The 57,671-nt window shown below is 37.7% G+C and carries 46 protein-coding genes and 1 pseudogene (1 of these 47 only partly in view); 28 read left to right on the top strand and 19 right to left on the bottom strand.

From position 1 onward, the window contains the following. From CBE70_RS16290 to CBE70_RS16265, 6 genes are all read left to right on the top strand, one after another. Positions 1 to 699, top strand: the 3' portion of a protein-coding gene (locus CBE70_RS16290; RefSeq protein WP_100160151.1) for a UDP-2,3-diacylglucosamine diphosphatase. The gene continues 24 nt to the left of window position 1, outside the view; the window shows 699 of its 723 coding nt (coding positions 25–723); the start codon falls outside the window, past its left edge; the stop codon is at positions 697 to 699. Positions 700 to 833: 134 nt separating this feature from the next. Then, positions 834 to 1,355 carry a 5-(carboxyamino)imidazole ribonucleotide mutase gene (purE, locus tag CBE70_RS16285; protein WP_100160150.1) on the top strand — a complete coding sequence of 174 codons (522 nt, stop codon included), beginning with the start codon at positions 834 to 836 and terminating at the stop codon, positions 1,353 to 1,355. After that, the gene (gene purK / locus CBE70_RS16280; protein ID WP_100160149.1) at positions 1,352 to 2,419 is read left to right on the top strand and encodes a 5-(carboxyamino)imidazole ribonucleotide synthase; all 1,068 of its coding nucleotides are present in this window, start codon (positions 1,352 to 1,354) and stop codon (positions 2,417 to 2,419) included. The genes purE and purK overlap by 4 nt, the downstream gene beginning before the upstream one ends. Before the next feature lie 123 nt (positions 2,420 to 2,542). Beyond that, the gene (locus CBE70_RS16275; protein ID WP_100160148.1) at positions 2,543 to 3,820 is read left to right on the top strand and encodes an MFS transporter; all 1,278 of its coding nucleotides are present in this window, start codon (positions 2,543 to 2,545) and stop codon (positions 3,818 to 3,820) included. Positions 3,821 to 3,862: 42 nt separating this feature from the next. Further along, a complete protein-coding gene (locus tag CBE70_RS16270; RefSeq protein ID WP_100160147.1) occupies positions 3,863 to 4,888 on the top strand; it encodes a mechanosensitive ion channel family protein in 1,026 nt (341 codons plus the stop codon). A gap of 176 nt (positions 4,889 to 5,064) precedes the next feature. After that, the gene (locus tag CBE70_RS16265; protein ID WP_100160146.1) at positions 5,065 to 7,227 is read left to right on the top strand and encodes an ornithine decarboxylase; all 2,163 of its coding nucleotides are present in this window, start codon (positions 5,065 to 5,067) and stop codon (positions 7,225 to 7,227) included. 87 nt (positions 7,228 to 7,314) lie between these two features. On the opposite strand, the gene ybbP is transcribed toward CBE70_RS16265, so the two are convergent. Both ybbP and ybbA read right to left on the bottom strand, forming a co-directional pair. After that, positions 7,315 to 9,756 (bottom strand): putative ABC transporter permease subunit YbbP, encoded by a 2,442-nt coding sequence (gene ybbP, locus CBE70_RS16260; RefSeq protein ID WP_100160145.1) that lies wholly within the window; start codon positions 9,754 to 9,756, stop codon positions 7,315 to 7,317. Then, positions 9,753 to 10,439 carry a putative ABC transporter ATP-binding protein YbbA gene (ybbA, locus tag CBE70_RS16255; RefSeq protein WP_100160144.1) on the bottom strand — a complete coding sequence of 229 codons (687 nt, stop codon included), beginning with the start codon at positions 10,437 to 10,439 and terminating at the stop codon, positions 9,753 to 9,755. The genes ybbP and ybbA overlap by 4 nt, the downstream gene beginning before the upstream one ends. On the opposite strand from ybbA, the gene tesA reads away from it, so the two are divergent. The 5 genes from tesA (at position 10,410) to CBE70_RS16230 (ending at position 14,269) form a co-directional block, all read left to right on the top strand. Next, positions 10,410 to 11,039, top strand: a complete 630-nt coding sequence (gene tesA, locus CBE70_RS16250; RefSeq protein ID WP_100160143.1) for a multifunctional acyl-CoA thioesterase I/protease I/lysophospholipase L1 — start codon at positions 10,410 to 10,412, stop codon at positions 11,037 to 11,039. The genes ybbA and tesA overlap by 30 nt on opposite strands. 50 nt (positions 11,040 to 11,089) lie before the next feature. Beyond that, positions 11,090 to 11,875, top strand: coding sequence for an SDR family oxidoreductase (locus CBE70_RS16245; RefSeq protein WP_100160142.1), 786 nt, complete (start codon positions 11,090 to 11,092; stop codon positions 11,873 to 11,875). An 84-nt stretch (positions 11,876 to 11,959) separates the two neighbouring features. Next, a complete protein-coding gene (locus tag CBE70_RS16240; RefSeq protein WP_100160141.1) occupies positions 11,960 to 12,817 on the top strand; it encodes a co-chaperone YbbN in 858 nt (285 codons plus the stop codon). 37 nt (positions 12,818 to 12,854) lie between these two features. Further along, complete coding sequence (locus tag CBE70_RS16235; protein ID WP_100160140.1) at positions 12,855 to 13,778, top strand: SPFH domain-containing protein; 924 nt, start codon at positions 12,855 to 12,857, stop codon at positions 13,776 to 13,778. Positions 13,779 to 13,780: 2 nt separating this feature from the next. After that, positions 13,781 to 14,269, top strand: coding sequence for an NfeD family protein (locus CBE70_RS16230; RefSeq protein ID WP_100160139.1), 489 nt, complete (start codon positions 13,781 to 13,783; stop codon positions 14,267 to 14,269). Here the strand turns inward: CBE70_RS16230 and cueR are convergent. After that, on the bottom strand, positions 14,232 to 14,636 hold the full coding sequence (gene cueR, locus CBE70_RS16225) for a Cu(I)-responsive transcriptional regulator (RefSeq protein ID WP_100160138.1): 405 nt from the start codon (positions 14,634 to 14,636) through the stop codon (positions 14,232 to 14,234). The genes CBE70_RS16230 and cueR overlap by 38 nt on opposite strands. A 132-nt stretch (positions 14,637 to 14,768) precedes the next feature. On the opposite strand from cueR, the gene copA reads away from it, so the two are divergent. From copA to ybaK, 6 genes are all read left to right on the top strand, one after another. Then, positions 14,769 to 17,711 carry a copper-exporting P-type ATPase CopA gene (gene copA / locus CBE70_RS16220; RefSeq protein WP_100160137.1) on the top strand — a complete coding sequence of 981 codons (2,943 nt, stop codon included), beginning with the start codon at positions 14,769 to 14,771 and terminating at the stop codon, positions 17,709 to 17,711. 169 nt (positions 17,712 to 17,880) lie between these two features. Next, positions 17,881 to 19,194 carry a TULIP family P47-like protein gene (locus CBE70_RS16215; RefSeq protein ID WP_100160136.1) on the top strand — a complete coding sequence of 438 codons (1,314 nt, stop codon included), beginning with the start codon at positions 17,881 to 17,883 and terminating at the stop codon, positions 19,192 to 19,194. 10 nt (positions 19,195 to 19,204) lie between these two features. After that, the gene (locus CBE70_RS16210; protein WP_157926017.1) at positions 19,205 to 20,863 is read left to right on the top strand and encodes a TULIP family P47-like protein; all 1,659 of its coding nucleotides are present in this window, start codon (positions 19,205 to 19,207) and stop codon (positions 20,861 to 20,863) included. A 384-nt stretch (positions 20,864 to 21,247) separates the two neighbouring features. Then, complete coding sequence (locus tag CBE70_RS18580) at positions 21,248 to 22,624, top strand: YadA-like family protein (protein ID WP_232797417.1); 1,377 nt, start codon at positions 21,248 to 21,250, stop codon at positions 22,622 to 22,624. 120 nt (positions 22,625 to 22,744) lie between these two features. Beyond that, entirely contained in the window at positions 22,745 to 23,554 is an 810-nt protein-coding gene (locus CBE70_RS16200; RefSeq protein WP_100160134.1) for a TraB/GumN family protein, read from the top strand. 34 nt (positions 23,555 to 23,588) lie between these two features. Beyond that, positions 23,589 to 24,068 (top strand): Cys-tRNA(Pro)/Cys-tRNA(Cys) deacylase YbaK, encoded by a 480-nt coding sequence (ybaK, locus tag CBE70_RS16195; protein ID WP_100160133.1) that lies wholly within the window; start codon positions 23,589 to 23,591, stop codon positions 24,066 to 24,068. A 121-nt stretch (positions 24,069 to 24,189) separates the two neighbouring features. Here ybaK and ushA read toward each other — a convergent pair whose 3' ends face one another. Next, a complete protein-coding gene (gene ushA / locus CBE70_RS16190; RefSeq protein ID WP_100160132.1) occupies positions 24,190 to 25,854 on the bottom strand; it encodes a bifunctional UDP-sugar hydrolase/5'-nucleotidase UshA in 1,665 nt (554 codons plus the stop codon). 381 nt (positions 25,855 to 26,235) lie between these two features. On the opposite strand from ushA, the pseudogene CBE70_RS18575 reads away from it, so the two are divergent. Then, positions 26,236 to 26,529, top strand: a pseudogene (locus CBE70_RS18575) (MFS transporter); the annotation flags it as partial. 238 nt (positions 26,530 to 26,767) lie between these two features. Further along, positions 26,768 to 28,525, top strand: a complete 1,758-nt coding sequence (gene ybaL, locus CBE70_RS16180; RefSeq protein ID WP_100160130.1) for a YbaL family putative K(+) efflux transporter — start codon at positions 26,768 to 26,770, stop codon at positions 28,523 to 28,525. Between the two features lie 121 nt (positions 28,526 to 28,646). On the opposite strand, the gene CBE70_RS16175 is transcribed toward ybaL, so the two are convergent. The 5 genes from CBE70_RS16175 to htpG all read right to left on the bottom strand — a co-directional run bounded on the left by CBE70_RS16175 (position 28,647) and on the right by htpG (position 35,203). Further along, positions 28,647 to 29,957, bottom strand: coding sequence for an inosine/guanosine kinase (locus CBE70_RS16175; RefSeq protein WP_088494776.1), 1,311 nt, complete (start codon positions 29,955 to 29,957; stop codon positions 28,647 to 28,649). Between the two features lie 103 nt (positions 29,958 to 30,060). Then, positions 30,061 to 31,179 (bottom strand): LPS O-antigen length regulator Wzz(fepE), encoded by a 1,119-nt coding sequence (wzz(fepE), locus tag CBE70_RS16170; RefSeq protein WP_100160129.1) that lies wholly within the window; start codon positions 31,177 to 31,179, stop codon positions 30,061 to 30,063. Positions 31,180 to 31,342: 163 nt separating this feature from the next. Beyond that, entirely contained in the window at positions 31,343 to 32,323 is a 981-nt protein-coding gene (gene hemH, locus CBE70_RS16165; protein WP_100160128.1) for a ferrochelatase, read from the bottom strand. Positions 32,324 to 32,492: 169 nt separating this feature from the next. Next, entirely contained in the window at positions 32,493 to 33,137 is a 645-nt protein-coding gene (gene adk, locus CBE70_RS16160; RefSeq protein WP_100160127.1) for an adenylate kinase, read from the bottom strand. Between the two features lie 182 nt (positions 33,138 to 33,319). Further along, positions 33,320 to 35,203 carry a molecular chaperone HtpG gene (gene htpG, locus CBE70_RS16155; RefSeq protein WP_100160126.1) on the bottom strand — a complete coding sequence of 628 codons (1,884 nt, stop codon included), beginning with the start codon at positions 35,201 to 35,203 and terminating at the stop codon, positions 33,320 to 33,322. Positions 35,204 to 35,414: 211 nt separating this feature from the next. Between htpG and CBE70_RS16150 the strand changes: the two genes are divergently transcribed. Both CBE70_RS16150 and modA read left to right on the top strand, forming a co-directional pair. After that, complete coding sequence (locus CBE70_RS16150) at positions 35,415 to 36,467, top strand: ABC transporter substrate-binding protein (protein ID WP_100160125.1); 1,053 nt, start codon at positions 35,415 to 35,417, stop codon at positions 36,465 to 36,467. Between the two features lie 11 nt (positions 36,468 to 36,478). After that, positions 36,479 to 37,198 (top strand): molybdate ABC transporter substrate-binding protein, encoded by a 720-nt coding sequence (gene modA / locus CBE70_RS16145; protein ID WP_100160124.1) that lies wholly within the window; start codon positions 36,479 to 36,481, stop codon positions 37,196 to 37,198. A 38-nt stretch (positions 37,199 to 37,236) separates the two neighbouring features. Here the strand turns inward: modA and purT are convergent, their stop codons facing one another. The 3 genes from purT to CBE70_RS16130 form a co-directional block, all read right to left on the bottom strand. Beyond that, positions 37,237 to 38,424 (bottom strand): formate-dependent phosphoribosylglycinamide formyltransferase, encoded by a 1,188-nt coding sequence (gene purT / locus CBE70_RS16140; protein ID WP_100160123.1) that lies wholly within the window; start codon positions 38,422 to 38,424, stop codon positions 37,237 to 37,239. 126 nt (positions 38,425 to 38,550) lie between these two features. Then, positions 38,551 to 39,462 carry an EamA family transporter RarD gene (gene rarD / locus CBE70_RS16135; RefSeq protein ID WP_100160122.1) on the bottom strand — a complete coding sequence of 304 codons (912 nt, stop codon included), beginning with the start codon at positions 39,460 to 39,462 and terminating at the stop codon, positions 38,551 to 38,553. Positions 39,463 to 39,695: 233 nt separating this feature from the next. Continuing rightward, a complete protein-coding gene (locus tag CBE70_RS16130) occupies positions 39,696 to 40,643 on the bottom strand; it encodes an aminoimidazole riboside kinase (protein WP_100160121.1) in 948 nt (315 codons plus the stop codon). 273 nt (positions 40,644 to 40,916) lie between these two features. Here CBE70_RS16130 and CBE70_RS16125 point away from each other — a divergent pair, with 273 nt between their 5' ends. Further along, positions 40,917 to 42,383: a glycoside hydrolase family 32 protein gene (locus tag CBE70_RS16125; RefSeq protein ID WP_100160120.1), complete on the top strand. Its 1,467-nt coding sequence runs from the start codon at positions 40,917 to 40,919 to the stop codon at positions 42,381 to 42,383. 29 nt (positions 42,384 to 42,412) lie between these two features. Here CBE70_RS16125 and CBE70_RS16120 read toward each other — a convergent pair whose 3' ends face one another. Beyond that, positions 42,413 to 43,408 (bottom strand): LacI family DNA-binding transcriptional regulator, encoded by a 996-nt coding sequence (locus CBE70_RS16120; RefSeq protein WP_100160119.1) that lies wholly within the window; start codon positions 43,406 to 43,408, stop codon positions 42,413 to 42,415. Between the two features lie 468 nt (positions 43,409 to 43,876). On the opposite strand from CBE70_RS16120, the gene CBE70_RS16115 reads away from it, so the two are divergent. The 6 genes from CBE70_RS16115 (at position 43,877) to allS (ending at position 50,206) form a co-directional block, all read left to right on the top strand. Beyond that, positions 43,877 to 44,512, top strand: coding sequence for a response regulator transcription factor (locus CBE70_RS16115; RefSeq protein WP_098942072.1), 636 nt, complete (start codon positions 43,877 to 43,879; stop codon positions 44,510 to 44,512). Between the two features lie 945 nt (positions 44,513 to 45,457). Then, the gene (locus tag CBE70_RS16110; protein ID WP_100160118.1) at positions 45,458 to 46,120 is read left to right on the top strand and encodes a CDP-alcohol phosphatidyltransferase family protein; all 663 of its coding nucleotides are present in this window, start codon (positions 45,458 to 45,460) and stop codon (positions 46,118 to 46,120) included. A 3-nt stretch (positions 46,121 to 46,123) separates the two neighbouring features. Then, positions 46,124 to 46,846 carry a lysophospholipid acyltransferase family protein gene (locus CBE70_RS16105; protein ID WP_100160117.1) on the top strand — a complete coding sequence of 241 codons (723 nt, stop codon included), beginning with the start codon at positions 46,124 to 46,126 and terminating at the stop codon, positions 46,844 to 46,846. Continuing rightward, positions 46,833 to 47,768 (top strand): phosphatidate cytidylyltransferase, encoded by a 936-nt coding sequence (locus CBE70_RS16100; protein ID WP_100160116.1) that lies wholly within the window; start codon positions 46,833 to 46,835, stop codon positions 47,766 to 47,768. Before CBE70_RS16105 ends, CBE70_RS16100 begins: the two co-directional genes overlap by 14 nt. Before the next feature lie 317 nt (positions 47,769 to 48,085). Beyond that, on the top strand, positions 48,086 to 48,907 hold the full coding sequence (locus CBE70_RS16095; RefSeq protein ID WP_100160115.1) for a CPBP family intramembrane glutamic endopeptidase: 822 nt from the start codon (positions 48,086 to 48,088) through the stop codon (positions 48,905 to 48,907). 384 nt (positions 48,908 to 49,291) lie between these two features. After that, positions 49,292 to 50,206: an HTH-type transcriptional activator AllS gene (gene allS / locus CBE70_RS16090; protein ID WP_023582643.1), complete on the top strand. Its 915-nt coding sequence runs from the start codon at positions 49,292 to 49,294 to the stop codon at positions 50,204 to 50,206. 58 nt (positions 50,207 to 50,264) lie between these two features. Here the strand turns inward: allS and CBE70_RS16085 are convergent, their stop codons facing one another. The 6 genes from CBE70_RS16085 to CBE70_RS16060 all read right to left on the bottom strand — a co-directional run bounded on the left by CBE70_RS16085 (position 50,265) and on the right by CBE70_RS16060 (position 57,611). Further along, positions 50,265 to 51,509, bottom strand: coding sequence for an MFS transporter (locus CBE70_RS16085; protein ID WP_100160114.1), 1,245 nt, complete (start codon positions 51,507 to 51,509; stop codon positions 50,265 to 50,267). Positions 51,510 to 51,533: 24 nt separating this feature from the next. After that, a complete protein-coding gene (locus tag CBE70_RS16080) occupies positions 51,534 to 52,439 on the bottom strand; it encodes a carbamate kinase (RefSeq protein ID WP_100160113.1) in 906 nt (301 codons plus the stop codon). A 46-nt stretch (positions 52,440 to 52,485) separates the two neighbouring features. Continuing rightward, positions 52,486 to 53,313 (bottom strand): DUF2877 domain-containing protein, encoded by an 828-nt coding sequence (locus tag CBE70_RS16075; protein WP_100160112.1) that lies wholly within the window; start codon positions 53,311 to 53,313, stop codon positions 52,486 to 52,488. Positions 53,314 to 53,355: 42 nt separating this feature from the next. Continuing rightward, the gene (locus CBE70_RS16070; protein ID WP_100160111.1) at positions 53,356 to 54,621 is read right to left on the bottom strand and encodes a YlbE family protein; all 1,266 of its coding nucleotides are present in this window, start codon (positions 54,619 to 54,621) and stop codon (positions 53,356 to 53,358) included. 12 nt (positions 54,622 to 54,633) lie between these two features. Continuing rightward, positions 54,634 to 56,301, bottom strand: a complete 1,668-nt coding sequence (locus tag CBE70_RS16065) for an acyl-CoA synthetase FdrA (protein ID WP_100160110.1) — start codon at positions 56,299 to 56,301, stop codon at positions 54,634 to 54,636. A gap of 632 nt (positions 56,302 to 56,933) precedes the next feature. Beyond that, entirely contained in the window at positions 56,934 to 57,611 is a 678-nt protein-coding gene (locus tag CBE70_RS16060) for a hydrolase (protein WP_100160109.1), read from the bottom strand. Positions 57,612 to 57,671: the final 60 nt, after the last annotated feature.

Raw genomic sequence — 57,671 nt, 5'->3', positions numbered from 1 at the left:
CTGCATCTAAGTGAACATGAACCGGCAATCACTGCCGGTTTTCTTCGCTTTTTAAAAGAACAAGCCATTCATGCAAAAGCACTTTATATCTTAGGTGACTTTTTTGATTTTTGGATAGGTGACGATGATCCCAATCCTTTACATCAGCAAATTGCTCAAGCTCTGATGACGCTAAAAAAGGCAGGGGTGCCTTGCTATTTTATTCATGGAAATCGTGATTTTTTAATTGGCTCTCGTTTTGCAAAAGAGAGTGGTATCACCTTACTTCCACAAGAAAAAGTGCTCGAAATTGAACAGCATCGTATCTTAATTTTACATGGTGATACGCTTTGTACGGATGATGAAGCTTATCAACGCTATCGTAAAAAAGTACATAATAAATTTATTCAGCGCTTATTCTCACTACTACCTCTATTTATTCGACTGCGTATCGCTGACAAAATGCGCTCACGTAGCCAGCACGAAAATCAGTACAAATCAGATGCCATTATGGATGTTAACCCGCAAGCGGTGATAGACACGTTTAAACATTTCAATACAGAATGGATGATCCACGGTCATACGCATCGCCCGGCAATTCATACAGTCAACATTGATGATAAAATACATTATCGTGGTGTATTAGGTGCTTGGCATACTGAAGGTTCTATGTTTAAAGTGACTGCTGAAAAAATAGAACTTATTCACTTTCCCTTCTAAGTTGTTTTGCTTATTTTCTTTATAAAAAGGCTGTTTTTTCTTTACGCAAACGTTTTCCTATGCGTGTTAGCGTGATACTATCATGCTCAGTTTATTAGGCTATATCCGTTTATGCTTACAGGAGCAGTTAAGTAATGTCTTCTCAAGTTGGTCTAAATACCTCTTCCGCTCGTATCGCCATTGTAATGGGCTCTAAAAGTGACTGGGCAACAATGTCTCATGCCGCTGATGTACTAGACGCACTACAACTTCCTTATCATGTCGAGATTGTCTCTGCACACCGTACCCCTGATAAGCTATTTAGCTTTGCAGAACAGGCTAAAAGTAATGGCTTTGATATCATTATTGCAGGAGCAGGCGGTGCAGCTCATTTGCCGGGTATGCTGGCAGCAAAAACACTCGTTCCTGTATTAGGCGTTCCTGTTCAAAGCGCAGCATTAAGTGGTGTTGATAGCCTTTACTCTATTGTACAAATGCCGAAAGGCATTCCTGTGGGAACATTAGCAATTGGTAAAGCAGGCGCTGCCAATGCTGCTTTATTAGCCGCTCAAATTTTAGCGTTACACTCTCCTACTATTTTTGAAGCACTAACAGCATGGCGCACAGCACAAACTGACGATGTATTAAATAACCCTGATCCAAGGGAGGCACTATGAAGCCAGTTTGTGTTCTTGGAAATGGTCAATTAGGGCGAATGCTAAGACAAGCTGGTGAGCCTTTGGGAATTGCGGTTTATCCAGTGGGATTAGATGCAGAGCCAGAAGCCGTTCCCTATCAAAAAAGTATAATCACAGCTGAAATTGAGCGATGGCCTGAAACTGCACTCACCAAAGAGTTAGAACGTCATACTAACTTTGTAAATCGTGATATTTTTCCATTGCTTGCTGATAGATTGCCTCAAAAACAACTTCTCGATGAACTGGACTTAGCAACGGCACCTTGGCAACCATTAACGTCACCAACACAATGGCCTGATATCTTCGCTCAACTGGGTGATTTTATTATTGTAAAGCGCCGAGTTGGTGGTTATGACGGTCGCGGTCAATGGCGCATTCATCCCGGTGAAGAACAGCAATTACCTGCTGAAATTTATGGTGAATGTATTGTTGAGCAAGGTATTCCCTTTTCTGGCGAAGTGTCATTAGTGGGTGCAAGAGATTGTAGCGGAAACTGTGTTTTCTACCCTTTAACTCACAATCTTCACCAAGATGGCATTTTGCGCATGAGTGTTGCATTGCCACCCCCTGCATCAGAACTACAACAATCAGCAGAAAAAATGCTGACTGCCATTCTTAATAAACTCAATTATGTCGGTGTAATGGCGATGGAGTGCTTTATCGTTGGTAATAAATTACTTATTAACGAATTAGCCCCTCGAGTTCATAACAGTGGTCATTGGACACAAAATGGTGCCTCAATTAGCCAGTTTGAATTACACCTTCGTGCAATTTTAGATTTACCCATGCCAAAACCAGAGGTTTGCCAACCTGCAGTAATGGTTAATTTGATTGGTACTGATATCAATCCTCAATGGCTTTCATTGCCATTAGTTCATTTACATTGGTATGAAAAAGAAGTTCGCCCTGTTCGCAAAGTGGGCCACCTCAATCTTGTGCATCGCGATAATCATCCCCTGAAAGAGACACTCAAATCATTAAGCTCAATGCTTGATGATGCCTATCAGTACCCTATCAAATGGGCTTTAGAAAAATTAAGCTAGCAGTCCGACTCATAAAGTTAGAGAATAATAGCCTTTAAACGAACAGACCTCAGATAAAGAGGTCTGTTATTCGCTATTTTCTCCTGATTATTCAGGTTACTGCACCCATTTGATGGAGTCAGGATGCAAGCCACGCAACAGATTTTTGGGCCCGCTTATCAGTGGAGTATGCTGATATTATTGGGTTTTGTGTATTTTTTAGCTACCGCAACCACATTTACCTCTTTAGGTGTTGTTCTTCCTAGTATGATAAACGAGCTAGAGTGGAACTGGACTCAAGCAGGCCTCGGCTTTACGTTATTAGGATTAACCTGCGGTCTTGCGAGTTTTTTACCTACATTACTGATCCGTAAATTAAGTGTTCGTCTTACACTACTTATTGGGTTGATCATTTTTGTCAGTGGTTTCTATTTTCTTTATGAAACATACACCATTGCACGTTATTTTCTTGGTACTGCACTGTTAGGTATTGGTTTTACACTACTGGCTACCGTACCTGGCACTTATGTTATTTCCCGCTTATTTGAAAAACAGTCCTTTGCCTTTGGTGTCTATTTTACCATTGGTGGATTGGGTGGTGTTGCTGGGCCTTGGATCTACTTTTTAGCAACCCATTTATGGCATACATGGCGAATGCACTGGCTTATTTCAGCGATCACACTCACCGTTGTAACTCTTCTCACCATTCTATTTTTACGCGAAGGTAGTAAAGAACAAGAGCACGCAAAAAAAATTAGCCAACTTCAAACCACAAAACGTATCTATCAAACTAAAGAGATTTGGACAGCTCGTCATGCTTTAAGAACATGGCAATTTTATGTTATTGCTGCGACTTACACGGCTTTTTTATGGTGTGGGATCACGGTCAATAGTTTTGCTGTTGCACATATTATTGAAAATGGTTTTGGTGAAACTATTGCCGCAACACTATTAAGTAGTATGGCATTTATCAATGCTTTCTCACGCTTAGCAGGTGGAGCTATTGGTGAATGGTTAGAACCTAAAAAATTACTTATCGCAAGCTTAAGCATTATCATTATTGGGTTACTTGCACTAAGTATGGCTAATTCTTGGATTTACCTGATCTTATTTACGGTTTGTGTTGGTATTGGTTATGGCATGACGTTCTTAGCATCAAGTATATTGCTTGCTAACTATTTTGGTCGCTCCCCTTATCTTGAGCTATTTTCAGTGATGAATTTAATTTCAACACTGGCTTGTTTAGCGCCTTTCTTTGCTGGGGCAATCAAAGATATTTCAGGTAGTTTTACACCTGCATTCTTGATTTTAACCATACCTGTTTTGCTGATTTTAGCGGTCACTCTGTTTATGAAACCACCGGTTTATCCTAAATTTCAGCATGCCAGTGAGCAACCAGAAGAACCTAAAGTAACAAGGTAATTAAACCTATATAAAAGCACTTTCGAAGGAGATGTTAAGCTGATGAATGATGCATTAATAATAAAATACTCAATAGGTATAGGGATTGCTTTAGCCTGTTTTGTGGGTTTTGTCGTCGTATCTCTTTTTCATGACAAAAAGAAAAAACGTCGTCGAAATATTATTATTCATATTAGCCAAGCCATTTTCCTATGTAGTTTAGTGATTATCTTAAGCCAATATTGTGAAATGGCTGTCGTTGATTTTAATCTCCATTTTATCTCTTTTAGGATGATTAATTTCTTTACTTACGTCGGCATTGCATTAATTTTAATGAGAAAGTTTTTCTTACTGATTAACCAACTAGAACAAGCTCAAATTAAAAAAGGCAGTGATCCTACTTCTGCGCGTATTATTTCTCGCATATTCAAAATCACTCTATTTGTCATTATTATTTTATTGTTCGGTGAGCATTTTGGTATGAGCTTATCCGGCTTAATGACATTTGGAGGATTAGGTGGTATCGCCATTGGCATGGCAAGTAAAGATGTATTAAGCAATCTTTTCTCTGGTGTCATGCTCTATTTCGATCGTCCTTTTAATATTGGTGATTGGGTACGTTCTCCCGACCGTAATATTGAAGGTACAGTAGTCGAAATTGGCTGGCGTATTACCAAAATCATTACTTTTGATCATCGACCACTTTATATTCCCAACTCTATTTTTTCCTCAATTAGTGTGGAAAACCCAGGAAGAATGACGAATAGACGTATCCAATCTGAAATTGGCTTACGTTATGAAGATTCAGATAAAATTGGTGTTATCGTCGAAGATATTCGTACCATGCTAATGCAAAATGACAAAATCGATACGCAGCAAACGTTATTGGTCTATTTTAACCAATTTGCAGACTCTTCACTCAATATCATGGTGTATTGTTTTACTAAAACAACCGTATGGGCACAGTGGCTTGAAGCGCAGCAAGAAGTCTATTTAAAGATAATTGAGATTGTGCATAAACATGGAGCTGATTTTGCCTTTCCATCTCAAACGCTTTATGTCGAAAAAACCTCTCCAATTACCCAATAATAGAAAATGGATAAGTTTATTCCCTCATAGACTTATCCATTCACTCACGCATTAAAATAGTGATTTATGCACTTCAAATGCATAAATCACCTTAATTATCTTTTAATTTATTTCAATCACATTCACAACCAAGTATATTGTTCGCCAATTCTTCTATTGATAACAACGCGAGTATAATGAAAAAAATGAAGTTGGCGTGTCACCCTACTCTTTCACACTATTTTTATTGTGAACGTCCGATTGTTGATATTGTTGATGCAAATTTAACGCAAGTATCAGCAGTAGTGTTGTCATTGTCAGATATTGAGTCTGGTGAATTAGATCGCATTCATCAAACAGGCTTTCAACTACCCGTATTTATTGCAGTTAATCTCAATGATGCAATCAGTGCTGAATTGCTTAATCAGGTTTCAGGGATTGTGATTACGGATAAAAGTGCACATCAAAAAAATAGTACGTTAATTAATAAAGCAGCACAGCAATATGAAGAGAGTCTGACCACACCATTTTTTTCACGCTTAGTGAATTATGTTGCCGAAAAAAACGTCGCTTTTGATTGCCCTGGTCATCAAGGTGGAGAGTTTTTCCGTCGCCATCCTGTTGGCGAACAATTTTATCAATATTTTGGTGAAAATCTATTTCGCTCTGATCTCTGTAATGCTGATGTGGAAATGGGTGATTTGCTTATTCATGAAGGTGCGCCTTATGATGCCCAAACTTTTGCAGCGCAAGTGTTTAATGCCGATAAAACCTATTTTGTTTTAAATGGAACATCCTCTTCTAATAAAGTTGCCTTAAATGCCTTATTGGCGCCAAATGACTTAGTGCTATTTGATAGAAACAACCATAAATCCAATCATCATGGCGCACTAATTCAAGCAGGAGCAACACCTGTTTATTTAGAGACGGCTCGCAATCCTTTTGGCTTTATTGGTGGTATTGATGCTCATTGCTTTGAAGAGCACTATTTGCGCAAACAAATTGCAGAAATTGCACCAGAACGCCAATTCGATAAACGCCCATTCCGTTTAGCGGTTATTCAACTAGGCACTTATGACGGTACGATTTACAACGCAAGGCAAGTGGTCGATAAAATTGGTCATCTTTGTGATTACATTTTATTTGATTCTGCATGGGTGGGTTATGAACAATTTATTCCAATGATGAAACAGTGTTCGCCTTTGTTACTAACGCTTAATGAAGACGATCCCGGTATTCTTGTCACTCAATCAGTTCATAAGCAATTGGCGGGGTTTTCACAAACCTCACAGATACATAAAAAAGATGCTCACCTTAAAGGGCAATCACGTTATGTTAATCATAAACGTATGAATAATGCTTTTATGATGCATGCATCCACCAGCCCATTCTATCCCCTTTTTGCAGCTCTTGATGTCAATGCAAAAATGCATTCTGGTAAAAGTGGCGAAGCAATGTGGATGAGTTGCGTAAAACAAGGCATTGAAGCTCGTAAATTATTACTAAAGCAGTGCCAGTTTATTAAGCCATTTATTCCTGAAGTAGTTGATGGACTTGCTTGGCAAGATCATGACACAGATGAAATCGCTCACGATCAGCGTTTTTTCAATTTTATTCCTAATGATAATTGGCACTCATTTGAAGGTTATGCCACTAATCAATACTTTGTTGATCCTTGCAAATTAATGCTTACAACGCCGGGAATAGATCCTCATACAGGGGAATATGAATCTTTTGGTGTGCCTGCATCTATTTTGGCAAATTATCTACGTGAGCACGGTGTTATTCCTGAAAAAAGCGACCTCAATTCAATCTTATTTTTGCTGACTCCTGCAGAGCATCAAGCGAAGTTTGATCGCTTAATCTCTTTGATTGTTCAATTTGAAAAACACTTAGTTGAAGATGTGCCATTAGAACAAATATTGCCTTCCGTTTGTCGTCGTTATCCATCTCGTTATCAGGGTTATACATTGCGCCAGCTCTGTCAGGAAATGCATAATATTTGTGTCAGATACAATATCAAGTTACTGCAAAAACAGATGTTTAGAAAAAATCACTTCCCTAAGCGAGCACTAAGTCCGCAACAAGCTAATATTGAGTTTGTTCGTGGTAATGTTGAATTGTTACCTTTAAATAAATTAGCAGGCCGAATTGCCGCTGAAGGTGCATTACCTTATCCGCCGGGTGTTTTATGTGCTGTACCTGGTGAAATTTGGGATGGTGCTGTTTTACATTATTTTCAGGCACTTGAAGTCACTATTAATCAGCTTCCAGGCTTTTCAACTGAACTTCAAGGGGTTTATATTTATGATGAAAATGATGGCAGTAAGCGAATTTATGCTTATGTTATAAAAGAATAACTGTCTTATCTTTCCCCATAAAAAATGCTGATGTTTAATCACATCAGCATTTTATTTAACTCTATTTATAAGCCTTATTTATTCCAACTATTCGCCTTGAATGCGCCGATATTGCCCTTTATCTTGCAACAGCCTGACACCTAATATACTGCCACACAATGAAAGCAATAATGCCGCAACAATAGGTACGGTGATCCACATTCCCCATTGCGGTTGCCAAGGGAAATTAAACACCGATATTTGTAATAAGCTTAATGCGACCTCAGCGCCAATCGCCGCAGCTAATCCTGCCATTAAACCTAATAATGCAAATTCAGCCCAAAGAGTTCGTCGTAATAATGATTTACCTGCGCCTAATGTTCGATACACCACCAGCTCAATGCGTCGTTGCGTCATTCCTACCTGAATTTGAGCAACTAACAATAACGCACCACAGATCATTACCAATCCAACCATAATCTCTAATGCTCGACTAACTTGCTGTAAGATTTGTTGAACTTGCTGAATTAATGCACCAGTATCTAACACACTTACAGTTGGAAATTGCCGATTAAGCGCCGTAATTAACGCGCCTTCACCATTGTAATAAAAGCTACTCATCCATTTTTCTGGCTGATTACTTAACCCTTCTTCAGAGAAGATAAAGAAGAAATTAGGACGCATATTTTCCCAATCTACATGACGAATACTAGTAACAATGGACTTAAATTCACGAGTATCACCAACAAAAGTTAATTCATCACCCAATTTAATTTCGAGTTGCTCTGCAACGCCTTGATCAAGAGAAACACCATTACCGACAGGTGGCCAAGTTCCTTCAACAATGACGTTATCTTTAGGTAATTCATTGTGCCACGTTAAGTTAAGCTCACGACGAACCGTGTTGTTGCCAGCATCACGTTTATCAGCCCACTCTTTGGCGTTATGCTCATTAATCTGTGTTAAACGCGCTAATACCACAGGGAATGCATCCGTAGGTTCAACCTGATATTGTGCCAATAAGATATTAATTTCTTGAACTTGAGGTGCAGACATATTGATTAGAAAATAGTTAGGGCTATCTTCTGGTAATTGTTTTTGCCATTTTTCGAGTAAATCACCTTGAATAAGGACTAAAAGCGTTAACAACATAAATGAAAGAGCGAAGGCAGCAAGCTGAGTCATCGTTTGAAAAGGTTGTCGTAATAAACGAGTTACTGCTAAACGCGCACTGAGTTGGCGGAATTTAAATTGCTTTAATACCCATAATCCTAACCAACCAATTATTCCAAGTAAAAAAGCAATAACAACAACACCCAATAGAATTGACCAGAGTAAGACGCCAGTTCCTGCAAAAAGCGTTAAAGCACCAACAATAATTAAGCCCACTATTGGTAAATAATAACGTAGAGGCCATATAGGTGCCGTAGTATCACTTCTTAATACTCGGGACGGTTGTGTTGCCATTAATTGATAGTAAGGCCTTAATCCTGTTAATAAAGCAATTAACAGTAAAGAGCCCACAGACCATATCCATGGCAAAAAGCTCGCCTCAGGCAAACTTTTAGGTAAGACTGGCGCTAAAATTTGTAGCAGTATTGCCTCAAAAACAAGTCCAACTAATGAACCAACAACAATTGCGCCAATGAGGATCACGCCCCATTGCCCAACAATCCACTTTCTCAATGCACGTTTATCTGCACCTAACGTTTTTAATACCGCAATTAAGGTATGACGACTACGGCAATAATGAGCCATTGAAACGGCAACTGCCGATATAGCAAGCAATAGCGTTAATAGTGCTGAAAGTAAAAGAAAGTTTTTCGCACGCTCCATTGATTGTGAAAGTGCTCCACTATCTTGTTTTAAACTATTCCAACGCTGATCGGGTTTTAATAGTGGGTCAAAGCGTTGCTGATAACTATCAATTACGGACTCATTACCTGCAAACATATAGCGATAAGTCAGGCGGCTTCCGGGTTGCACCGCTCCAGTTGCTTCAACATCATCAAGATTAATTAAAATACGGGGTGCGATTTGAAAAGGATTAAACCCGCTGTCTGGCTCTTGAATTAATACACCGCTAATAGTAAATGAGGCATCACCTACATCAATTTTATCGCCAACTTTTATATCAAGTAATTCCAGTAATCTGGCACCAACAAGTGCAGTGCCTTTTTCAGGTTTTAACCCTGCTGGCTCTGTTTCTAACTCACCATACAGTGGATATAAATTATCTGCGGCTTTCACCAATGCAAGCTGTGGTGTATCGCCTTCAGGGGCATAAGTCATCGTGGTAAATTGCATTTGGCGACTGAGAGTTAACCCTTCTTTCTTCGCCTCTGTAAGCCAGATTTCATCAACGGGATAAGATGCACGTAAGACTAAATCGCCAGCAATTAAATCACGACTTTGAGCATATATGCTTTTATCAATGCGATCACCTATACGCCCTAAAGCAAGCACACAAGCAACCGCTAGCGCTAAAGAAAGCCAAACAATTAATAGTGCAGGAGAACGCCATTCACGCCAAAACCAACGCCAAATCATGACTCCTCCTTAAGTTGTCCATCTACTAATCGTAATCGTCTTTGGCAACGAGCTGCCAGCTCATTATCATGAGTCACTAAAATCAATGTTGTTGCATAATCTCGGTTAAGAGAGAACAGCAAGTCAGCAATCTTATCGCCCGTTTTACGATCAAGATTCCCTGTTGGCTCATCAGCAAAAAGAATAGCTGGCTGAGTACAAAATGCTCTTGCTAATGCAACGCGTTGTTGCTCACCACCAGAAAGTTGTGCTGGCATATGGTATAAACGTTCGCCTAATCCTAACAGCTTAAGTAAATCAACTGCACGCGCATGACTGTGCTTTTCTGACTCGCCTTTTAATAATGCGGGCAACTGCACATTTTCGAGTGCATTCAATGTTGGGATCAACATAAATGATTGAAAAACAAACCCAACATGTTGGGCTCGCAGCAGGGCACGTTCTTCTTCATTCATTATTGTGAGATCTTCTCCCATTAAATGCACACTGCCAGAGCTGCCATCATCTAATCCAGCGATGATCCCTAGCAGGGTCGATTTACCCGATCCTGACTCACCAATTAACGCAATTGTTTGTGCAGGCTCGACAACTAACTCAACACCCTGCAATATAGAGATCTGACTATCACCTTGTCCTACTTGTTTGGTTAACTGATGAACTTCAAGAACCTTTTCCGTCGACATACATTTTTCCTTATCGTTATGATGATGTTTAGCTTTAAGGCAATTGCTGCTGATACCTTTTTAATCTTTGGTGACAGCTTGAGTGCAGGATATCGTCTTCCGATTGAAAGTGCATGGCCACAACGCCTTGCTGATAAATGGAAAACAACCTACCCTGAAATTAATGTTGTTAATGCAAGCATTAGTGGTGAAACGGCCTTTCAGGGGCAAAATAGGCTTTCTGATTTATTAAAACAGCATCAACCACGTTGGGTTTTAATTGAATTAGGTGCAAATGATGGCTTACAGGGATACCCTGTTGCACAAACAAAGGAAGCATTACAAAACATCATTACACAAGTAAAAAATGCCGGTGCAACGCCACTTTTTATGCAAATAATGATTTCACCTAATTACGGCAAACGTTATACACAATCATTTTCAGCGATCTATCCAAAACTCGCTGAAGACAATGCGCTTCCTCTACTTCCTTTTTATATGGAGCAAATTGCTGATAAGCCTGAGTGGATGCAAAATGACAGCATACACCCCAATGAAGATGCTCAGCCTTTTATTGCGCAGTGGATGGATGAAACATTATCCCCTTACTTAACACGTTAGACTATTCTGACAGTAGTTGACGTAGATTAAACGAGATTAATTGTAAAATTATGCAAAAAACGGTATTGATTACAGGAAGTTCCAGTGGAATAGGACTCTGTGCCGCAAAAGCACTAAAGAAAAGAGGTTATCGAGTCCTTGCTGCTTGTCGTAAAGGTGAAGACCTTGAACGCATGGAAACGCTGGGATTAGAACCTATTTATCTTGATCTTGATGATCCAAAAAGTGTTGAAAATGCAGCACTAGAAGTTATTCGTCTAACAGACGGTCGTTTATATGGATTATTTAATAATGGCGGGTTTGGTGTTTATGGCCCATTAGATGCCATCACTCGCTCACAAATGGAAAAACAGTTTTCTACTAACTTTTTTGGTTTACATCAGCTTACTACATTGCTTCTACCGGTAATGTTACCTCATGGTGAAGGAAGGATCATTCAAACTAGCTCTGTAATGGGAGTTATCTCAACACCCGGTCGAGGCGCTTACGCCGCCAGTAAATATGCAGTAGAAGCATGGTCTGATGCGCTAAGAATGGAAATAGCGCATACTGGTGTTAAAGTGAGTTTAATAGAGCCTGGCCCAATACGAACTTGTTTCACTGAGAATGTCGCTCAAGCCGAAAAAGATAAACCTGTAAAAAATCCGGGGATTGCGAGTCGTTTCACATTAACGCCTGAAGATGTCGTGAAAAAGCTTATTCATGCTTTAGAAAGCCCCAAACCTAAGATACGTTATCCCGTAACCTTATTAACTTACGCTGTCAGAATACTAAAACGTTTTCTACCTGATACTTTAATGGATGCTATTCTCAGTCGCCAAAGTGGCAAGGCTTGATTTTTCAGAAAACACCCTTACTTATTAATGAATAAGCGTTATAAATCGCATCTATATTTAAAACTCTCAAAAAGGGGCAAGTTAATGTTAGCAACTGCACATATTGTTGATGTAAATGAATCAAATATTCAACAAGTTATAGAACAATCCATGACTAAACCAGTCATGATGTATTTCTATTCAGAACGTAGCCCTCATTGTGCAGAGCTTGGCGCAACATTAGATAAACTGGCAGCCGAATTTGCTGATCAATTTATTTTGGCTAAATTGGATTGTGATGTTGAACAAATGATTGCCTCACAATTTGGTTTACGCGCTATTCCAACTGTTTATATTTTACAAGAAGGTCGCCCTGTTGATGGTTTCCAAGGTCCTCAACCTGAAGAAGCAATTCGCCAAGTATTAGCCAATGTATTACCAAAACCAGAAGAATTGAAAGCGGCACAAGCGGCACAATTACTTTCTGAAGGAAAAGCTGAGGAAGCTTTACCTCTGCTTAAAGAAGCCCATCAACTCGCACCTAAAAACAGTGAAATTACCCTTGCACTAGCGGGTGCTTTAATTTCTTTAAATAAAAGTGAAGAAGCTCAAACTCTGTTAATTACTATCCCATTACAAGATCAAGACAGTTACTACCATAGTTTATTAGCACAAATTGAATTACAAAAACAGGCTGCTGATACGCCTGAAATTCAACAATTGCAGAACGATTTTAATCAACAACCTGAAAATACCGATCTTGCCATTCAACTTGCACTAAAATTACATGAAGTTGCTCGTAATGAAGAGGCGTTAGAGTTGTTATTTAGCTTTATCAAAAAAGATCTAAATGCAGGTGATGGGCAAGTTAAGAAAACCCTGATGGATATTCTATCAGCCTTAGGTACTAATGATAATTTGGCGTCTAAATATCGTCGTATGGTGTATTCTTTACTTTATTAATTTTATTTTCTTATTAAAGCAGACTTAGGACAGGTATATGGAAATAGTCATTGGTATTATCATCTTATTCGCTATTATTTTAGTTTTATGCGGTGTTAAAACCGTTCCACAAGGTTATCAGTGGACTGTCGAACGTTTTGGTCGTTATACTCGTACTTTGACTCCGGGACTCCAAATTCTCGTACCATTTGTTGATCGCATTGGTCGCCGTATCAATATGATGGAACAAGTACTCGATATTCCATCTCAAGAAGTCATTTCTCGTGATAACGCCAACGTCAGCATTGATGCAGTCTGCTTTATTCAAGTTATCGATCCTGTAAAAGCCGCGTATGAAGTTAATAACCTTGAACTTGCAATTATTAACTTAACACTCACTAATATTCGTACAGTGTTAGGCTCAATGGAACTTGATGAAATTCTTTCTCAGCGTGACCAAATCAACAGTCGCCTTTTACTGATTGTTGATGATGCAACAAACCCTTGGGGCATCAAAATTACCCGTATTGAAATTCGTGATGTTCGCCCACCAAAAGAATTGATTTCTGCAATGAATGCACAGATGAAAGCTGAACGTACTAAACGTGCCGACATTCTTGAAGCTGAAGGTATTCGTCAAGCCGCTATCTTAAAAGCAGAAGGTGAGAAACAAGGACAAATACTGAAAGCTGAAGGTGAGCGTCAATCTGCATTCTTACAAGCAGAAGCCCGTGAACGTGCGGCAGAAGCAGAAGCTAAAGCAACACAAATGGTATCTGAGGCCATTGCAAAAGGTGATATGCAAGCAATCAACTACTTTGTTGCTCAAAAATATACTGATGCACTGTCACAAATTGGTTCAGCTAATAACAGTAAAGTTATTATGATGCCATTAGAAGCAAGTAATCTCATGGGTGCGATTGGCGGTATTTCTGAATTACTCAATACCCAAAAAAGTGACTCTGGCAACAAGAGCAATTAATTATGATTGAATGGATTAGTGCTCAACCTGCACTTTTCTGGCTTTGTCTTGGTGGCTTGCTGTTAATTACAGAAATGTTAGGAACAGCAGGATACCTTTTATGGTCAGGAATGGCGGCTCTATGTGTATCGTTGATCACATGGATATTGCCTATTAGCTGGCCTATTCAAGGTGTTTTATTTGCGATATTAACGGTTATTAGTGCTGTACTTTGGCACCTTTGGCTTAAACGCAGAAAACTATCAAAAGAAGCTGAAAACTTAAATCAGAAAACACATCAACTGATTGGTGTTCATGCTGTTTTATTATCAGATACTGAAAATGGTTTTAGTCGCGTAAAATTAGCTGATGGCAGTTGGCGTGTTTATTCAGACACGCCATTACTTGCTGGCGATAAGGTAACAGTAACTGCAATTGATGGTATTACCTTACAAGTGATTGCGATTAAACCGGCTATTTCTGGTGATGACAACACCCTGACAAATGATTGATGATCGGGCAATCTGCTCCGTCATCACCGGGGCATTCGCTGGCTAACAAAAGTAATCGCTGGCGAATGGCATTAAGCTCATTAATTGTTTTCTCAATTTCAGCCACTTTTTTTAAGGTGGCTTCTTTCACGTCAGAACTGTGACGAGAAGGATTTCTTAACAACATCAATAAAGCTCTACACTCTTCTAAACTAAAGCCAACCTCTCTTGCTTGGCGTAATAATGTTAACTCTTCAATGTGTTGAGCCTGATAATAGCGATAGCCATTTTCACCTCTTCCCGGTGGTGTTATCAGGTCTTTTTCTTCATAAAACCGAATAGCTTTAGCCGTTAATCCTGTTTTATTTGCGATTTCACTAATATTCAAAATTCCCCCTTGACCTTCCCCTTGCGGAAAGGTTTAGCCTTTATCTCTGATAAGAAAAAACCTTTAAAGAAAGCAAGTTACCGAATATTGCGCAATAATAGAGGTAACGCTTTTATGATGGAGATAATTAACATGGCAAAAACTATATTACTCGCATTGAAAGGACTTTCATGCTCCCATTGTGTTAACAGTGTAAAAAAAGCACTTGATGCTCGCAATGACATAGAGCAGGCAATTGTGACTATTCAATACGCTAAAATTGACAGCGATGCAACTGCTGAAAGCTTAATCAAAACAATTGAAGATGCAGGCTATGAAGCAAGTGTTGCAACACAACCCGATGTAAAATTAAGCCTAAGTGGGCTTAACTGCATGAAGTGTGTCGGTAAAACTGAAAAAGCATTATTAGCTGTTGAAGGCGTTGCCGCCGTTAATGTAACAAAAGAGTCAGCTGAAATTTTTGGTGACGTTACTGCCGATACTTTAATTGCAGCGATTACGGCTGAAGGTTTTCAAGCAAACTTAGCACCCACTGACAACGCAATTCATTTAACTCTATCTGGCTTAAATTGTGGTCACTGTGTCGGTTCAGTTAAAAAAGCACTAGAAAATACGGCAGGTGTTGAGACTGCTGAAGTTGAATTAACACACGCAAAAGTGACAGGTTCTGCAACCGCTGAAACCCTAATTACCGCCATTACAGAAGCAGGTTTTGAAGCACAATTAGCCGGTGCTGATTTCCCAAAAACTGAGCCGCTGACGCAAACGCATGCACAACTGGAAGCATCGTCAGCGGCTGTTTGTGATATTCCAGTTGAGAATGCTGATATTGATAATGGCGCTGAAATCGATACTGACGATGACAGCAGTGTTCAGCTTTTAATTGATGGCATGACCTGTGCAAGTTGCGTAAGCAAGGTTCACAAAGCATTACAATCTGTTGATGGCGTTGAAAATGTGCGTGTAAATCTTGCTGAACGTAGTGCATTAGTGACGGGTGAAATCGATCATGATGCGCTTGTGACTGCGATTGAAAAAGCGGGTTATGGCGCTGAAATTATTCAAGATGATGTAAAACGCAGAGAACGTCAGCAAGAAGTTGCTGTTGCCAATATGAAACGTTTTCGCTGGCAAGCGGCATTGGCCTTAGTTGTTGGTATCCCTGTAATGATTTGGGGAATGATCGGCGATAATATGATGCTCACAGAGGCCAATCACAGCATCTGGTTAGGCATTGGTATTGCAACGCTGTTTGTGATGGTTGTTGCTGGTGGTCATTTCTATCGTAGTGCGTGGCAGAGTTTAAAAAACCGCAGTGCAACAATGGATACCCTCGTTGCGTTAGGAACAGGAACAGCGTGGCTCTATTCCATTACCGTGAACTTATGGCCAGAAGTGTTCCCATCTCAAGCTCGACATCTCTATTATGAAGCCAGTGCGATGATTATCGGTTTAATCAATCTGGGTCATATGCTTGAGCAAAGAGCGCGCCAGCGTTCATCCAAAGCACTAGAGCGGCTATTAGATTTAACTCCACCAACAGCAAGAGTGATAACTGAAAACGGTGAAGTTGAAATGCCATTAGCTGATGTTAAACAAGGAATGACTCTACGTTTAGCAACTGGTGATAAAGTGCCAGTTGATGGTGAAATTATCCAAGGTGAAGTATGGATGGATGAGGCAATGCTGACAGGCGAGCCAATTCCACAGCAAAAAACGGTAGGTGATACTATTCATGCCGGAACAACGGTTCAAGATGGCTCAGTTCTATTTAAAGCGGCAGCTGTGGGAAGTAAAACAACACTTGCCCGTATTATTAAATTAGTTCGCCAAGCACAAAGTAGTAAACCTGAAATAGGTCAGCTGGCAGATAAAATTTCCGGCGTGTTTGTGCCTGTTGTCGTTGCTATCGCTCTTATTGCCGGTGCTATTTGGTATTTCTTTGGTCCATCTCCACAAATTACCTATGCACTGGTGATCATCACAACCGTTCTTATTATCGCTTGCCCTTGTGCTTTAGGTTTAGCGACTCCTATGTCGATTATTTCAGGTGTAGGTCGTGCGGCTGAATATGGCGTATTAGTCCGTGATGCAGATGCACTACAACAAGCAAGTAAGCTAGATACTTTAGTCTTTGATAAAACAGGAACACTGACAGAAGGTATGCCTCAGGTCACTGAAATTCATACTTTCAATCAAATAGATGAAACTCAAGCGCTTGCATTGGCAGCATCTTTGGAAAATGGTTCTAATCACCCATTAGCTAAAGCCATTTTAACGCGAGCTGAAGGCATTGATTTACCTGAAATAAGCCAATTCCGCACTCTTGCAGGAATGGGGTTAAGTGGTGAAATTAATGGCAAAACCGTACTTTTAGGCAACCCTAAATTGATGCTTGAATCAGGTATTGATATTAGTGAAATTAATTCACTTATTGACACTCAAGCAGCGAAAGGTGTTACTCCTGTCTTATTAGCTCAAGAAGGTAAGATTGCCGCCCTTCTCTCTATCCGTGATCCTCTAAGAGAAGATACTGTAAGTGCATTACAACGCTTACATCATCAAGGTTATCGCCTAGTAATGTTAACGGGTGATAATCCAATTACTGCAAATGCAATAGCAAAAGAAGCAGGTATTGACCAAGTCATCGCTGGTGTTATGCCTGAAGGTAAAGCACAAGCCATTACTGAACTTCAAGCCGAAGGACGTCGTGTTGCAATGATTGGGGATGGTATTAACGATGCCCCTGCATTAGCTAAAGCAGATGTCGGTATTGCAATGGGTGGAGGTAGTGATATTGCTATTGAAACAGCAGCTATCACGTTAATGCGTCACAGTTTGCATGGTGTTGCTGATGCGGTTGAGATCTCAAAAGGTACACTACGTAATATGAAGCAGAATTTATTCGGTGCCTTTGTTTACAATAGCTTAGGTATCCCCATTGCAGCGGGTATTTTATATCCTTTCACTGGCACACTGTTAAATCCAGTGGTTGCGGGTGCAGCAATGGCGCTGTCTTCAATTACTGTTGTCAGTAATGCAAACCGTTTATTGCGTTTTAAACCTAAGCAATAAATTAAGTAAGCTTTAAATAAAAAAACACTGTTTTTCTATTTATTAGAAAAGCAGTGTTTTTACATTTCAATCAACTGAAAATAAAAATATCTCTATTATTTTTCATTCTATAAATTTTCACTTAAAAATAATAAGGTAAAAAACACCTTATATAATAGAGAGAAAGTCTATGAATAATTACGGATGGGATATTATATACGCTTGTTCAGGTGGTTATATAAACAAACAATTATCTAATAATAAAAATAAACTTATCCAATCTTTTGAATACGAAGATCAGGATATTAAAATCACAGGAAACTTTGACTCATGGAAAATTGTTTCTGGTGGTAGTGGTAATTTACTTCAATTTGAAACACCGATTAAAACAGGGGAGCTTTTCATTAAACAACTTAATGAAAAAATCACTCTTGATAATGTTGTTCCTTTAATAGAAATGCAATTAAAGTTAATTAAAGGAAGTGATCAAACTGTACTTCATAAACTTGTTTTTAATTGTTTAATAGAAGGAAAAAATAAAGGTGACATGACTTTTGGTGCAGTCACTGTGATTAACCCTGATCTAAGTGGAAACTTAGGAAAATATCTTCAATCTCACCCGCAAGAAGCCGCTTTAGGTGCAGCATTACTTACTATTGGTTTATCTCGAGTTTTTATACAAAATGCAGAGCAACTTGATTTTGTATTTGCTGATATATTACCTTCACCAACAGGAGAAAATTCAAATTGGTTGACACCTAAAACACTTACCTATGCCTATCAACAGCCTGTTAGTGGTGCTTTAGGTGGTATCGCTATTTTAGGTATGTTAGAGAATATATCAATCAATAATTTACCTCGTAGTTTTGATTCTAATTTATTATTTAATAAAGATTTTGGTTTTATATTATCGGCTAAGGCTTTTCTGTTAAATATTGTTATTCCTTCATTACCTATTGGTTTTCAGGGGAATTCTACTGTTTATGATTTTCGTCTAAACAATAATATAATAAATTTAAATAATGAATTTAATCTTAACTCCGTTAAAGTTGATTTAATTTATTACACACCAACCGTTACCGATATTAACTTTCACATTGAAGATAATAAAATGTGGTGTTATGTTTCAACCCATACAAATATCTCTGGATTAACGGGAGCTTATATTACAAATACTGTCACATCAATTAATCCATCCTCGTTTAATGCATCAACAAAAACATTGTCTTTTAATTCTGATCCCAATAAATCAACAACAAAAAATGAGCATATTCCTTGCTGGGAACAAGGGTTAGGCGCTTTAACGTTTGGCATTATGAATATTGTCATTGAAGCTGTCAGTCTTTCCATTGAAAACTCAGTAGGTTCACTCACATCATCAAAAACGGCTCAATCATTAGGCGAGTTAGCGCCAGGGCTCGTCAGTTGGAATGGTCAGCAGAACATGACGATTGATGCAGGTGGGTTAGCCGATAATGTTTATATGCAAGGAAAATTAAATTAAGGAAAATATGATGAATAATATATCAGAAAACTCAGTGAGCACATTTGGTTGGGATACGGCTTATCTCGCTTCTTTTCCTATCGTAAATAAAGCAATAATGGCACAAAAAAGCTTTCCAAGCGCTTTTAACTATAAAGATGCTACTGACATTACGATATCGGGACATTGGGAGTCATGGCAATTAATTCCCGGTGGTGCAGGAGGTGATGTTCAATTAATTTGTAAGGCCACTTCAGGGAGTGCTTCAGGATTAGGATTAACAGGCGATCTATCTGATTCTGAAATCATTATTCAAGTTAATTTAAAACAAGTTGCCTCAAGTGATCCGGTTAATGATCCAACAGCAACAAATCAAGGCACCACACAACAATTAGTTGTCAATACTCAAGGTGTTGGCGTTGATCCTGCTGTTTCAGTTATTTCCACTCATTACCCCAAAGTCAATAACCTATTATTACAAGATGTACTTAACAGTGTTTTTAAAGACTACTTTAATGCACATATTAATGAGTTTAACCATGTTTTCGCTGTTATGAATATTAATGAAGTGGCGGATAAAGAAGGTTTTCAATGGGTAAAACCAACAAGCTTTCAATATGCTGTTGCTTCTCCTGAAAATGGCGATATTAATCATAGTGTTTTTGGACTAATTGCCATGGTAGAAAATCACCCTATTAATCCTTATATGCAACAAGCCGTTGATGTTAGAGCACTAATAAATTTACCCCAAGGTGCCAATGCAGCCTTTGTAATTAGTGAATCACTTGTTGCACAAAAAATGCTGCTAAGAGGCGCTGTTGCGACAATACAAGGTTCAAAAGTGTCTGATTTTGGCTTTAGCAAAGATGGATTATCTGTCACAAATATAACCGAATTGTTGTGGGGAAATTTTCAAACTAAGCATGGAGTGATCAGCCCTAAAATTGCAGCAAATAACATTGTGATACGTGCTGATGATACTTATATTTATTTAGAAATTGCGAATGCTGAATATGAAACATCACCCGGTATTACCGTTCATATGAATTTAACGCAAAAATTTACGTATAACGCAGTGAAAGCACAAAATGGGAACTATGTTTTTATTCCTGATATTACAGGTTTTGGAGAGCCTCAAATCACGTCTAATGTCAGTTTATCTGAAGGTATGGTGATAACTGAAATTATTATGGATGTCGTTGCCGTTATTACAAGTATCTTATGTGCCGTCAGTGGTATTGCAGAAGCGATTGATGGCGTTGCCGAAGTTGCAACCGATGTCGTTGCTAACACCGCAGAAGTCTCGTTAAGTGCAGATGCTATCGCTGGTGTTGCTGCGGATTCGCCAGAAATGGTCACGATTGAAAATGAAGCAGGAGCAGAAGCCGCTGATATCGGTGCAGCAGATCCTGAAAATGCATCCCAAATACAAAAGTGTGGTGTATTTACTTCTACGAAATTTAGACTGGCAACAGGATTAACAGCCGCCATTTCAGGTTCAATTACGGGTTCTATTGGCATCGCTAAAGCCGTAACACAACAAGAGTATAACCAAATCCCTGCGTTAAACACCTTTGCCATTAACTGTATAGGCGCAACAAAATGGCCTTCGTTATCAAATTACACCTTACTTGGTGCCAACTTCCAGACTAGTCTAGTAATGGGGATCTCAATGGATGTAGAAAATTAATCCAATCATTTATTTTTTAATGATGCCGTGATACCAGTAACTTAAGCATGTGAAAGATAAATCTTCTTTTTGATAAGATTTATCTTTTTTCTTAGAGTTAAATCTTGATTTATCAATTAATTAAAAAAAAAGCCGATATTTCTATCGGCCAGTCAAAGAGGAATTTCTCATTATACAAGAGAGTCATCACTCCGCCCTCTTAGTTCTAGAATAGCAATATATTATTAAATTTTCATTCATTTTATTAATCACCATAAAAATATATATTTATAGAAAAGAAACAAAAATAAAAAACAAATCTTTTTCATTATTGTTTATAATTAAAGTTATTATTATTATATATCTTCAATTAATTATATTTATATTTTAAAAGGATTTAAAAAAATGAAATATAAGAAAATATTTCTTATTTCTTTATCATTAATTTATTCAACAAATGTTTTTTCAGATACAAGTAACGCAAGTGATAACTTAAATTTAGTTATCCCCCCAGAACATGAAGCCCCCTTATCAGAATATTCATTTATAAAAAACCCATTATTTGACACAATAATTAGTGACAGTTATGTTCAAACGAGCCGATACGACAAATATACATATCAAATAAAATTAGATAAAAAAATAGCCGAAGATCTTGCCAAATATTTAAAAAATAAAAAAATCCAAGATTTACCAGAATATATTCTAAATAACATTGTCTATGAAGATAGACATATTGAAATTAATACCGGGAATAAAGAATCCAAAGATGAAATCATTAACTATTTTAATTCATTATTTATAAAAAAAGGAGATAAAAACCTTTCATTAAATCGTGATAGTGTAATTGATATCATGAGAAAAAATGAAAAAATAATAATTACCACCACAGAAAAACCAGGAATAGATTTAAAAAAAATCAACAATAAAAAAGAACTTTACACACAGATAGATGCGGTTGAAGCTAAAAATTCATCATTTTTCATATTAGATGAAAATACAAATGAAAAAATAGATCGAGCCGTAAAAACCTTAGAGCAAGATGATTACTTGATCAAAAATATCATTAAAAATCATGAACAAAGAACAAATGAAGATATTGAAGAACATCAAAAAAAAATCAATAATAATAAAAATAAAATCGAACAAAATGAAAAGGATATTATAACTAACGCCAGTGATATTGTAAAAAATAAAATTGACATTCAAGAAAGAAGTAAAAACATTGAGGAAAATAGAAATAACATTATCGCTAATAGTGATAACATTGAAAAAAACGAATATAAAATAACTGTAAATAACAATGAGATTATTGAAAATAAAAATAATATTGAGGAAAATAGAAACCGTATCACCAATAACACATCAAGAATAGAAAATATAAAAGAAAACTATATTGATAACTTAAATATTAATGGTAATAATATTTCATTAAAAAATCATTTTGCTACACTTTATACTGAGCAATCAGTCTCAAGGACTGAAATTAAAACACTAAAAAATAACTTTGAGCATTTTAAATCTGACACTGAAAATCGTTTTTATAAAGTCGAAAAACGTGCCAATCAAGGTATTGCCTCTGTTGCCGCAATGAGCAATTTACCTTTTACAGATAATGCGACGTTTAGTACTGCGATTGGTATCGGTAATTATCGTAATGCCACAGCGCTTGCTTGGGGTATGCAATATCGTATTAATGAAAATGTAAAAGTAAGAGCTTCTACTGCGTGGAATGATTCAAATAGTTTTGTTTCAGCCGGTGGTGTTGGGATCAGTTGGTAACACTTTACTCAATAAAGTAAACAAAGTGAAAACTAAGTAAATACTTGGTTTTCACTGTTTCATTCAATTAAAAATCCGTTATGCTGAGGCTTGTGATGGACACTTAAAGGAGCATATCAAATGACGGGTATTTTTCAGAAAGTTAAAAGTTGGATAGGGATAAAAAACACCCATCATTATCCTTACCCTGCCGTTGATATTACGCTACCTAATAAGATTTCTTTACACCTTGTGGGGAGTATCCATATGGGGGTTCCCACAATGTCACCACTTTCCAATGTGCTTATTGATGAAATAAAAAACGCAGATGCCATTATAGTTGAAGCCGATGTCTCAACGGATGTACAACCTTTTGATCAAGCCACTCTTTTTAGAGAGTCACTAGAAACACGCTTAAATGAAACTCTTTTTTCTCAAATTATTCAACATTGTGAAGATCTTTCACTTTCTCTTTATCAACTTGAGAATAAACCTCTTTGGCAAATTGCTTTAATTTTACAATCTACCCAAGCCATGCAACTTGGATTGCAACCACAATACGGCATTGATTATCAAGTTATCCAACACGCTAATAAACACAAAAAAAGGATTATTGAACTTGAAGGCGTTAAAGAGCAGGTTTCATTATTATTGAATTTCCCTGACGATGGTCAACAATTGCTCGAAGATACACTAAAAAATTGGCACGAGAACGCACGTACATTGCAAATCATGATCAATTGGTGGTTAAATTATAATAGTAGAGAGAAACAGCCGCCGTTACCGAATACCTTTAGTAAAGCTGTATTTGATATTTTAATGGAAAGCCGTAATCAAAAATGGGTAAACATATTATCAAAATTACCAGCTGGTCGTTATGTAGTGACGGTAGGTGCCCTTCATTTATTTGGTGAAGAGAATTTGATTGATTTATTAACGCACCAAGCATAAAGATATTGTTCTAACCTTGTAAGTAGGAATAACTATGACTCCCGCTGTAAATTTACTGGAAAAACAAAAAATCAAATTTACCCTTCATCCCTATGAACATGATGCTAATGTCCATAATTTTGGTGATGAAGCCGTTGAAAAATTAGGTTTAGACAATCGCCAAGTATTCAAAACACTTTTAGTTTCTTTAAATGGTGATGCTAAAAACCTTGCTGTTGCAGTAACTCCCGTTTCTGGTCAGTTAGATTTAAAACACGTTGCTAAGTGCTTTAAAGCAAAAAAAGCTGATATGGCAGATCCACAAATTGCACAAAAGGTCACTGGTTATTTAGTTGGTGGAATAAGCCCATTAGGTCAGAAAAAACGCCTACCAACAGTGATTGATGAACAAGCACTTGAATTTGACACTATCTTTGTTTCTGGTGGTAAACGTGGCTTAGATATTGAATTATCAGCAAAAGATTTAGGTACTGTATTAGGCGCGCAATTTGCACTTATTCGTAAAGAGTCTTAATCATTAATGATTTTTTATTTTAAGGCTAATCCTCAAAATAAGAAATTAACGTGATTTAGACCCCAAATAAAAGGCGACATTAGATGTCGCCTTTTGTCTATATAAGCATTACTGGTAAGATTTATTTTTTGTAAACAATTTCGCCTTTAGGTTCGAAATCATCAGCTTTCAATGGAGAGTGTGATTCGATATAACCTTTTAATACTTCAGCATCAACAAAACCTGTATTTACATACGCAGGATGAGTATCAATCTTAGGATAACCATCACCACCAATGCCGTTAAAGTTTAGTGTCGCCATACGGTAAGACTTCGTTTTATCTAATGGCTTGCCTGCAATTTTAACATCGCTAACTTTACAGTCTGCATCTACTGTTAAACTAACATTGTAGAATTGTGCATAAGCACCAGAGTCTACTTTCATGCACGCAACAGCTGACAAATAAGGCTCGACTTCTTCACCTTTAAAATCAACATAAACCAGTTCGTTGGCGAATGGCTGAACTTTCAGAACATCTTTGTAAGTGATATCACCAGATTCAATAGAATCACGAACACCACCACCGCTCATAATGGCAAAGTCTGCATTTGCACGTTCAGCTTGCGCTGATAATAATAGACGCGCCATATTGGTTTGAACAAAACGAACTTTACTACGATCACCTTCTAATTTACCAACAACCTCACCCACTTTAACATTCAGTTGCTCGCCACCTTTTTCTTGGTAAGGTGTCAGCAGTTTCATCATTTCAGGGTTATGAGGAATTTCTTTTGTATAGTAAACAAGTTCAGTTGTACCGTCGTCTTTCTTCACTTTCTGATTTAAGTTGATTGGGATTAATTGGTAATGTTTTAACGTGAACTCGCCATTACGGAATTCGAAGTCTGCACGACCAACATATTTGCCCCATTCATGAGCCTGAACAATCCATGTACCATTTTGGTTATCTGGTGCACAAGGTGTTCCTGGCACATAATCAGCTTGTTTGTAGTCTTTATTCTCTTGAGACATACAAACAGGATCTTGTGAGTGACCACCCACAATCATATCAAGGTAGCCTTTTGGTAATGCACGCGCCATTTCCACATCACCCGGCGCGTTAGAGCCGTGATTACCATTATCATAGTGACCCATATGAGTTGCTGCGATAATAATGTCTGGTTTTTCCGTTGTACGCAGTTCTTCTACAACTTTTTTAGCTTCATCAGAAGGTTTACGGAATTCAGTATCAGGGAAGTTTGCTGGGTTACCAATGCGCACAGTATCATCAGTCGTTAAGCCTAATACTGCAATTTTTACGCCTTGTTTATCAAAAATGGTGTAAGGCTTGAATAAACGCTCACCCGTACTTTTTTGATAAATATTTGCAGATAAGAATGGGAATGTTGCCCATTTCTCTTGTTGACGTAAAACCTCTAATGGATTGTCGAATTCATGGTTACCAAGTGCCATTGCATCATAACCCACAAGATTCATACCTTTAAAATCAGGCTCTGCATCTTGTAAATCAGATTCTGGTACACCGGTATTGATATCGCCACCTGATAACAGCAGTACGCTACCGCCTTTTTTAGCTACTTCATCACGAATATTATCAACAACCGTTTTTTGTGCAGCTAAACCATATTCGCCACGATCGTTATGCCAGAAATGGCCATGGTGATCATTGGTATGCAAAATGGTAATTTCGTAGGTTTTATCCTTTTCCCATGCCTGAGACATCGCAGGCGCCATCGCTAAAGAAACCGTCAATGCGCATGCTGATAATTTAAAAGATAAGCTCATGGTATATCCCCATGTATATTATTTATTGAGAAGGTTCTGCCATGGTTCTACAGTAGAAAAAGAAGACAGAAGTTAAATACTTTTGCTGTATTTTATGATGTAGGTTATATAATTTTTTTATTATTTCATTGATCCAATAGTTTTTTTGAGACATGAATCAAACTCTATTTCTCACAAAAGCACTCAACTCCAAATAGATGTAAACTAGACCAATGAAAATAGAAATAATTGATTAACAATAACACAGTGACAAAAAATCAAACTGATCAATACTACAGTGATTTTCTTCCCCTATTCTTACCTTATCTCCATCAATAACGACTATACTTTCTATTGAATACATAACGCTAGTGTTGTCTCTTTTGTTACACCTTATCGCGTTATACTGCCCTAGATTGGACAGAGCAATTAGCCATATTCATGGGTATGATCTTGGCTTCAGCATTTTCTGCTATCTTAATTTATGCTCAAGAGTGAGTTTCGAGTAAAACTGGTATGGTTTCAGGGCTTTTCTTCGGACTTGCTTTTGGGATGGGTGGCATTGGTGCTGCGGTCTTAGGATATATTGCAGATCAGAAGAGTATTGAATATGTCTATCATATTTGCGCTTATCTCCCACTGTTAGGTGTTTTCACCCTTTTTCTTCCTAATATTGGGGTAGATAAAACCAAATAACTTGTAATTACCCCTGTTATCTAAATGAACCAGTAACAAGGTACTTCTTACTTTAAAAGGCAAGACTGATTAAAATAACATAAAAAAGTGCATTTGCATCAAAAAACTCAATCAACTTGCTATTTTTATAAATAATCGATAATTTTTAGCGAATTTATTGCATGAATACGTTAAACTATCAGCCTGCTATATTACTCGCCCCCCGATACATGTAGTTTTATAAAAAGAAGGAGAATTGATGCCGCATTCAACACCCCTCATTACCACCATTGTTGGTGGGTTAGCACTTGCTTACATTTTAGGCATGATCGCTCAACGGCTAAAAATCTCACCTTTAGTAGGATATCTTGCTGCGGGTGTACTCGCTGGTCCGTTTACTCCCGGCTTTGTTGCTGATACTTCTCTCGCCCCTGAACTCGCTGAAATTGGCGTTATTCTGCTAATGTTTGGTGTAGGTTTACACTTTTCGTTAAAAGATCTAATGGCAGTAAAAGCCATCGCTATTCCGGGTGCTATTGCTCAAATTGCAGTAGCAACACTATTAGGATTGGGACTATCAGCATTTTTTGGCTGGGGTTTATTTAGTGGCATTGTATTCGGTTTGTGTCTATCAACAGCAAGTACCGTAGTTCTTTTACGAGCACTTGAAGAAAGAGGTCTGATTGATAGCCAACGAGGTCAAATTGCTATTGGTTGGCTGATTGTTGAAGACTTAGCAATGGTATTAGCCCTTGTACTACTCCCAGCTATTGCCAATATGCTGGAAAGTAGCGATCAAACTAATATTTCTCAACTCATGATCAATTTAGGTATCACAATTGGTAAAGTGGTGGCCTTTATCTTAATTATGATGATTGTTGGTCGTAAGCTTATTCCTTGGATTTTGGCTAAAACCGCAGCAACGGGCTCTCGTGAACTATTTACACTGAGTGTACTCGCCCTTGCTTTAGGCATCGCTTATGGCGCTGTAACCTTATTTGATGCATCCTTCGCATTAGGAGCATTCTTTGCAGGTATGGTGCTTAATGAGTCTGAATTAAGCCATAGAGCGGCTCAAGATACTTTACCATTACGTGATGCCTTTGCTGTTCTGTTCTTTGTGTCTGTCGGCATGTTATTTGATCCAATGGTATTAATTGAGCATCCGTTGGGTATCTTAGCAACGCTGGCTATCATTATTATTGGTAAATCAGCCGCTGCATTAGTCCTTGTACGAATGTTTGGACATTCCAGACGCACCGCCTTAACCATTTCAGCAAGTCTTGCTCAAATTGGTGAGTTTGCCTTTATTCTTGCTGGTTTAGGTGTGGCGCTAAACGTTTTAGAACCAGATGCACGTAATCTTGTTTTAGCCGGTGCTTTAGTCTCAATTATGCTAAACCCAGTTCTGTTCTCTTTATTAGACCGTTATCTGGCAAAAACAGAAACTAAAGAAGAAGTGGAACAGCTACAACAAGAAGAGCTAGAAGAAGAGATGCCTGTCCCTGTTGATATTTGTGGTCACGCCATTATCGTCGGTTATGGACGAGCAGGAAGCATGCTTACTGAAAAATTATTAGCTCAATCTATTCCACTAGTTATTATCGAAAATAGCCGTAATAAATTCGCTGAATTAAAAGAGAAAAGTTTAAATACAGTACTAGGTAATGCATCGACCAAAGAGTCACTTGCTTTAGCCCGTATTGATTGCGCTAAATCTTTATTACTGACGATACCTAATGGTTATGAAGCAGCAGATATCGCTGAAACGGCAAGAAGTATGAACCCTGATTTAAATATCATTGTTCGTGCTCATTTTGACGATATTATCGTGCGTGCTAACTATGATGAAGAAGCTTCTTTTATCCTTGAAAAAGGCGCAAATCACGTCATTATCGATGAAGATCAAACAGCATCTGCAATGGCGGATATGCTAATTAAAGAAGTTGAGTTTGGTTGTGCGATTGATGATACACCTGAAAATGGTCAACAAATCATTACACCTAGTGCAACGTAATAATAAAATACAAGTGATCGCTTAAATCTACAAAATTTAAGTCAATAAAAAACCTATCAATAAATGTTGATAGGTTTTTTTATTTCACACTGATAAAACCAGACTTAGAAACAATACAAACTTAACGTTCCCAATAAGCTTCTTCCAAGCTGTCTTCTTTTTCAGGTAAACCGCGCGTTAAGCGTGGAGAATGCTGGCTCAACACTTGATAACTCACTCGATTAGCATATTTACACACTTGCGCTAATGATGAATAAGTTAAATAAGTCCGAGGGTGCTTACTTGAATTTGGCACATTAATACGATGATAGCTATTTGCTGTAATGTCATGCAGTAATGCCGATAAGGCTGCATCACCCGCACCATTTGTATTCATGATTTTTTCAGGACCACCCATATAAGGTTCTATATGAGAATAGACTTTCTCAGGCTCGTCACAATCTTTACGACGCATTGCACGACTAAATTCATAACGATTAAATTCAGCAATAGCACCCGGTAATAAAGGATGTGTGGTTTGGCGCTTAAAGCTGTGTTCTGTATACCCCCCCATATAAAGCCCAGCAGGTCCCGCAGTACAAAGCACTAAATCAACCCATTCTAAAGCAACATCGGAAGCCAACAGAGGATCAGCGTGTCCAGTTAATTCAAAAGCTTCATCTTCATTCATGGCTACAACAGAAACGTGCTCTTTTAAGAAATCACGCCACCATTGTGGATCGTCTGCAATAACATATTTTGTACCAAGTGTGAGAACGACAGGCACATCATATTTTTTCGCATACTCAATCGCTTTCATGGTTGCTAACGGCATCGGTTCGCCCGGTTTACAGCGAACTAAGTAAGCCGTTAATACCAATGCGGAAGCTTCAGCAATCACTTCTTCTGGAATACTTTCAGGTTTAAGTTGATTCATTTGCCCCGGACTAATAGCAAATGTACGTTCTCCATTTTCCGTGATCAGCGTAAAACAACGCCCAATGGCACCATCAACACCTTGGAGGTAATTAAGATCAGTACGACTGGAAGTATTACATAAATAACGGTAAGCATAGCTGCCAATCTGAATGTTATTACACATAGTACCTAATAACACAGAGCGGTCGTCAGCCAATACAGAGTAGTTATGTAGCGTATTTCCGATAGTGCCACCAGCAAATTCGTGTGTTATCAGATTATTGTCTGTTAATTCACGATAAAGTGCCTCTGCAACATCATCTTCAATAACAAGAGAATGTCCCTGACTCAAGTTATAGCGGTTAATAAACTCTTCATCAACTTTCGCTTCAATATCAACCAATGTTTGGTCAATACCCACGATATAAGCGCGAGAGGATTCGCTCTCCGTCATATTGATGATGGGTTGTAATAGAGGATCTCGTAAACTAACGGGAAAATAGTGTTTGGATTTTCGTTTGCCAGGGAATTTCATTGTGAACGATGCTACACAGCTAAAAAAGATGCGCAATGTTAACACAATATTATGGGAGAGGCAGTAGGTGTACGTCAGTACACCTACTTATTTAAAGATATTTTTATGCGGTTTTACGACGGCTTCTTGCCATATAGCTCAGTAAAACACCCATAACAGACAGAATGAAACCAACAAAAGCAGCACCAACTAAAATCAGAGCGCGTTTAGGTGCATCTTTTTTAGTCGGTTCGTAAGGCTTCAACATATATTTGAACGGTACAAATTGAAGCTCATCTAATTTCACTTTTTCTAACTGTTTCATATTATATAAGCGGTTTTTCAGATCCGTGCTCACTGTTGTTGGATCAGTGATAGCTTCAGTAATCGCTAATTTACTACTTAATGCATCAGAACCCATAGCAATAGAGTAATCAGGATCATCTTTAATTTGTGCGCCTTCACTTGAAATAGGTTTTTTCACTCCAGCCGCATTAGCAATTTCTAACGCATATTTTAAACGTTGCACATTTACATTACGTGCATTGGCAATACGTTCTAAATCCATTTCATAGGCTTTTTGAGCAAAACTTAATTTACGCTCAATTTGGTCATCAATTTCGTCTTTCACTTCCATACGCACTTTGGTGGAAATAAAACGAATATAACCAGAAAGTAAATCATAAGCCTCTTCTGAGGTTGGTGCTGTAAAGCTTAGATTAATCTCACCACTAAACTCATCTTCACTCTTTTTATCATCTGAAGCTTTTAAATTAATATCTTTGGTGACGATTGATTCAATTAGTTTACGCTTATCCAGAGGCGTTGGATTTTCCATTTTAGCTAGCAAGCTTTTGTAATAATCCGTACTTATCAAATATTCTTCACGTAAAACACGAGAGTTATAGTTATTGATAAATTTTTGATAAACAGATGAACCATTCACACCTGTATCAACATCCACTAAGCTAAGCTCAGTCAATGTTGCTCTTAATTGCTTCATTTCATCAAGCATTGGCTTGGTAATTGCAGCTTGGCTCGTCCATTTTTGTGGTAAAAAGCTTGCAACAGTAAAGCCAACGATAGCAAATAATAACGTGATACCAATAATGACAAATTTTGATTTATAAATAACAGAAAACAATTCAAAAAGATCGATTTCATCATTCTGTTTTAGATAGAAATCGTCAAACTGTCCTTTATCAATTTCTGAAGATTGTGGTTTTGAAAGCTTACTATTCATTTTCCTGCCTAAATTTATGTAATGCAGTGTCCGTTTATCAGCATTTTTAGTGGTTCACACTAAAATACTTAAAAAATGAGAAAAGATAAGTTTATATATAACTGAAATATGATCAAATTAATATATCATCAAATCCGATAATTTTATTTATCGAATTCAGTAATTATTTTTTGCATACCTCTCGGATCATCGCTTCTAGCAAGTCAATATGCTCAGGATCATCATTTAATGCCGGAATGTATTCATACTGTTTACCGCCACCATGAATAAAGAACTCTCGGTTCTGTTCATTAATTTCTTCTAATGTTTCCAAACAATCAGATGAAAATCCCGGGCATACAACCTGCACATGTTCAATCCCTTCACTTCCCAGCTTTTCCATCGTTTTATCTGTATAAGGCGATAGCCAAGGTTCACGGCCAAAGCGTGATTGAAATGTCAACATGACTTGTTCTTTAGGATAACCTAGCTGCTCTTCTAATTGCTCTTTTAGTTTTTCTGTTGTGAGACAACACTCATCGTAATAAATATCACCCGTTTTGATAAAACGCTCAGGAATACCATGGAAAGAGAGAATTAAACGATTGGGTTTGCCATATTGCTGAAAGCTTTTCTCAATAGAGGTGACAAGTGCTTTGATATAAAGTGGATGAGTAGGATAACTACGAATAAAGTGAAGAGAAGGCATTGTACGCATCTCTTTAAAAATTCGACTGACACCATCAAACACCGCCGCAGAAGTAGAGCAAGAGTATTGAGGATAAAGTGGTAACAAAATAATATTCTCAACACCTTGTTGTAATAGCTTTTCAATTCCTTCATTTAGTGATGGATTGCCATAACACATCCCTAGCTCCACGGGGATATTGGGTAATCGCTGAGCAACTGCGCGTTGTTGCGCTCGACTATAAACTAAAAGTGGCGACCCCTCATCCATCCAAATCTGTTGATACAACTTAGCCACTTTAGGTGAACGAAACGGTAATATAGCCCCTTGTAATATTGGTTTCCAAATCAAAGGAGAAACATCAACAACACGAGGATCGCTAAGAAATTGTGCCAAATAACGTCGAACAGCTCCCGTTGTCGGCGCATCAGGTGTGCCTAGATTAACCAAAAGAACACCATACTTAGCATCATTCATACTATGACTCCTTAGAGTTATTTTATTAGGATAACCAAAGAGTAGAAGAATAAAGGAAAATAATAGATTGTGCTTGTCAATTTATTGGATCGCGCTTTTTATCTCATCTTATTATTTTTAAGATAAAAAAAATCCCGGCTCAACCGGGATTAGTCATCACAATGACGAATTAGCCAAGGATACTTTTCAGTTCAGCGTTAATTTCGCTTACTTTTTGTGTACCATCAACTTTGAAGTATTTCGCATTGCTTGATTTAGCTTCATTTTGGTAATAAGAAACTAACGGTGCAGTTTGAGTATGGTACTCAACTAAACGTTTACGAACCGTTTCTTCTTGGTCATCTTTACGTGTTGTTAATTCTTCACCTGTCACGTCATCACGATTTTCCACTTTAGGTGGATTAAATTTCACATGATAAACACGACCTGATGGTGCGTGAACACGACGACCAATAATACGATCAACAATGATTTCATCAGGTACAGCGAATTCCAGTACGAAATCAACGTTGATACCCGCTTCTTTCATTGCATCAGCTTGTGGAATTGTTCTTGGGAACCCATCCAACAAGAAACCATTACGGCAATCGTCTTGTTTGATGCGCTCTTTAACTAACGCAATAACTAATTCATCAGTTACTAACTGACCATTGTCCATCAGTGCTTTTGCTTTCAGTCCTAGTTCTGTACCTGCACTTACTGCCGCACGTAACATATCACCAGTTGAAATCTGTGGGATACCATAGTTTTCTTTAATGAATTGAGCCTGAGTGCCTTTACCAGCGCCTGGAGCGCCTAGCAGAATGATACGCATCGCGTAAATCCCCTTGCATTTAATTTTTTATATTTAAACTCGAAAACGCATTACCATACCATTTTGTGAGGTCATCGCTCAAGAAATCACGGTAGCGATTGCATTTTATTTTTTATCGAAAAAGAAAAAACCACGCTCTCTTTTCAAAGAAACGTGGTTTAAATGTTTGAAAACGAAAACAGTTACGCTTTTTGAACTAAAAGTTGATTCACTAAGCGAATAAACTGGTTTGGATCCTCTAAAGAGCCTCTTTCAGCAAATAAAGCCTGATCCAGTAATAAATTAACCCAATCTGCAAATAGTGCTTCATCCGTTAGTTCTGCAGTTTGCTTCACTAATGGGTGATTTGGGTTCAATTCAAAGTTGTATTTCACTTCTGGCACTTCTTGTCCAGCGGCTGCAAACAATTTGGCCATTTGTGTTGTCATTTCATCAGCACTGGTTGTCACAATTGCAGGAGTATCTGTTAAACGATGTGTTAATTTCACATCTTTAACTTTATCCCCTAGCAAGGCTTTAATACGTTCAACAAAAGGTGCTAATTGTTTATCTGTTTCTTCTTGCTCAGCCTGCTTCTCTTCATCAGCAAGTTTATCAAGAGATTCATCAGCTTTACTGACAGACTGGAATGATTTGCCATCAAACTCAGTCAGGTAATTCATCATCCACTCATCTATACGATCAGATAACAGCAGTACTTCGATACCTTTTTTGCGGAACAGCTCTAAATGAGGGCTATTTTTCGCAGCAGCATAGCTATCAGCAGTGATGTAATAGATTTTTTCTTGGCCTTCGACCATACGGCTAACGTAATCTTCCAGTGAAACAGTTTGAGCATCACTATCATTATGCGTTGATGCAAAACGTAGTAATTTAGCAATAGTTTCAATGTTAGATGAGTCTTCTGCTGGGCCTTCTTTTAAGACTAAACCAAACTCTTTCCAGAATGCTTGATACTCTTCCGGCTTATTTTCTGCCAGTTTTTGTAACATCTGTAATGCACGCTTAGTTAATGCACTGCGTAAATTACGTGTAACAGAGCTATCTTGTAAAATTTCACGAGAAACGTTTAACGGTAAATCATTAGAATCCACTAACCCACGGATAAAACGAAGGTAATTAGGCATAAACTGCTCAGCTTCATCCATAATAAAGACGCGCTGAACATACAGTTTTAAACCATGACGTTGTTCTCGATTCCATAAATCCCAAGGCGCTTTTGAAGGCACATATAATAAACTTGTGTACTCTTGCTTACCTTCTACACGGTTATGTACCCAGCTTAATGGATCTGCAAAATCATGAGAGATATGTTTATAAAACTCTTTATACTCTTCATCACTCACTTCTGCTTTGTTACGAGTCCACAGTGCTTGCGCTTTATTAATTTTTTCCCATGTCACTGTGCCGTCTTCTTCATTTTTCGTTTCAATTTCAACAGGCAAAGAAATATGGTCGGAATATTTACTAATAATGCTACGCAGACGCCAATCATCTAAATACTCATCTTCACCTTCACGTAAATGAAGTGTAATTTCAGTACCACGATCAGCTTTTTCAATATCAGCAACGGTGTAATCACCTTCGCCTTCAGACTCCCAAAAAACACCTTTATCTGCGCTTTCACCAGCTGCCCGAGTGCGTACTGTCACTTTATCTGCAACGATAAACGCAGAATAGAATCCAACACCAAACTGACCAATTAATTGGCTATCTTTAGCTTGATCTTGTCCGATAGATTCTAAGAAGGATTTTGTACCTGATTTTGCGATAGTCCCGAGATTATCAATGACTTCATCACGCGTCATACCAATACCATTATCACTGATAGTCAGAGTACGAGCTTCTTTATCAGTGGAAATGCGCACATGCAACTCGCCGTTATTTTCATAAAGCGCTGCATCCGATAATGCACGGAAACGCAATTTATCAGCCGCATCTGATGCGTTCGAAATCAATTCGCGAAGGAAAATTTCTTTATTGGAGTAAAGAGAATGGATCATTAATTGAAGAAGTTGTTTAACTTCTGACTGAAATCCTCTTGTTTCCTGACCTTTCATACTCATTTTTACCTCAATTAATCCTAATTTGGCGAAAAAAATCAATATGAATAAAAAGTGGGGATAGTTAAGCAAGTTTCAAGGGTTGAATAAAAAATTAAGCCAATAAAAGTGATTAACCACCTTATATGATTAAAGTTTGAGCCAAAATAATACTTGTTGTCTATTTTTAGCTGTATATTTTATTATACAGCGATATTAACTTGGGTTTATGACTATGAAAGTTTTATTACAGCACTGTTTATTAGGTATTGGCTTACTCTCCCTCTCTTCTTTCTCTTATGCAGATAGACAAATCGTAGACCAGATTGGTCGCACCGTTACCATTCCAGACAAAATAGAAAGAACGGTAGTTTTACAACATCAAACACTAAACTTATTGGTTCAGCTTGATGCAACCGACAAAGTTGTTGGTGTTATGTCCAACTGGAAGCAACAACTTGGTGATGGATATGCACAATTAGCACCATCACTAGAGAAAACACCTAAAGTCGGCGATCTCACTAGTTTTGATGCAGAAAGCTTAGTTAAACTGCAACCTCAAGTTGTCTTTGTCACCAATTATGCCCCTAAAGAGATGATTGATAAGATTTCTGCATTGGGTATTCCTGTTGTTGCAATTTCATTGCGTAAAGAGACTAATGACGATAAATCAAAGCTTAATCCAACATTACAAAATGAAGAACAGGCTTATAACGAAGGACTAAAAGAAGGTATTTTGCTGATTGGTGATATCGTCAATAAATCAGAAAATGCACAAGCATTAGTTAACGATACTTTTAAACAGCGTGAACAAGTTAGTCAGCGCTTACAAGATATTCCAAAAGAGCAACGAGTGCGGGCTTATATGGCTAACCCAGACTTAACAACGTATGGCTCAGGAAAATATACGGGATTAATGATGGACCATGCGGGTGCCTTTAATGTCGCGGCATCAACCGTTAAAGGTTATAAGCAAGTCTCGCTAGAACAAGTTATTGCATGGGATCCAGAAGTTATTTTTATTCAAGACAGATACCCTCAAGTTGTTGATGAAATCAAACAAGATACACGTTGGCAAGTGATTAGTGCTGTTAAAAATAACCGAATTTATTTAATGCCTGAATATGCGAAAGCATGGGGATACCCAATGCCTGAAGCCATGGCAATCGGTGAATTGTGGATGGCAAAAAAACTCTACCCTGAAAAATTTAGCGATATTGATATGCAAAAAGCAGCTAATAATTGGTATCAAAAATTCTATCGTACTCAATATCAAGGAAAAGAGTAGGATATAACACCATGACATTTTCCCTTTTTGCAGCAGGTAGCTTAAAAACCACACTACCTGCTTTTATTGAGCATTATCAGCAAAAAACAGGCGAAAAGTGGGCTCTTACATTTGGCCCTGCTGGACTTTTGCGTCAACGTATTGAACAAGGAGAAACCTGTCATTTGTTTCTTTCTGCTGATGAAAGTAATGCAAAGCAATTAATCGATAAAGGTTTCGCACTACAATATGCGCCTTTTATTGCCAATCAGCTTTGTATTACCGCTCGTCGTAATGATGTAAATGAAGAAGATAACTGGCTTAGTGTATTATCAAATACTGCATTAAAATTAGCGATATCCACACCAAAAGCAGATCCATCAGGGGATTACAGTTGGCAACTATTTGATAATATTGCGCAAATCAACCCAAAATTAAGTCAGGCATTAAAAATGCGAGCACTATCTTTGGTTGGAGGTAAGCATTCACTTACTATTCCACAAGGTAGAATGGCTGCACACTATTTAATTGCCACACATCAAGCGGACGCATTTATTGGTTACCAACACTACCAAGCACAATTAAGCCAATTTCCTGAATTAAAGATATTCGATATTCCAAAGCCTTTTAATGTTACTGCGCACTATTGTGCGACACTTATTCATTCTCAGGCTTATAGTTTATATCAGGAGATATTATCTCCTTACGCTAAAACGTACTTTATTAAAGCCGGATTTTTACCGCTAAGTTAAGTTCCCTTCTTAGCGGTAAATCACCTTATATTACATCGCTATTTTTGGGCATCATTAGCAACAATAGCATTGGCACCTGCTGTTGCTTCATCCAATGCATGTTTGATTGTATCAGCATGAGCAAGCACTACACCTAAACGGCGAGAGCCGGTAATTTCAGGCTTAGCGAAAAGGCGAATTTGACGATCCGCCTTCAATGCTTTTTCAATACCGGAATATACAATATTTGTACTATAAAGCTCCGGTAAAATAACCGCTGATGCACAAGGGCCTAACTGGCGAATTCCACCAATGGGATAGCCTAAAAAAGCACGAACATGAAGCGCAAACTCTGATAAGTCTTGAGAGATTAGTGTCACCAATCCTGTATCATGAGGACGAGGTGAAACTTCATTAAAGAATACCTCATCACCTTGAACAAATAACTCAACACCAAATAAACCATAACCCCCTAAGTTCTCAACAACTTTGCTCGCAATATGCTGTGCTTTAGCAAGCGCGATGTCACTCATCTTTTGAGGTTGCCATGATTCACGGTAATCTCCTTTTTCTTGTCTATGACCAATAGGAGCACAAAAATGGATACCATCAACAGCGTGAATAGTCAGTAAAGTGATTTCAAAATCAAACGGGATCATTTTTTCAACGATAACGCGTCCTTTTCCTGCTCTTCCTCCCTCTTGCGAGTAAGTCCAAGCCTGAGCTAAATCGTTTTCATTACGAATAACACTTTGCCCTTTTCCGGATGAACTCATGACTGGTTTCACAATACAAGGAAAGTCTATTTCTAGAGCGGCTTTTCTAAAGCTCGCTTCATCATCAACAAATTGATAGTTTGATGTAGGTAAATGTAATGTTTCCGAGGCTAAACGGCGGATCCCTTCTCTATCCATAGTCAGCTTTACAGCACGGGCACACGGAACAACTTTTTGCCCCGCTTGTTCTAATTCAACCAGTAACGTGGTTGCAATCGCCTCAATTTCAGGAACGATAAAATCAGGTCGCTCTTGTTCAATAACTTGCTTTAATGCATCGCTATCAAGCATATTTACAACATAATGACGATGAGCAACATGCATAGCAGGAGCATTGAGATAGCGATCAACGGCAATCACTTCAATGCCTAAGCGTTGGCATTCTATCGCGACTTCTTTGCCTAATTCACCAGCACCTAATAACATCACTTTTGTTGCACTTGCTGTAAGAGCCGTACCCAGCACTGTCATTTTTTATCCTCACCGTTAATAAAAACCACAACCACGCAAACGATTGCCTTTTATATAGCATAGCGGATTTAGCTTGATAGAAAAATAGCCAGACAAAAAAAATAATCAGACAGGGAAATAAAAAAATTACACCACTTGGCTACGTTTTCCTTTTTGAATTTTTAGATAATTAAGGCGTTTTCGGATAAGTGCTAAGATACAGCATAAAAGCCCTAACCAAATCAGTGAGAAACTCACGCCTTTTACTTCATCAAAAGCTTCATGGAATAAGAAAACAGCCAGTAAAAATTGAATGGTAGGTTCAATATATTGCGCTAATCCGATCACAGTTAATGTGGTTCGTTTAACTGCTGCGGTAAAAAACAATAGCGGCAGTATAGTGACAGGTGCTGTTAGAATATAATAAAAACGAGTCAGATTATCTGCAGAAGGTAGTGCACTTTTATCTGTTATCAACAACCAAATAGTGGCACCTATTGCTAATGGCATTAACCAGAGTGTTTCCATAAACAAAGAAGTGATCACATCAAATCGAATAAACTTACGGATTAAGCCATATACCGCAAATGCGCCCCCCATCATGATAGCGAGTACAGGTAATTCACCGTACATCCACAATTGATAGCCCACGCCCGCACAAATTAAAGTAACAGCCCATTTTTCTGCTGGATTAAGCTTTTCTTTAAGAAATATGACGCCTAATAAAATTGAGAAAAGTGGATTAATAAAATACCCCAAACTCGCTTCTAATACTTGTTGGTGTGTTAATGCATAAGTAAATGTACACCAAGAAACGGCCATAGCCATTGAACTAAATAGACACATAAAAACAGAGCGCTTATCTTGTAAAACAGCGCGCCATCGTGTCCTATTTTTAATAAAGAGTCGTACTAGTAATAAAAGAGGGATAGACCAGATCAAACGCTGAGCCAACATTTCTAACGGCTGAGCTCCGGGTAACAGCCGATAAAACAGAGGGGTTATTCCCCAAAGAATATAAGAAAAAATGGCTAATACCGCGCCCGATTGAGCCCACATTTAATGTTCCATCAATAAAAGTCAATAAGATTTAATATCATACGCTTAAAACGGACAGAACAATATGATCGGCATCGCTGATTGATTGATCAAGCATCAGTACAACGGTATAGAGAGATAAAAAAATCTCCACAAATAACCACTCCGAGAAAAGCAGTTATAAATGGAGAGTAGTAAAATACCATTAAAAAAAACCGTGGTAAAAACCACAACCAGAAAAAATGGGTAAATTGTTAGAAAATCTCCCTAACATGTAAAGGCGGTTGTTGCTGAACAAAATCATGTAATTTTTTACGACTTGGTGCCGCTGCTATCGCCCCTTTTTGGGTGGTAGCCAAAGCACCACAAGCAGCTGCTTGCGTCACTATTCTTGATAGATATTGTTCATCTTCAGCAAAACCATATTCAGCAAGCGCAGCTAACAAACCTGACATAAAGGCATCACCAGCACCTGTTGTATCAATACATTCAACGATAAAAGCACTAAATGCGACTTGGGTATTTGGCGTTAAAACTAAACAACCTTTAGAGCCTTGGGTGATCACTTTTAAACGAGCGGGATAATCTTCTAATTTTTTAAGTGCATTATTCAATGTCACTTCTTGTGTCATCCACGTAAGCTCATCTTCTGATAATTTTAATATGTCAGCTTTATGCGCATAATTATCGATAACTTCGCGCATTTCTTCGTGATCACGCCACATTTGAGGGCGTAAATTAATATCAAAACTCAGTAGTGAACCGCTTTCTTTAATATTTTTGATTGCACAATCTAAAGTCGAGCGACAAATGGGATTTACTAACGCCAAAGAACAAAAATGCAAAATATCTTTTTCAAACGCAGGTAAAGATTTTTCTGTTAAAAATTGATCAGCAGACTCAGCAACTAAAAAAGTAAAATCACGCTCGCCATTTTCTTGTAAAGAGACAAGAACAGTACTGGTACGATGAAACTCATCAAATTCCATTGCGCGAGTATCAACACCTAGATCAAACAATGTTTTTTGCATAAAATGGCCGAACGCATCTTCACCTACACGTCCAATAAAACCACTTTGTTGACCAAGCTTAGCAACGCCCGCAGCAACATTGACTGGCGCACCACCAGCACATGCTTCATATTGCATGTTTTGCAATGGGATCAAGTCAACAACAGCGTCACCTAAAGACCAGACTTTCATAATCTCTCCTGAAGATAAGCAATTATTTTTCTTAACTATATTCTGTTTTCATGACTATTCATAACGAATAAGTAAAGATATTGCTCGTAAATCCACACTGATAACGTTAACATAATGAGATAAGATGATAAAGTCAATCTCATACATCGTATTTTTTTCACTCTGAATGTTATCGTTAACAACAAGAGTCATAGTGTGATTACGTCTGTTCTTTACCCTTTATGTGATCTTAAAAACACACTCATAACTCTAAAATATAATAAGGATAATGATATGAAGCACCGCTTAGAACAATCAACAAAAGCCTTAAATACTTTGATTGAAAAACGAGGCAATAAATTTTATCCCCAGTTTCATTTGGCTGCGCCTGCGGGTTGGTTAAATGATCCTAATGGCCTTATTTATCATGATGGTTTATATCATGCCTTTTATCAGCACCATCCTTATTCTCAAGATTGGGGACCAATGCATTGGGGACATGCCACAAGCACCGATATGATCCACTGGCAACACCAACCCATTGCATTGGCACCGGGAGATGACTACGACAAAAGTGGTTGCTTCTCAGGCTCCGCAATTAGCCATGAAGGAAAACTCTATCTTTTCTATACCGGACACAACTGGTTAGCAGCCGAAGGTGATGATAGTCAAATCTATGAAGCGCAATGTGTTGCTATCAGTGAAGATGGTATTCATTTTGAGAAAAAAGGGATCGTTTTAGAACCTCCTAAAGGTTATATGCATTTTCGTGATCCTAAAGTCTGGTATCAAGAAGGTAAATGGTGGATGGTTGTTGGCGCTCGTGATGAAAAGGATCAAGGACAAGTCCTGCTCTTCTCTAGCGAAACCTTATTTGTGGAAGGCCAGCAATGGAACAACGACTACACGGTTTTAGGAAAAACGGATGATAAAAATGTCTATATGTGGGAGTGCCCTGATTTCTTCCCTATTAGCCAAGAAAACGAATTTGCAATCGTCTTCTCACCACAAGGAAAACGAGCCGAAGGCTATCAATATCGCAACCTCTTTCAATCAGGTGCATTAATTGGCCAATGGTCGCCAAATCACCCCTTTAAACCACAAGGGCACTTTATTGAACTTGATAATGGCCATGACTATTATGCGCCACAATCATTTACAACGCCTGACGGTCGTCGCGTTTCAATGGGGTGGATGGATATGTGGAATTCGCCAATGCCTTCAAAATCTGAATTTTGGTCTGGCTGTTTTACACTTCCTCGTGAAATCACGTTTGATAAATCCAAAAATCGCTTACGCATGATCCCCGTTAAAGAAGTTGAATCATTACGCCAAGAAAAACAGACTATCTCACCATTAACACTCAGTAATCAATCTATCGAGCTAATAAATAATACTGCTGCTATCGAACTCGACTTAACATTATCTTTAGACAGCCACGCTGAAAAATTTGGCTTATGGCTAGGTGAAGGGCTTGAACTCTTTGTTGATAATCAATCACATCGTTTAGTTCTTAACCGCCATTATCCTCAGCACAATATAAGTGGAGCTAGAAGTATTCCATTACCTGAAGGTTGTGAATTGAATTTACGTATTTTCATTGATCGTTCATCAATTGAAATCTTTGTAAATAAAGGCGAATTCACCTTTAGCAGCCGATATTATGCTCAACAAGATACTCTAGCTTTACATCTTTTTGCCATAAATGGTGATGCAACACTGATTAATGGTCAATATTGGCGGCTAAATAGTATTTACTGATATTGAGAAGATAAGTAAGACGTGAGTCTTTAAATAGACTCACGTTCAACTAATTGACAAGGCACATGTACGGTATTTCTATGGTTTCTTTCTTGAATAATATGCAACGTCGCTTCTTTACCTAATTCATAATGAGGCAGTTGTACCGTTGTTAATGGTGGATAAAACAACTCTCCTGTGCCAATCATATTATCGTATCCCAAAACAGCCACTTGCTCTGGAATGCGTAACCCCATAGAAAGTAAAACTTGGTAAGCTAAAAACGCAATACGGTCATTACCACAAATGAGAATATCAAAGTCAGCTTTTTGATGAACACAATGCTTTTTCAATATTTCAATCACATCACGGTAGTGTTCATCTCCAAACAACATCGTATATTGTTGTAGATCCGCCAATGGCAACCCAGCCTCTTGCCAAGCATCTTCAACAGCTTTACGACGAATAGGGCCTGCAACAGACTCTTCAGGTATATAAAAGCACAAAGGACGGCGATACCCTTTCTCGATGACTTTTTTCATCGCGAAATACTGCCCATGATAATCATCGGGAATATAAGTTGGAAAAGCGTGTGTTTTATCCAAGCAGTTTGCTAACACTAAATTCTTATCAAGTAATTTTTCATGTACGGTGATTTCACGCAACCCCATCGTGGTATAAATAATACCATCTGGACGTTGAGCCAAAAGTTGCCAAATGGCATTTTCATAACAATCTTGTGCAGTCAAATTGACAACAAATGAACTCCAACCAAATTCTCTTGCGGTTTGTTCTATCGATAAAATCATTTCCACAGAAAACGGTGTCGTTGCGGTATCAATTGCCAGAACACCAATTGATGATACTTTTGTTCCTTGACCACGAATTTTTCGTGCAGAATAATCTGGAACATAGTTAAGTTGATCAATCGCATCTTGGACTTGTTTCAGTGTTTCTGGTTTTAATAACTCAGGGTTATTAATCGCTCTTGAGACTGTCATCAAAGAAACGGATGCAAGTCGAGCTACATCTTTCAGTGACGCCATAGCATTGGCTCGGTTGGTTTATTAAAAAGGATCAATAGAAATAAAGCGCTATTTTACAAGAAGTAAAGTCAAAAATCCACAAAGTGAATTATATTGTAACTAAATGCGACAATTAATGACTTCATAAAAAGACATCTAAATATATTATTTTTTTACTTATTAAGTGAGTTTAATATAGTTAAAATCACTTACGAAAAAAAACTTAGTTACAATTAATAATTGTTATCTCCTCTCTTCATTATAGAAATAAATTATTCTTATCTATAAAATACAAATATTGAAACAAAACAAAGTTCTGATATTTTATCTATAATATAATACAGAAGTATTAATCATTTTTAATTTGATATATTCTGAATATGGCTCCGTCGCGTGAATGTTACCCTACACAAAAAAACTTATAAATTAGTCAAATTTCGTTACTCATTCACTTTTAGTGTAAGAGCAGAGTAAAACCAGGAGCAACATATGGAATCAATAATCCACTTAATCACTTTTGAAGATGACAGTACAAAAGTTCAACTTAAAGCCGTTCTTTCTTCTTTAGCGGCTAATGTGAAAACCTATTCAAATGAACAGGCTTTCTTGAAATACTATTTTTCATCAACAAAAGGAGCTCATAAAGAGTGCATCATAATTAATACAAAAAGCAGTGCAGCACCATCAATTGCACTGATTAAAGAACTCAACAAATTGAGAAACATCATCCCTGTTATTATTATTTCTGGGGATAGTTCCATTGAGAGTTGTCGTAACGCATTTAAATCAGGGGCTTTTGAATATTTAACTCGTCCTCTAAATGTGAATGAACTTCTTAATATTGTCTCGGAATCTTTCCTACATTATGAAAGTGAAGTTGAGCAATTCCGAACATATATATCTCTAAAAGATAAATTTGGTAAGTTATCTAATAGAGAAAAAGAGGTTATGGAGATGATCCTTGAAGGAAATACGAGCAAAGAAGCGGCAGAAAAGCTTTCGTTATCGCCTCGTACAGTTGAAGTACATCGTTCAAATATGTATACGAAATTGAAAATAAGATCACTACCACAATTAGTTCAAGAGTATGATTTCTTTAAGAAATATGACTTAAGAGCAAGCTAATTTACAATGTGATTTCTATTTATCAATGGGTTGTATTATCTAGCCATATAACGATATGACCTGTTTAATTTTCATTATATTTTATTAATGAGAGAAAGCTGTACTTCTAAAAATATTCTATTTTGGATGAATTACACCTAATATGGGAATAATTAATACGCTAGACACCATTCTACGATAGAAAGGGCGGCAACTTATTTTGATGCCACCCTTTCATTAGTGTTCGTTTAATTTCAATTTAAAACACTTGTATATATTATTTTCATAATCGCTATTATTAATAACTATTATGATTGTTTTTTATTAATAATAGCAATATAAGAACAAATGAAGCCCTTCATTTGATATAAATCATTTTTTACTTATTATAAAGATGAGCATTCTCATTTCTAATTTCTCATTCTCTTTATTCTTATTTCACGAAGAAAATTATTAATGAGTAAAAAATAATAAAAAAGAAATTCCTGTCTCTTTTTTTTATGCCCATTTAAAGACTGTTTATGCGCTTTGACTTTCGATTTAAACAAAAAATTCTTTATAAGAAAATTCTAATCGAAGTGTTTTAATTGCGATTATTTAAACAGTAAAATAAGAAATAATAATAAGTATTTCCCTTTATGCTCCCTTTTACTTAAGAAATTTATTCTCTTTATAGTTTAATTAATGTAATACATCATTTAACATTTCCACTTAATAATATTCGAATAAAGAGCATCACTAAATGATCACACTATGTAAGTATAATGCACTAGCTTTGAATAAGTATTAACACCTAGAAAAATAAATGATTATTAATGATTGATTTATAGTCTTAATAAGAGCAAAACAAGGAGGAAATAATCTGCATAAAAAAAATATAAGATAAACTTATACGTTTATTCTTATTTTCACTTTGAGTAAATGCCCTTATGCTATGCCCTTCTAACTCGCTTTTTACAAAGAAAAATGAACACTCAAGATAAAAACCGTCGTCCGATAAAAGCAAGGCAAACAAACTGGGCCACAAAGTGCAGCCGCTACTTACAACAAAAAGGGGCTACTCCTAACGGTATTTCCGTGTTTAGTGTCGTATTTGCATTACTTGCAGGCTTATCACTATTTTGTGCCCTCTTTTACACATCTGGACTATTACGCTCAATTTTGCTGATCCTTGGCGCTATCATGATCCAAGGTCGCCTCATTTGTAATTTATTAGATGGCATGGTTGCCGTTGAAGGAGGCATGAAAAGCCCAGTAGGTGCTGTTTATAATGAATTACCAGACAGAATTGCCGATACTTTAATTATTTTAGGTGTCGGTTATGGGCTATCTTCTGACTTTTCTATGGCCATTACGTTGAGCTGGGTGGGCGCTTTTTTTGCAGTAATGACCGCTTATGTTCGCGTATTAGGTGGTGCTTGTGGGCTAGATCAACAATTTACAGGCCCAATGGCAAAACAACACCGAATGGCGTTATTAACCGCTGTTGCTGTTATTGCTGCATTTATTCCTAGTGTTTGGGGAATATGGCTCTTTTTTATTGCATTATGGATTATTATTTTAGGTTCAACGCTGACCACAATTTTCAGAACCCGTCGAATTTTACGGGATTTAGCACAAGGTGTCTGATTAATGAAAAATGGAAAACTTGCTTTAGATGCAAAAGTGGTATCATCCGTCTTAGTCTCTATTTGTCGATTCTTAACAGGTATTCGCGCTAAACAAACCTCCCCTATTGCAAAAGATATACCCTGTATTTATTACGCTAACCATTCTAGTCATCTTGATGGCTTAGTTATTTGGTCCTGTCTTTCACCCAATATTCGCCCTTATGTTCATCCCGTTGCTGCTGAAGATTATTGGAACAAAAACCGTTTACGCCGTTATTTATCTCATCGTATCTTTAGAGCTATTCTTATTCCTCGCCATGCTGCCAAAATGAATTTTCCACAAGAGGATAATTCTGGCCAAGAGAGCCTAAAACAACCCGTTAATGATGCTGCATCATCTGCACCAAATAAAACCAATGCACTTGCTCTGATGCAAGAAATTTTAGACCAAGGGGATTCTTTAATTATTTTTCCTGAGGGTACTCGAGGTAACGGCGAGTCTATTCAAGATTTTAAAGCGGGTCTTTGGCATCTCTCTCGTAAAAATCCGGATGTACAATTAGTCCCTATTTATTTGGAAAACTTAAATAGAGTCCTTCCTAAAGGCTCTCGCTTAGTTGTTCCTGTTATTTGCAGTGCAATTTTTGGTGCCCCTATTGAAGCCACTCATGAAGATGAAAGTAAGCAAGAGTTTCTGGTAAGAGCAAAAAGTGCGTTAGAGGAGCTACACAATGGAACGTATTAATAACGAAGTCCTCTGGATCTTTATCGGGCTCTTCTCTTTTTTAATTATAGCCAGCATTATTGGTGCTATTTTAGCGGCAGTAAAAGGTCCGACTTCCACCATCACGAATCTTAATTCAAGGATCAACGCATGGTGGGTAATGTGTATTATTGCAGGTGTTGCAATAGGAATTGGGGCAATAGGTTCTGTCGTTCTATTTACTATTATCTCATGGCTTGCATTACGCGAACTTATTACCTTAACACCCACACATCGTGGCGACCATGAAGCGCTGTTCTGGTGTTTCTTCGTTATATTGCCTATCCAATACATTCTGGTTGGTGTGCAATGGTACAACTTAATGGCGGTATTTATTCCAGTTTACGCCTTCCTATTAATACCAACACGTATGGCACTTTCAGGTGACACTCGCCACTTCTTAGAACGTATGGCAAAAGTACAATGGAGCGTGATGATAGCAATTTATTGCCTAAGTTATGCACCAGCACTTTTAATGTTGCCAATTGAAGGTTTCGAAGGCCGTAATATCAATTTACTGCTCTTTTTAATGATAGTGGTGCAAGTTTCTGACGTACTTCAATATGTGTTTGGTAAATTATTTGGCAAACATCCTATCGTGCCTAAATTAAGCCCAAATAAAACAGTAGAAGGTTTTTTTGGTGGCGTTATCTCCGCCAGCCTTATTGGTATGATGTTGTGGTGGGCAACGCCTTTCTCATGGTGGGCAGCATTTTTACTCTCTTTAGTGATTACATTGGCGGGCTTTGCCGGTGGTTTATGTATGTCAGCAATCAAAAGAGACAGCGGCGTAAAAGATTTTGGCACGATGATCGAAGGTCATGGTGGCATGATGGATAGAATGGATTCTCTCTGTTTTGCAGCACCTATTTTCTTCCATGTTATTCGCTATTTTTACGTTTAGTTTTACTTGGTTTAATCAAAAGTAAACTAACTTATATGGACTAAAATGCCGATATAAAACTATCGGCATTTTTATATCTTCTGTTTTTCTCATACCAATTTAATATCATGAATTGACTATCATTATATAAATTAAACATTTGTTTTAATTTTGGATTAAAAGTCAATTTTTCACATTCTATATATAAATCAAATAATTAAATAAAAGTATTGCGAATAAAGAGGTCTGATTTCTCTACTTTTTTATTTATAGTGATAGCCTAAAAGGCTGCTATCTTTTACCCTAGCGCTCCTTTTCATTTTAGATCCTTTACAATTATGATCACTTGGTTACTTCTTGCTTTTTCTTTGTTATTTTTGGGTTTCAATCGCACTCTTGCATTTATTACACTGATATTTACAACACTTAGCGCATTTATAACAGGTGTTATTACATGGCATACCTTGCCAGTTATTTTTAGTATTCTCTTACTAGCGTTCGCCTATTCTCGCTATAAAACACAGCCTTTGCTTAGAGCAATCATCATTCTCGCACTTGTCATTATTGCCAGCGGATTAACTTTTCACCTTATTCCTGGTTTTAACAATTTACGTTATCTTTCACATGCCATTATAGGGATGAAAAGCGCCCCTTTTTCTTTTTATTTAAATGCTGATAAAGCATTATTACCCTTTATTTTTCTGATCTTTATTCCTACACTTTTTGTCTGCGATCCATTAAAAAAAGCAAATAAATTACAGTGGGCAATGCTAATTATTGCCATTCCTGCATTGTTATTGATCGCTGTAAAACTAGGGGGATTAGCAATTGAATTGCATTTACCACCATGGTTACCTGTATTTATTCTCGCGAACCTCTTTTTTGTATCACTTGCTGAAGAAGCATTATTTAGAGGTGTTATTCAGCAAACATTGTCACGCTATCTTCCCCCTTATGTTGCGCTATTAATAGCGGCCATTATCTTTGGTTTAGCACACTTCGCTGGCGGAATATTGTTGGTTGTTTTTGCTTCACTCGCGGGGATTATTTATGGATTAGCTTGGATGTGGAGTGGTCGTCTCTGGGTTTCAACGCTATTTCACTTTGCACTTAATCTGACTCACCTGCTCTTTTTTACTTACCCATTTAAAATAGCCTGACCGACTTTTTTCTTATCTTATTGAAGGATTTTTTATCCTGACTTTCACCACCTTTTACTGGTATCTTAACTTCATCAGTAAAAGGATGAGTGAAACGTGAAAGCAATCACACAAATAAAATACAGATATTCTTATTTGCGCCCATCATCCGCTGAAATTTTTGTTAGTATGCTTTATCGCTTATCTATAAATAATCAAAACTTCATTCGATACACAATAACAAGCTCAAAATAATAACATCCATTAACACGATAAGAAGTTGCCTTACTTTACGGTATAGACCTTAGAAAAAATAGGTAAGCTTGGCTTTGTTTGCTTTGTTTTCTTTTTTTAGTTCAGCATTATCTGCTGAAAATTTGCCTCTTTCACCATCAGGACAAAAATATGTTAGACCAAGAAATGATCCGCACTTTTATACAGGTCGCAGACTGCCAAAGTTTTACCAAAGCAGCCGATATGCTTCATAAAACATCAGCGGCAATTAGTTACCGTATAAAAACATTAGAAGAAAATATCGGTACCCAACTTTTTAATCGCACCACAAGAACCGTTACACTCACGCCAGCTGGCGAATATCTATTAGAAAAATGTCGTCAATGGATTGTATGGTTAGAATCAATGCCTGTGGAACTTCAGCAAATGAACGCAGGTGTCGAACATCAGGTTAACATTGTCATTAATAATCTTCTTTATGATCGCACTGCGGTTGCCAGTATGTTGGCTTGTCTTCATCAACGTTTTCCTTCTACCCAATTTCATATTACTCGCCAAGTCTATATGGGCGTTTGGGATGCGCTTATTAATGAAGATTACCATTTTGCTATCGGTGTTACGGGTAATGAATCTCTTAAGAATAATATTAACATTTGTGCGATGGGCGAAATTCAATGGCAATTTGTTGTCGCGCCAAATCATCCTTTAGCCAATATCAGTGGTGTATTAAGTGATGATCAAATGCGTATGTATTCTGCTGTAAACGTTGAAGATACGTCTCGTCATCTTTCTAAACGCACAGCATGGCGCTTATCGGGTCAGCACGAGATCCGTGTACCTGATTTACACACTAAATTAGCCTGTCATTTAAAAGGGGTGGGAATAGGATTTTTACCATTAAGTTTATGCAAACCACTGATTGATAGCGGACAATTAATTGCGAAAGAAGTGAAAAATCGTCGTCATAACTCTCCTCTTTCATTAGCATGGTGTGAAGATAAAAAAGGTGCGGTAGTAAGTTATTTAGTGGAATTGTTTAAGCAAAATCATCCTAGTGTGCAATCGTTTTACGATCCTTTAAATTAAAAAGGCAAACCGAAGTTTGCCCTTTTACTGTGTATTTAGTGACTATTTGAATAGCGTACTACGCTTTTACTTCTTCATTATTGTTGTTGCTTTCTTTAATAAAGAGGCTTGCCACAATACCGATACAAATCAGAATAGCTGCAAAGTAGAAACCTGAGTCCATGCTACCTGTTTTGTCTGATAGGAAACCAGTTAATGTTGGTGCAAAAACAGAACCCAACATACCGATACAGTTATAAACACCAAACGATGTGCCTAGTGCATGTCGCGGTGAGTTATCAGCAACCACAGCAACAAGTACTGGGTTTGTACTGATTTTACCTACAATACCGTAAAGGATCAGTGCACCAATTAACACAGGCATTGATTCTGACATTGGTACAGCAAGAATAGCGACTAATGACAGCGGTAACATGATCAGTAATACAGGTTTACGGCGACCAATTTTATCTGAAACCCAGCTAAAAATAAGTGAACCAGGAATAGCAAACCACGGCATTAATGATGCAATAGTTGAAATTTGTGTACCCGTAATTCCACGCTCAGTTTCTAAGTAGTACGGTAACCAAGTTACTAATACAAAGAAGCCATAGATTGAACAGAAGATGGTGACATACGCAAGATTGATATTGCGATTACCAAATAAGTCTTTAAATGTCAGTTTAACTTTCTGTTTTGGTGCGCCATTTTCTGTCGCTGGTTGTGCTTTTGGCTTATCTTTGATGATCCATAACATAACCAAACCAATGATAATAATTGGCACACCAATGATATAGAACGGAGCACGCCAGCTCATTCCCATCTCACCAACAGAAATACTGGAGATGTAGTAACCAATAGACAAACCAAATGCCATGCCACTATTGATAATCGCACTACCTAGTGTAATACGATGTTTTGGTATCGCTTCTGAGGATAGACCATACTGAGGGCCATAATAGAAACCTTGGAATATCCCCACCATGACCCATGCAAACATAAAGGTCACGTAAGTTGGCATCATACCTGCAATAATGGTAAATCCACCAAAGAGAACAACACCTGTTACTAATACTTTTTTCTTACCTAAATAGTCACCAATCATGCCTGATGGAATATTTAGTGCAGTATATCCGATAAAGAAAATACTCATGATAGAGCCAAGTTGAGCTTTAGATAGATCAAACTCAGCTCCAATATTTACCATTAAAGGGCCAACAATGGCACGGCTACCATACAGCGCAATCCAACCAAAGAAGAAGATAATGGTCAGTTTGACCCAATAAGGGACTTTGCCTTTCTCATTCACTTGTGCATCGTTCATAATGACGCTCCTGAAAGCATTTTATTAAGACTTATAAATTAAAGTGCCAGACTGACCTTCAATAACTTGTTGAATATTTTGTAATGCACCAATGTGAGCTTGTTGCCCTGTTGCATTAACAAAATCACTCACTGCCATAATTTTTGGTCCCATTGCGCCATCAGCGACAGCCATTGGTGCAAGTTCTTCTGGTGTTGCTTCACGAATTGCAGCTTGTTCTGGTGTACCCCAATTTTTATAAATAGCATCTGCCTCTGTTAAAATAACAAAGTGCTCTGCATTTAATTCACGAGAAATTAAAGCCGCAGTTAAATCTTTATCAATAACAGCTTCACTACCAATAAATTCATTATTTGAATTATTGACTGGAATACCGCCACCGCCACCACAAATAACAATATGACCTTTATCTAATAAAAGTCTTACTGCTTCGATATCAATAATCTTTTTTGGTGTTGGTGATGGCACAACACGACGATAATGTTTACCATCTTGTTTAAATGTCCATTGATACTTCGCAATTAACTCTGCTTTATCAGCTTCATCATAAATAGGGCCAATAAATTTACTTGGATCGTTAAATGCTTCATCATTAATATCAACTGAAACTCGAGTCATTACTGTTGTAATAGCTTGTTCAGGATGATTTTGATTAATTTTTTGCATCATCATATAACCAATCATACCTTGACTCTCTGCTACTAAGATATCCAATGGATATGCAGGAACATCTTGATATGCAAGGTTTTGTAGTGCAAGTAATCCAACTTGAGGCCCATTACCGTGTACTAATACAACACGATACTCTTTAGCTAATTTATTAATTGTCTCTGACATCAATTCAATATTTTTATATTGATTTTCAGCAGACAAAACTTCTCCGCGTTGCAATAATGCATTTCCGCCTAAAGCAATAACAATTGTTTTCATAAGTATCCGTATCCGAATGTTTATATAAATTCTTTTATTAAAAAAATTAATCAATATGTTGTTGTTGTTTTTTAGCTTGGTAACCAATCCATAATCCCAGTAATGTATCCGCGCCGGAATGATGACCAATAGAGAGTATTTCCAACATATCCTTAAAAATAATCTCTTTATTCTTTATTTTTTTACCTAGTTGAATGAGATAGGTAGAAAATATTCCCTGTGTGGCATATTCCAAATAGTGCTTACTGACAATGGTGGTCAATTCAGATAAAGGCGGTGTGTTATTAAAAAAATTATTAAGTTTATTTTCTGGCTCTGCTAAATAATGTGCAAATAACATACCCACCAGCATATCATCTGAACTTGGCGTTAATCCTGGGCCTTTCCCTGTAAAAATAGCCCAGTTAACAGCATTGCCTAATAGCTGATTATGAAATAGCTTAGTTAATAACTTTATTTCACTAAGTTGCGCGATTTGACGGTAATTTTTCAATGATCCATATAACCCCGTTGCAATAGAGGGCGATAACAAAGAAAAAAAACTTTCTAACCAACGCAAATCTAAATCCGCTTTATCTTGTAAGCGTAAATTCTCATTTTGACCTGCGATCAATGTGAGCTTATTTGCAAGTGTCGCTTGATGATTTTTAAGATCCATCACAATCGAGGGATGGCACTGTTTTGCAAAATAATCAAAATCATCTTGTTTTAGTAACCATCCCATCGGGCTTAAACCTTTTCCTTCACGATGAAAAGTCATTAAGCGTTGTTGAGGGCAAATGAAATTCAAAGCATGGTCATAAATGCCCACACATTTAATCTCACCTTCAAAGTCAGTGATATGCTGGCTGGTTTGAAGTGCTTGAATTTGCATAATGCCCCCTTTATTGCTGTACTTTGTCGTTAAAAAACAAAATTAAGCGTCGATACCTAACTCTTCAGCAAGTGCAACAATTGCTTTTTCAAAGCAACCTAAAGGTGCACGTACAGTACCAGCACCAATCTGACCAACACCCGGCTCTTTATGCGCAATACCCGTGTTAATTAGTGGCGTGATCCCTGTTTCAACAACACGACGAGCATCTAAACCTAAACATGCACCTTGAAAATCCCAAGTTGGAATTTGCAACATCATGTTACGAGCAAGATAGATCTCAGCCATTTCTTCAGTCACTTCACGCGCCGCATCCATACCACCAGATGCACCTACAAAGCGTGTTACCCCAGGAGCGGCAACCATTGCTGCGCCACCAATACCAAAGGTTTCAGTGATTGCACTGTCACCGATGTCTGGGTTGGCATCTGCTTGGCTAAAGCCAGAGAAGAACAGACCTTGTGGTGTATTTACTGGAGCGGTAAACCATTGGTCACCCATTCCGCTGATTTTGATACCAAAGTTGCTACCATTACGAGTCATTACAGTGACGATAGTACCTTGCTTGATTTGAGCACCCGCATCCATCGCCGCTTTACAGTAAGCCATTGCTAAATTAAGGAAAAATTGGTCTGTAATGCTCAGGAATTTAGTCACTTTTGTGATTTCAGCTTCTTCAAAATCTAAAGTGCCTAGTACTGGTGCAAGCTGGCGCAGTAACAGCGCAGATGCGGCGATGTTACGTTGGTGGAATTCATCACCCATCGTAATGGCTTGACCCATAATTGCCGTCAGATCGATGCCGTTTTCAAATGTTGCAATCGCTGCTTTTAATACTGGCGCTAAGCTATTTTGCATCCAATGTAAACGCTCTTGCACATCTGGGCCGTAAGCACCAAAGCGCATTACTTTACCGATACCTTCGTTCATATTGCAGTAAGCGTAGTTACCATGAATGTGGTTTTTGATAACCAGCATTGGCATATGAGCAGAAGTAATACCGCCCATTGGGCCTACTGCATTCACGTTATGGCAAGGAATAAACTCAATTTCACCCGCTTCTAACATTGCTAATGCTTGTTCTTCAGTTTCTGCCCAGCCTTCAAATAAAGAAGCACCAATACATGCACCACGAACAGGGCCGCTCATTTCACCCCAAGTTACTGGTGGACCTGCGTGAAGTAATTTTTTACCTGTCTCTAAAGCAGGAACAACTTCTTTTGCTAAGCTAACATCACACCAGTGAGGACGGGCTTCACGGATACGTTCGATAACTGCTTCATTCGCTTGTTCGATAGTTGAGTACATATCTGCAATTCCTTATTTCAATTTCTTTAATATTTCAGCCAGTTTTTTATTTCCACCTGCGACAGGTGCCCACTGATAATGAACAACAGGGGTGCCACTTGATTGCAGATCGTCTGCAAAGCTACGTAATCCTGCGTTGATCACAGAGATCCCGTTAAGCAGTGGCGACACTTCAGCATGTGCTTCTGCTGGATGTGGCTGGATTAATTCTTTGGCTAATAAAACGGCTTCTGGCAACGTATCCATCACAATAATGCCCGCTTCTTTTAGCTGCTTTTGCTGTTCGCTACGGTTTTGTGGATCGTCTTCAGTACCAGTGATAGTTGCGATAGTGATCAGTGGATTGGCTTCGCCACGTTTCTCATTCAGTTTTTTGATTTCCTGAATTAACGCGCCAGCTGGATCTTGAGTTGCGCCATAACCGATAACAAAATCAACCAGTAACACGCCAGCTTCGGTTTTATTGCTTAGCTCACTGATAAATTTGTTACGTGTAGATGGGTCAATCATTGGGTGCGGTTTACCCTGTGTATAGAAGTCATCACCCATATCAATAATTTTGTGACCATCAGCATCTAACATCGTGCCTTGTTTATGTTCGTTATCGACTTCAACATTGAGTTTCTCAGATAACAACATGGCGCACTCGGCGGCTAACGTACCACCCGCATAAAGACCAATGATTTTCTTACCCGCTACTTTTGGTAATTGCGCAGCAATATCTTCAACACGTGCTAATTCAGCCGCAATACGTGCAGTTTCATCTAAAGTGCGAGTGAAATAGATATTGTCGTCTTGGAGTTTCTCAGGCGTTGTTCCTAAGAATTGAGCCACAATCGGTTTATTATGGCGTTTCATTTCAGCAATAATTTTTTGACGCACAGCTGGTGCTGGTGGCTTAGAAACAAAGGCAATAACACGAGTATTAGGATCAACAGCCAGCATATTGATAGCAGTGATTGCACTGATACCACCAATTTGCTCTGTTAAGTCACGACCACCTAAACCAATAGAGTGAGAAATACCTTGGCGCTGTAAAACAATTTGAGAGGTAATTTCTTGAATACCGGTTCCTGATGCGCCAACAATACCAATCGAGCCTTTCGGTGCAATGTTTGCGAAAGCAAGAGGAGCACCTGCGATATTTGCCGTACCACAGTCAGGTCCCATAACAATCAGACCTTTTGCTGCTGCTTTTTCTTTTAATGCTTTTTCATCTGCGATAGAAACGTTGTCAGAGAACAGCATAACGTTACAGCCATCTTCTAAACCAGTATCTGCTAACTCCGCAGCATATTCACCAGCAATAGAAATTAGTAACATATTGGCATTAGTGCTTTTTTGTTTAGCGGTACGCCAGCTACGTACTGTCGTTAATTTGTTACCGCCTTTTTGCCCACTTGCAATTTCTGCAAGTGCTTCTTCTAATGCCGTAGAAATCATCTCGATAATGGCAGGATCGTCTGATTCCGCTTTAATCGAAACACAAATGTCATTCGGTGTTGCTTCGTTAAACATCTCATGCCAGAAACCGGTGACATCGAGAAGAGATTTATTCGCTGGTGTTCCCATCATGACGGAAATTTCTTCCACCTCTGGGGCTTCACTTAATTTTCGGGAAATAATCATCAGGCTTACTGAATCCTGAAAGCTCCCTTTTTTAATAAAAGCATGGATCATTATGATATCCTTAACGCATTTAATATATGTAACAGCACATATCTATTTGCATTTCGTTTTTTTGATAATAAGAAGCCTATTTGCTTAAGTTATTAAGCAATATAAATAAATGTCTGATTTATTAATTTTTAATCTCTGCGTATAAACATACTGAAGAAATATCGAAATGTAGAGTGACCGAAGTCACACTTATTTATTGTAAAAAATTTTTATTTAATCGAACGATATTTATTAAATAAATTATGATGAGGAAAGTTTATTAATTTATGAATAAAACCTAAAACTTTAGAGAGGAATTTAACAAACAAGAAACAACAATCAGGCTATAAATTTCAAATAAAACAAAGACAATCAGCTATCAAGTTACAATTTTATAACACAACGCAATAAACAATCATTATCAACAAATAAAAAAAGCTATTTTTCTTTGTTAAATTTTTTAAATTAGCCTTTATTTATAATTGCATTTAATTTTATAAAAAACAAAAAAGCCTTGTATTTAATAAGGCTTTTAAAATAAATTTCATTTTCGGTTCCTAATATATTTTTATAAAATAATGCCCATAAAGAAAAGGCTTTATAGGCATTTTTAAACACAAAGAATACAAATTACAAAGAGAGTTGGAATTTAATTAACGCTGAGAATCTAAAACTTCGTTATTTTTTAATACGTCTTGAGCTTTGCTGTAACTTTCAATTAATAACTGATAAGCAGGGAAAATCTGAGTATACGCTTGCGCCCATTCAGCAGCGTCAGCACGATTCCATGTTTTTTGAATTTCAGAAGCAACCGCTGCGGTGTCCATCGGCACTACGCCCGCTTGAACAATACGAGCTAAGGTAATTTCTTCAGCCATTTTACTGTAAGTACCTGATGCATCAATCACTGCAAAGACTTGATAACCCTCAGCAACAGCACTAATTGCAGGAAATGCCATACAAACACTCGTAATAGTACCAGCGATAATTAATTGCTTTTTACCTGTTGCTTTAACGGCTTCAACAAACTCAGGATTATCCCAAGCGTTAATTTCACCTTTACGTGCAATATATTTTGCATGAGGTGCATTTTGATGAATCTCAGGAATTAATGGACCATTAGGGCCTTGTGGTACAGAAGCGGTTGTAATAACAGGCATGTTAGCTAATGTTGCCATTTTTGCTAATACTGAAGCGCGCGCTCGTAATTCAGTCATTGGCATATCACCCACAGTTTGGAATAAACCACTTTGGTGATCAATTAATAACATAACAGCATCTTCTGGATTAATTACAGGGCGCAGGCCATTAAAATTTGCTGGGGTGCTCATTTGTTTATTCCTTTTAATTAATAAAGTTGATTATTAACATGATTGAAGAAAAATATTAGA

The sequence above is a fragment of the Proteus columbae genome, assembly GCF_002777965.1.
Taxonomy (GTDB): domain Bacteria; phylum Pseudomonadota; class Gammaproteobacteria; order Enterobacterales; family Enterobacteriaceae; genus Proteus; species Proteus columbae.
Note: the sequence above shows the minus strand (reverse complement) of the source record. Positions and strands in the feature narration are given on the sequence as shown.

Bases quoted from the DNA above. Each gene is read 5' to 3' on its own strand.
- CBE70_RS16075 (WP_100160112.1), bottom strand. From the start codon at position 53,313: ATGCAAATTCAAGCACTTCAAACCAGCCAGCATATCACTGACTTTGAA.
- adk (WP_100160127.1), bottom strand. From the start codon at position 33,137: ATGCGTATCATTCTGCTAGGCGCTCCAGGCGCTGGTAAAGGCACTCAG.
- tesA (WP_100160143.1), top strand. From the start codon at position 10,410: ATGAACTTCAAGAACCTTTTCCGTCGACATACATTTTTCCTTATCGTT.
- CBE70_RS16230 (WP_100160139.1), top strand. From the start codon at position 13,781: ATGATTGAATGGATTAGTGCTCAACCTGCACTTTTCTGGCTTTGTCTT.
- CBE70_RS16105 (WP_100160117.1), top strand. From the start codon at position 46,124: ATGAAAAATGGAAAACTTGCTTTAGATGCAAAAGTGGTATCATCCGTC.
- CBE70_RS16085 (WP_100160114.1), bottom strand. From the start codon at position 51,509: ATGAACGATGCACAAGTGAATGAGAAAGGCAAAGTCCCTTATTGGGTC.
- CBE70_RS16245 (WP_100160142.1), top strand. From the start codon at position 11,090: ATGCAAAAAACGGTATTGATTACAGGAAGTTCCAGTGGAATAGGACTC.
- modA (WP_100160124.1), top strand. From the start codon at position 36,479: ATGACATTTTCCCTTTTTGCAGCAGGTAGCTTAAAAACCACACTACCT.
- copA (WP_100160137.1), top strand. From the start codon at position 14,769: ATGGCAAAAACTATATTACTCGCATTGAAAGGACTTTCATGCTCCCAT.
- CBE70_RS16210 (WP_157926017.1), top strand. From the start codon at position 19,205: ATGAATAATATATCAGAAAACTCAGTGAGCACATTTGGTTGGGATACG.
- ybbA (WP_100160144.1), bottom strand. From the start codon at position 10,439: ATGTCGACGGAAAAGGTTCTTGAAGTTCATCAGTTAACCAAACAAGTA.
- ybbP (WP_100160145.1), bottom strand. From the start codon at position 9,756: ATGATTTGGCGTTGGTTTTGGCGTGAATGGCGTTCTCCTGCACTATTA.
- hemH (WP_100160128.1), bottom strand. From the start codon at position 32,323: ATGAATGATGCTAAGTATGGTGTTCTTTTGGTTAATCTAGGCACACCT.
- allS (WP_023582643.1), top strand. From the start codon at position 49,292: ATGTTAGACCAAGAAATGATCCGCACTTTTATACAGGTCGCAGACTGC.
- CBE70_RS16275 (WP_100160148.1), top strand. From the start codon at position 2,543: ATGCAAGCCACGCAACAGATTTTTGGGCCCGCTTATCAGTGGAGTATG.
- CBE70_RS16215 (WP_100160136.1), top strand. From the start codon at position 17,881: ATGAATAATTACGGATGGGATATTATATACGCTTGTTCAGGTGGTTAT.
- CBE70_RS16175 (WP_088494776.1), bottom strand. From the start codon at position 29,957: ATGAAATTCCCTGGCAAACGAAAATCCAAACACTATTTTCCCGTTAGT.
- CBE70_RS16120 (WP_100160119.1), bottom strand. From the start codon at position 43,408: ATGGCGTCACTGAAAGATGTAGCTCGACTTGCATCCGTTTCTTTGATG.
- CBE70_RS16095 (WP_100160115.1), top strand. From the start codon at position 48,086: ATGATCACTTGGTTACTTCTTGCTTTTTCTTTGTTATTTTTGGGTTTC.
- CBE70_RS16070 (WP_100160111.1), bottom strand. From the start codon at position 54,621: ATGTACTCAACTATCGAACAAGCGAATGAAGCAGTTATCGAACGTATC.
- CBE70_RS16130 (WP_100160121.1), bottom strand. From the start codon at position 40,643: ATGAAAGTCTGGTCTTTAGGTGACGCTGTTGTTGACTTGATCCCATTG.
- CBE70_RS16235 (WP_100160140.1), top strand. From the start codon at position 12,855: ATGGAAATAGTCATTGGTATTATCATCTTATTCGCTATTATTTTAGTT.
- CBE70_RS16080 (WP_100160113.1), bottom strand. From the start codon at position 52,439: ATGAAAACAATTGTTATTGCTTTAGGCGGAAATGCATTATTGCAACGC.
- CBE70_RS16110 (WP_100160118.1), top strand. From the start codon at position 45,458: ATGAACACTCAAGATAAAAACCGTCGTCCGATAAAAGCAAGGCAAACA.
- CBE70_RS16060 (WP_100160109.1), bottom strand. From the start codon at position 57,611: ATGAGCACCCCAGCAAATTTTAATGGCCTGCGCCCTGTAATTAATCCA.
- ybaK (WP_100160133.1), top strand. From the start codon at position 23,589: ATGACTCCCGCTGTAAATTTACTGGAAAAACAAAAAATCAAATTTACC.
- CBE70_RS16150 (WP_100160125.1), top strand. From the start codon at position 35,415: ATGAAAGTTTTATTACAGCACTGTTTATTAGGTATTGGCTTACTCTCC.
- ushA (WP_100160132.1), bottom strand. From the start codon at position 25,854: ATGAGCTTATCTTTTAAATTATCAGCATGCGCATTGACGGTTTCTTTA.
- CBE70_RS16100 (WP_100160116.1), top strand. From the start codon at position 46,833: ATGGAACGTATTAATAACGAAGTCCTCTGGATCTTTATCGGGCTCTTC.
- htpG (WP_100160126.1), bottom strand. From the start codon at position 35,203: ATGAGTATGAAAGGTCAGGAAACAAGAGGATTTCAGTCAGAAGTTAAA.
- rarD (WP_100160122.1), bottom strand. From the start codon at position 39,462: ATGTGGGCTCAATCGGGCGCGGTATTAGCCATTTTTTCTTATATTCTT.
- CBE70_RS16200 (WP_100160134.1), top strand. From the start codon at position 22,745: ATGACGGGTATTTTTCAGAAAGTTAAAAGTTGGATAGGGATAAAAAAC.
- CBE70_RS16270 (WP_100160147.1), top strand. From the start codon at position 3,863: ATGAATGATGCATTAATAATAAAATACTCAATAGGTATAGGGATTGCT.
- CBE70_RS16125 (WP_100160120.1), top strand. From the start codon at position 40,917: ATGAAGCACCGCTTAGAACAATCAACAAAAGCCTTAAATACTTTGATT.
- purT (WP_100160123.1), bottom strand. From the start codon at position 38,424: ATGACAGTGCTGGGTACGGCTCTTACAGCAAGTGCAACAAAAGTGATG.
- CBE70_RS16065 (WP_100160110.1), bottom strand. From the start codon at position 56,301: ATGATCCATGCTTTTATTAAAAAAGGGAGCTTTCAGGATTCAGTAAGC.
- CBE70_RS16265 (WP_100160146.1), top strand. From the start codon at position 5,065: ATGAAAAAAATGAAGTTGGCGTGTCACCCTACTCTTTCACACTATTTT.
- purK (WP_100160149.1), top strand. From the start codon at position 1,352: ATGAAGCCAGTTTGTGTTCTTGGAAATGGTCAATTAGGGCGAATGCTA.
- CBE70_RS16240 (WP_100160141.1), top strand. From the start codon at position 11,960: ATGTTAGCAACTGCACATATTGTTGATGTAAATGAATCAAATATTCAA.
- purE (WP_100160150.1), top strand. From the start codon at position 834: ATGTCTTCTCAAGTTGGTCTAAATACCTCTTCCGCTCGTATCGCCATT.
- ybaL (WP_100160130.1), top strand. From the start codon at position 26,768: ATGCCGCATTCAACACCCCTCATTACCACCATTGTTGGTGGGTTAGCA.
- CBE70_RS16115 (WP_098942072.1), top strand. From the start codon at position 43,877: ATGGAATCAATAATCCACTTAATCACTTTTGAAGATGACAGTACAAAA.
- CBE70_RS18580 (WP_232797417.1), top strand. From the start codon at position 21,248: ATGAAATATAAGAAAATATTTCTTATTTCTTTATCATTAATTTATTCA.